Here is a 55,607-nt window from a genome sequence, read left to right on the forward strand (position 1 = left end):
GCGGTTCGCCGGATCGGGCGCGCGGCGCACGCACTCGGCCGCCTCAAGGCCGTCCACGAGGGTGGTCACCGCCCGCGGGACCACCTCCAGGCGGGTGGCGAGGTCCGCCATCCGGGGAGGCTGCTCGCCCTCGTAGTGCGAGACGAGGCGCAGCAGCCGACTCTGGGCGGGAGTGATTCCGAGCGGCTCCATGTGGCGCTTCTGGATCCGGTGGAGCCTGCGCGTCAGGCGGAGGAGCTGCTCGGCGAGGAGGCGATCGGTGTCGGAGGCGGAGCTCATGCCGGGAACAATATCAGGATGCCGTTCATTGTGAGTATAGGTAACAATCACCTATGCTCCAATGGCGCCGGGCCCACGAGGACCCGGACTCCCGACCCCCGAGAGGGTGCCCATGCCGCACGACGAACCGAAGTGGACCCCATCGAAAGATCCCCTCGACCCGACCCGCCCCGCCCCCGCGGAACAACCGCGCGAGCTCCGCCGCATCGTCGGCCTCTTCCGGCCCTACCGCGGCCGGCTCGCCGTCGTCGGCCTGCTCGTCGCGGCCTCCTCGCTGGTCGGCGTCGCCTCGCCGTTCCTGCTCAAGGAGATCCTCGACGTCGCGATCCCGCAGGGCCGTACCGGGCTGCTCAGCCTGCTCGCGCTCGGCATGATCCTCACCGCCGTCGTCACCAGCGTCTTCGGCGTGCTCCAGACCCTCATCTCCACCACCGTCGGCCAGCGCGTGATGCACGACCTGCGCACTGCCGTCTACGCACAGCTCCAGCGGATGCCGCTGGCCTTCTTCACCCGGACGCGCACCGGCGAGGTGCAGTCCCGGATAGCCAACGACATCGGCGGCATGCAGGCCACCGTCACCTCCACCGCCACCTCGCTCGTCTCGAACCTGACGGCCGTCATCGCCTCGGTGGTCGCGATGCTCGCGCTCGACTGGCGGCTGACCCTCGTCTCCCTGCTCCTGCTCCCCGTCTTCGTGTGGATCAGCCGCCGGGTCGGCCGCGAGCGCAAGAAGATCACCGCGCGGCGGCAGCGGCAGATGGCCACGATGGCCGCGACCGTCACCGAGTCCCTGTCGGTGAGCGGCATCCTGCTGGGCCGCACGATGGGCCGCTCCGAGTCCCTCACCGCCGCCTTCTCCGAGGAGTCCGAGAAGCTCGTCGGCCTCGAGGTGCGCTCCAGCATGGCCGGGCGCTGGCGGATGTCCACCATCGGCATCGTCATGGCCGCCATGCCCGCGCTCATCTACTGGGCCGCGGGCATAGCCCTCCAGACGGGCGCCCCCTCGCTCTCCGTCGGCACCCTGGTCGCCTTCGTCACCCTCCAGCAGGGCCTGTTCCGGCCCGCCGTGAGCCTGCTGTCGACCGGTGTGCAGATCCAGACCTCGCTCGCCCTGTTCGCCCGCATCTTCGAGTACCTCGATCTGCCGGTGGACATCACCGAGCGCGAGGACGCGGTGCGCCTGGACCGGGCCAAGGGGGAAATCCGGCTGGAGGACGTCCACTTCGCCTACGACGCGAAGAACGGCCCGACCCTCTCGGGGATCGACATCACCGTCCCGGCCGGCGGCTCCCTCGCCGTGGTGGGCCCGACGGGATCCGGCAAGAGCACGCTCGGCTACCTCGTGCCCCGGCTCTACGACGTCACCGGCGGCAGGGTGGCCCTCGACGGGGTGGACGTGCGCGATCTCGACTTCGACTCGCTGTCCCGCTCGATAGGCGTGGTCTCCCAGGAGACCTACCTCTTCCACGCCTCGGTCGCGGACAACCTCCGCTTCGCCAAGCCGGACGCCACCGACGAGGAGATCACCGAGGCGGCCCGCGCCGCCCAGATCCACGACCACATCGCATCCCTGCCCGACGGATACGACACCTTGGTCGGTGAGCGCGGCTACCGCTTCTCGGGCGGTGAGAAGCAGCGCCTCGCCATCGCCCGGACCATCCTGCGGGACCCGCCGGTGCTGATCCTCGACGAGGCCACCAGCGCCCTCGACACCCGGACCGAGCGCGCCGTCCAGCGGGCCATCGACAACCTGTCGCAGGGCCGCACCACCATCACCATCGCGCACCGCCTCTCCACCGTCCGCGATGCCGATCAGATCGTGGTCCTGGACGCGGGCCGGATAGCCGAGCGCGGTACGCACGAGGAACTGTTGAAGGCGGACGGCCGGTACGCGGCCCTGGTACGCCGGGACCGGGACGCCGCGCAGGCGCCGGAGTCCGGCCGGGACGTCGACGCCGAGCTGACTCCTGTGAATGTGTGATCGTATGACCGGCGCACGGGCGGGATGCCGGGAATGTGGCGATGCGCGGGTTAGCGTTCCGGCATGCGTCATGAGTACCGGCCGCCACAGCGCCGATCCCGGCTCACCCGCCGGGGACGGCTGGCGCTCTTCCTCGGCACGCTGATCGCGATCGGGGCCGTCGCCCTGATCCCACTGCTGAGGGGTGGTGGCGAAGCGCCCGAGGAGCCGCGCCAGTTGGTGATCCCCGAGGGCTGGCGGGCCCCGCAGGTCTACGCCGCGGTCGACCGCGAGCTGAAGCTCCCGGCCGGCTCGACGAAGGCCGCCGTGGGGGCGGCGGACCTGGGTCTGCCCGCGGAGGCGAAGGGCAATCCGGAGGGCTACCTCTTCCCGGCGACGTACCCGGTGACCTCGCAGTCCACCCCGGGCACGGTCCTCTCGTACATGGTGCGGACGGCACACCGGAAGCTGGGCACCCGGGCCGTCGCGGAGGGCGGCAAGGCCCACGGGATGACCCCGTACCAGACGGCCACCCTGGCCAGCATCATCCAGGCGGAGGCCGAGAGCCGGGCCGACATGGGCAAGGTCGCACGCGTGGTGCACAACCGGCTGGCGCGATCGATGCCGCTCCAGATGGACTCCACCCTCAACTACGCCCTGAACCGCAGCACGGTGGACACCAAGCTGAGCGACACGCGGATCGACAGCCCCTTCAACACCTACGAACGCCAAGGGCTGCCGCCCACGCCGATCGACAGCCCCGGGCTGGAGGCCATGGCGGCCGCGGTCGCGCCGACGCCCGGCGACTGGCTCTTCTTCGTCACCGTGAAGCCGGGGGACACCCGCTTCTCGGCGACGTACGAGGAGCACAAGAAGCACGTGGCCGAGTTCAACCGGATCCGCACCCGGGTCAACGCGGGCCCCACAGCCCGGAAATGAGGAGCGGCGGGCCCGGATCGGGCTCTACGCTCGGCGGCCTGCCGGCGCGTGGACCGAGGGGGCCGAACCGTGAAGTGGTTGTGGAAGACGAAGGTGAAGACGAAGGCGAAGAACGGCACACCGGACGCGGGATCGCCGCAAGCGCACCCACCGGACGGTCAGCCGCCGGACGGTGAGCCGCCGGACGGTCAGGCACCGGAAACGCCATCGCCGGCCGAGGAGGCTCGCCGGGCCGCCGCGAGCGCCGAGCTCGCCGCACGCCACCGACTGATCGCACGATGGGGCGCTGACGCGCCGGTCTGGCGGGACTGGCTGGCCCGTTCGCCGATCGGTGTCGACCTGCTGGTGTGGTGGTTCGACGAGGCCGACCTCACCGCCCTGGTCGGCCCGGACCGCTACACGGAGCGCCTGGGCGAGCTGCTGTCCGTGGCCGCACCGCGCGATGTCGCGGCGCTCCGGCTCGGCTGCAACCGCCGCGTCGACCGGGCCTGCGCCACACCCGAGGTGTGCTCGCTGGACTCCCTCCCGGTCCCGGACGGGGAAACCCCGCGCCACCGCGGCTGGGAGCCCGGTGCGTGCACCTCGTTCATCGACTGCTGGACCCCGCACGAGATCCGGGTGGAGTTCACGCCGGACGACCGCCACAACGCGACGCTCCTGCTGCGGGGCGGTCCGGGCGAGGCGCGCCTGTGGGTGGACGGAGTCGAGGTGGCGCAGGGCGAATGGCTGGACGACGGCGGCCACTGGCAGGACGGGCGCTACTTCGTCATCCGGCTCGGCGGCCCCTTCGACCACCCGAGCCAGGGACACGGCGAGATCGGCCAGTACCTGTACGACATCGTCTCGCTGCTCGTCTACGACGCGGAGCTGCGCCGGGCGCACGTCTTCGTCCCGGCGGACGACGAGCCCTGGAAGGAACCCGTCGTCGACGTGCGGAACGGGACGGGCTACGTCTACGCGGACAAGGCCGCCCGCGACGCGGACACCCCGGCCCGGGAGTTCGCCGTCCAGCCGCCCGGGACGGGGTGAAGCCCGAAGCCTCAGAGCGCCGGGGCGCCCGCCCGCTCGCGGGCCAGGAGCCGGCGGATCTCGCGGACCGCGGCGCCGCCGGCCCGGTTGGCTCCGATGGTCGATGCCGACGGGCCGTAGCCGACCAGGTGGATCCGCTCGTCGCGGACCGCCCTGGTCCCTTCCATCCGGATGCCGCCGCCGGGTTCGCGCAGGCGCAGCGGAGCCAGGTGGTCGACGGCCGCGCGGAATCCCGTGGCCCACAGGACGACGTCCGCGTCCACCCCGCTCCCGTCCGCCCAGGTGGCGCCGGTGGGGGTGAGGCGTTCGAACACGGGCCGGCGGTCGAGCACCCCCGAGTCCAGTCCGGCCCGGACGGCCTCGTTCAGCGGGAGTCCCGTCACGCTGACCACGCTCTGCGGCGGCAGCCCCCGCCGCACCCGCTCGTCCACCAGGGCCACCGCCGCCCGGCCCTCGGCCTCGCCGAAGCCCCCGTCGCGGAAGACCGGGGGCCGCCGCGTCACCCAGGTGGTCCCCGCCGCCACCTCGGCGATCTCCAGCAGGTGCTGCACCGCGGAGGTGCCGCCGCCCACGACGATCACCCGCGCCCCGGCGAACTCCCGCGGCCCCGGGTAGTTCGCGGTGTGCAGCTGCCGGCCGCGGAAGGTCTCCTGTCCCGGGTAGCGAGGCCAGAACGGCCGGTCCCAGGTGCCCGTCGCGTTGATCAGGGCGCGGGCCGACCAGACGCCGTCCGAGGACTCCACCCGCAGCCGCCCGTCGGCCCCCTCCCGTACGGCCGAGACGTCCACGGGACGACGTACGCGCAGGTCGAAGCGGTCCTCGTAGGCGGCGAAGTACTCCCCGATCACCTCCGAGGAGGGTCGCAGGCCGTCCGCGCCCGTCAGCTCCATGCCGGGCAGGGCGTGCATTCCGTGGACCCTGCCGTAGGTGAGGGAGGGCCAGCGGTACTGCCAGGCCCCGCCCGGGCGGGGCGCGTGGTCCAGGACCACGTGCTCGATCCCCGTCCGGGCGAGGTGGTAGGCGCTGGACAGGCCCGCCTGCCCGGCACCGATGACCACCACGTCCACGTCCCGCAAGATTTCGTTCACGGTTCTACTAACTTCCGGGGTGTGCGGGATCTTCCCGCCCCCGTCAGGGCGCCGCCAGGGTCGCCAGCACCCGCGTCTTCGGCTGGAGGGTGAGCCCGGGGAACACCCCGGCCCGCTCGGTACCGCTGTCCAGGTGGAACCGCTGCGCCAGTACGGCCAGTACGAGCGCGGCCTCCACCAGCGCGAACCTGGCCCCCAGGCAGGCCCGGGGCCCGCCCCCGAAGGGGAACCAGGCGTGCTCCGGGACGGCGTGCGGGGCGTCCTCGTCCCAGCGCTCGGGGCGGAAGGACTCCGGATCCGGGAACCAGCGCGGGTCGCGGTGCATCGACCAGGGGCTGGTCCACACGGCGGTCCCCTCGGGGACCGGCCGGCCGCCCAGGCTCGCGCCCTGCCCGGCCACCGCCGAGATCAGCCAGATCGGCGGGTAGATGCGCAGGGCCTCCTTGACCACCTGCCGGGTCCACCGCAGCCGCACGTAGTCGTCGTACGTGGGCAGGCGCCCGCCGAGCACCCGGTCCAGTTCGTCCGTCAGCCGGGCCCGCGCCTCGGGCGCCCCCGAGAGCAACTGCCAGGCCCAGGTCAGGGTGGTCGAAGTGGTCTCGTGGCCGCCGATGTAGAGGGTGATCGACTCGTCCCGCAGCTCCTTGCGGGACAGCGGTCCGCCGTGCTCGTCGCGCGCGGCGAGCAGCCGGCTCAGCAGGTCGTCCCGCTCCGCGCCCGCGTTCGATGCCGCCTCGTGCTCCCGTATGACGTACGCGATCTCCCGGTCGAGGACCGCCACGGCCCGCCGCATCCGGCGCCGCCCCGGCGTGCGCACCCAGGGCGGCAGGAACAGCGTCAGCCCCCGGAACTCGGCGCCCAACTCCCGCTGCGCCGTGGCCATGGCCGCGCTGATGGGTCCCTCCCGGCCGGCGGCGTCGCTCCCGAACAGCGTGCGGACCGCGATCCGTTGGGTAAGAGCGGCCATCTCCCGGTGCACGTCGACGCGCTCGCCCTCGCACCAGGTCCCCGCCAGCGCGTCCGCGCACTCCACCATCGTGGCGGCGTACGAGCGCACCTGGCGGGGCCGCACGGCGGGCTGGACCAGCGCCCGCTTGCGCCGCCAGTCGTCCCCGGTGGCGACGACCACCCCCTCGCCCAGCAACTGGCGGAAGGCCCAGCCCAGTTCCGTCGGCTTGAAGGTGCCCTCCACGGCGCCGAGCAGCTCGCCCGCGTGCTCGGGCCGGGAGACCAGCACATTGCGCTGCGGGCCCAGTGCCCAGGGGACCCAGTCCCCGTAGTCGTCGCGCAGGGACTCGAAGAAGGCCAGCGGATCGCGGGCGAAGGCGGGCAGGTTGCCGAGCAGGGGCCACGGGCGGGGCCCGGCGGCCCGGGCGCCCGGGGACTGGGTCGAGGTCACGCCGGCATGGTGACAGCGACCCCCTCAGGGCACCAGGGGTCGGGACCCTCAGGCCGCGCGGCGCGCCGTCAGCCAGTCGTGCGCGGCGTCCGCGCTGAACTCCCGCTGCCCGCCCGGGAAGAGGAGCCCGGCATCCGCGAAGGCGGCGTCGTGCGCGGTCTCCGCGACGTACGGGATGGCCACGCATCCCATGCCCGCCGCGTGGGCCGCCAGCGCGCCCGGCGCCGCGTCCTCGACGACCACGCAGTCGGCGGGCTCGGCGCCCAGTCGGCGGGCCGCCTCCAGGAACACGTCGGGAGCGGGCTTGCCGTGCGCGACCTCCTCGGCGGAGACCACCGTCGTCAGCAGGGAGTCGAGGCCGGTGCCGGCGAGCACCGCGTCGATCGACTCGCGCGAGGAGCCGGAGGCCACCGCCATCGGCACGCCCTCGGCGTGCAGCCGCTCCACGAACTTCCGCATCTCGGGGAAGGCCTCGGTCTCGGTTCGGGCCAATTCCAGGTAGGCGGCGTTCTGTTCGGCGAGCAGCTGCTCCACCGGCGCCTGGATCCCGTACCGTTCCTTGAGGATTTCGAGCGTCTCCAGGGTGCCGATCCCGATGAAACGGGAGTGCTGCTCCCACGTGAAGTCGGGGACCCCGTGCCGCGCCAGCGTGCGCCGGCCCGACTCGTAGTAGTTCGGCTCGCTGTCCACGAGAGTGCCGTCGAGATCGAATATGACGGAAATCATCCGTTGTGCCCGTCCTGCCGGTCGTGTCCTGTCACCGGCCATCCTGTCAGGTTTTGCGGGCGGCCCGTCCCACGGACTCGACCAAGGGCAGCAGCCGGTGCGGGACCCGCTCGCGCAGGGCCACCTCCGTGCGGGTGCGGACCACGCCCGGGAGCTGGATCAGCCGCTGGATCACGTCCTCCAGGTGCTCGTTGTCCCGGGCCGCCACGCGGGTCAGCAGGTCCCCGCCGCCCGTGATCGAGAAGGCCTCGATGATCTCGGGTACGGCGGCCAGCGCGTCGCCCACGTCGTCCAGGTGCCCCTGCGTCACCTCGATGTGCACGAAGGCCAGCACCGGATGCCCCAGCGCGGCGGGCGAGAGCACCGGACCCGTCCCGGTGATCACCCCGGTGCGCTCCAGCCGGTCCAGCCGGGCCTGGAGGGTGCCTCGCGCGACACCGAGGATCCGGGCGTACTCGCGGACGCTGGTCCGCGGCTGCTCGATCAGCAGACGCAGGATTCGGGTGTCGAGTTCGTCCACCGCCATGCCGCGACTGTACCAATGGCCCGGTTCACGGGGATCTTGCCCGGCCGCGGTTGCGCGCCGACCCGTGCCCCGGGGCCGGTCGCACGCGTTACCGGCAGCGGGCGACGTCCGCAGCCCGACGGGGCGGCGTCAGCCCGACGAGGCGGCGTCCACACCCGGACGAGGAGCGAGAGTCATGACCGTAGCCGTGGTCCTGTACACCTCCGACCTGCGTCTGCACGACCATCCGCCGCTGCGCGCGGCCCTCTCCTCCTGCGACCGGGTGGTCCCGCTCTTCGTCCGCGACCAGGCCATCGCCGCCACCGGTTTCGCCGCGCCCAACCGGCAGGCCTTCCTCGCCGACTGCCTCGCCGACCTGGACGCCGGGCTGCGCGGGCGCGGCGGCCGCCTCGTGATCCGCTCCGGGGACCCCGTCAAGGAGGTCTGCTCGCTCGTACGGGAGGCCGACGCCGTCGAGGTCCACACGGCCGCCGGGGTCAGCGGCTACGCCCATGCCCGCGAGGCACGGCTGCGCACCGCCCTCGAAGCGGACGGACGCCGGCTGCACGTGCACGACGCGGTGGTGACCGCGGTCGCCCCCGCAGCCGTACTGCCCGCGGGCTCCGACCACTTCGCCGTCTTCACGCCCTACTTCCGGCGCTGGGCCGACCTGCCCCTGCGGGCCGTCGCCGCCGCGCCCCGCACCGTCCGGGTCCCCGAAGGCATCGGCTCCGAGCCGCTGCCCGGGCACGGCGCCCTCACCGGAGTCTCCCCGGGCCTGGCCCGGGGCGGCGAGACCGAGGCTCGCCGGCTCCTGGCGAACTGGCTGCGCTCCGGCCTCACCCGCTACGAGGACACCCACGACGACCTGGCCGGCGACGCCACCTCCCGGCTCTCCCCGCACCTGCACTTCGGCACCCTCTCGGCCGCCGAGACGGTCCACCGGTCCCGCGCCGTCGGCGGCCCGGGCGCGGAGGCCTTCGTCCGGCAGCTGTGCTGGCGCGACTTCCACCACCAGGTCCTGGCCGCCCGCCCCGAGGCGGCCGCCGAGGACTACCGCGCCCGGCAGGACCGCTGGCGCACCGGCGGCGCCGCCGAGGAGGAGACCGAGGCCTGGAAGGAGGGCCGCACCGGCTACCCGGTGGTGGACGCCGCGATGCGCCAACTGCTCCACGAGGGCTGGATACACAACCGCGGCCGCCTGCTCGCGGCGAGCTTCCTCACCAAGACCCTGTACGTCGACTGGCGGATCGGGGCTCGCCACTTCCTGGACCTCCTGGTCGACGGGGACCTCGCCAACAACCAGCTCAACTGGCAGTGGGTCGCGGGCACGGGCACCGACACCCGCCCGAACCGGGTGCTCAACCCCGTCCGGCAGGCCCTGCGGTACGACCCGCAGGGCCGTTACGTCCACCGCTGGGTGCCGGAGCTCGCCGGTCTGCCCGCCCCCGGGGTGCACGAGCCGTGGCGCCTGCCGGGCCCGGACCGCGCGCGGTACGACTACCCGGACCCGCTGGTGGAGCTCGCCGACGGAATCGACCGCTTCAGGCGAGGGCGAGGGCGAGGGCGAGGGCGAGGGCAGGGGCCGGGCTAGGAGTGACGACCTAGCCGGTGTGCAGCCGCGGAAGGGTGCGGTGCGCGAGGGCCACGGCCAGTACCACGGCGGCCGCGGGCAGGAGCAGCTCGCCCACGGTCCACCCCGCCCGGAGCAGCAGGGCCCCGCCCAGCCCGCCCGCGAACATCGCCAGGACCGCCATGGCCCGGCGCGCCCAGGCCCCCGTCCCGTATCCGAAGGCGCTGTCCCGCCCCAGGGCCGAACTGCCGATCAGCGCGGTCATGGACCGGGTGACCAGGGTCGTCGGCAGGCCCGGCACGTTCACCCGCATGCTCGTCACCGTACGGATGCCCATCGCCGTGGCCAGCAGCCCGGTCACCGCCAGATGCGGGGCGCCCGGATTCCCGTACCGCGGCGTCACGCTCCAACCGGCCGCCGCACCCGCCAGGAGCAGCGCCGCCTCGCAGTACAGGCCGAGCCCGAGCCAGCGCCACCCCCGGGCCTCCGCGACCGACTCCAGCCGCGCCCCGAACACGGCACCGGCGGCGAACGCGGCCAGCGACAGCGCGGCCGACAGCGCGGGCAGGTTCCCCTGCCGCGCCAGCCCGAACGCCAGGAAGAGCACGTTGCCGGTCTGCATCGCCGTGAACACCGGCCCGAGGGCGAGCAGGCTCACCGCCTCGATCAGCCCGGTGACCACGGTCAGGACGATCATCAGCCCCACCAGCGAAGGACGCACCGGGAGCACACCCAGCTTCATGAGGCCCGACAGTGACACGCCCGCCCCGCTCCTCCGGCGCCGACATGCCGAGGGGAATAGGGTCGCTGGGATGAGCGACCTGTTGCTGGTGAGGCACGGCGAGACGGCGTGGAGCGCCGACGGGCGGCACACCGGGCGCACCGACGTACCGCTGACCGCTCGCGGCGTCGAGGAGGCCATCTCGCTGGCCCCCTTCTTCCGGGACCGGCACCCGGCGCTGGTGCTGACCAGCCCGCTGCGCCGGGCCGCAGCCACGGCCGAACTCGCGGGGCTCACCGGCGGGCTCAACGACCCGGACCTGTACGAATGGGACTACGGCGGCTACGAGGGCGTCACCACCAAGGAGATCCAACGGACCACGCCCGACTGGTCCCTGTGGACGCACGGAGTCCCGCCCGGCGACGCCGAGCACCCCGGGGAGAGCGCCGCCCAGGTGGGCGCCCGCGCGGACCGGGCCCTGGCCCGGGTCGCCTCCGTGCTCCACGCCGACCGGGGCGACGTGGTGATCGTCGCCCACGGCCACTTCCTGCGCGTCCTCACCGCCCGCTACCTCGGCCTGGACCCCGCCGAGGGCCGGCTCTTCCTGCTGCGCACCGGCACCGTCAGCGTGCTCTCCACCGAGCACGGGCTCCCGGTGATCGCCGGCTGGAACACCCGGCCCTGACCGCGGGGCTCCCCGTCCCGCCCCCGGCCGCTTCCGCCTCGCGGGGCGGCGCCGGGTGCGTGACGATTCGTACATGGCCCACGACGGTGCGAGCGGTGGCGGCGGTCCCGGGACCGAAATCCCCGATCAGGGGCTCAAGGCCAACGCGATCGGCTTCCTCGACGCGCTCGTCATCGGCCTGAACTCCACCTCGCCGGCCTACTCCCTCGCCGCCGTCCTCGGGCCGATCGTGGCCCTGGCCGGGATCTACGCGCCGGGCGTCATGCTGGCGTCCTTCGTCCCGATGCTGCTGATCGCGGCCGCCTTCTACTACCTCAACAAGGTGGACCAGGACTGCGGGACGACCTTCTCCTGGGTCACCCGGGCCATGGGTCCCTGGGCCGGCTGGCTCGGCGGCTGGGCCATCGCGATGACCGGCGTGCTCGTCATCGGCTCGCTCGCGGACGTGGCCGTCCACTTCGGCCTGCTCGCCGCGGGCCTCGACAGCTGGGCCGCGAACACGGTGATCCGGCAGACCCTCACCGTCGTCGTGATCCTGGCCATGACCGCCGTGTGCGTCATCGGCACCGAACTGTCCGCCCACCTCCAGGACATCCTCATCCTCGCCCAGGTCTTCTTCCTCCTGACCTTCGCCGTGGTGGCCATCTACCGCATCTACGCCGGCACCAGCACCCTCGACTCCATCGAGCCGGCCATCACCTGGCTCAACCCCTTCGGCGCGGGCGGCGCCGCCCTCACCGGCGGACTGCTGCTCGGCGTGTTCATCTACTGGGGCTGGGAATCCGCCGTCAACCTCACCGAGGAGGTCGAGAACTCCGCGACCGCGCCCGGCAAGGCCGGCATCTGGTCGACCGTGGTCCTGCTGGTGACCTACCTGTCCGTGGGCTTCGCCGTCGTCGGCTACGCGGGCACCGCCTTCCTCGCCGAGAACGCGGGCGAGGAGGAGGCGATCTTCGCCGTACTCGCCCACGAGGTCATGGGCGGCTGGGACTGGATGGTGCTCCTCGCCGTCTGCACCTCCGCGCTCGCCTCCACCCAGACCACGATCATCCCCGCCTCCCGCACCGCCCTGTCCATGGCCCGCCGCCACGCGCTGCCGCCGGCGCTCGCACACATCCACCCGCGGTTCCGCACCCCCGACGTGAGCACCTGGTGGGTCGCCGCCATCGCCATCGGCTGGTACCTCATCGTCAACCAGATCAGCGAGAACGCGCTCCTGGACTCCCTGACCGCGCTCTCCCTGCTCATCGCCTTCTACTACGCGCTCACCGGCCTGGCCTGCGCCGTCTACTACCGGCGCCACCTGCTGGAGAGCGCGCACAACTTCCTGCTCATCGGCGCCGGGCCGCTCGTCGGCGCCGGCCTGCTGGCCTGGTTGCTGGTGGAGTCCGTCCACGACATGTCGAACCCGGAGAACTCGGCCAGCGGTGTCTCCTGGATCGGGCTCGGCCCGCCGCTGGTCATCGGGATCGCGATCGCCGTCGTGGGCCTGGCCATCATGTGCTTCTGGCGGCTGCGGGACGGCAGGTTCTGGCGCGAGCGGCGCGGGGTCGTCGACCCGGACGTCGTCCACGGCAGGAAGAGCTGAGGAGGAGGCCCGATGTCCGTGGTCCTGGGATACGACGAGTCGCCCGGCGCCGAACGCGCCCTGCGGGTGGCGCTGGAGGTCGCGACCGCCTTCGGCGAGCCCCTCGTCCTCGTGTACGGAGCGGCCGCCCCCGGCACCACCGGCGAGGAGTACCGGGCCCACCGCGAAGCCGTCCGCCAGGCGGGCCGCAGCGCGCTGGCCCGTGCCGTCGAGGCCGCCGACGAGGCGGGAGTGCCGTCGACGGTCGAAGTGGTCGACGAGAAACCGGCCCAGGCCCTGCTCGACGCGGCCGAGCGCCACCACGCCCGGGTCATCATCGTCGGCAGCTGGGGCGACAGCCCGATCCGCGGCGCGCTGCTGGGCTCCACCCCGCACAAGCTGCTGCACCTCTCGCCGATCCCCGTCCTGTGCGTACCCACGGACGACGACACCCCCTAGTCCGCATACTGGATGCACAGACCCGCGCGCGGAAAGGGGACGTCTCGTGCCATCGGCCCAGCCGGGGGGCGAGAAGGCGCACGGCCCGTTCCCGTCCGAGCCGGGGACGCTGCTCGAGCACGTACCGGTCGCCGTCTTCGGCATCGACGACGCCGGGCTCGTCCGCTACTGGGGACCCGGCGCGCAGGAGCTCTTCGGCTACGGCTCCGCCGCCGTCCTCTCCCGGCCCGCCGCCCTGCTCTTCGCCGACACGCCCTCCCGGAGCGCCTCCGACACGTGCGCCGAGCTGGTGGAGCGGGCCCGGACCCAGGGGTACTGGCGGGTCCGGCTGACCGCGCGGGACCGCGACGGCGGGGCCTTCGACTGCGGGTTCCGCGTCTTCCCCATGACGGGTTCCGACGGGCGCCCGGTGGTGCTGGGCCTCGCGAGCCGGAGCGAGGGACTCGACCGGGTCAAGACCAACCTCGCCTTCCTCGACGCCCTGTTCGAGACCTGCCCCATCGGGTTGGTCATGCTCGACCAGGACCTCCGGTTCGTCCACCTCAACCAGGCGCTCGCCGACATGGACGGCCTCCCCATCGAGGCGCACCTGGGGCGGCACACGGACGACGTCGTGCTCGTGGCCGACGACGGCGAGTACCGGCGCATGCTGCGCGCGGTCGCGGCGGGCGGAGAGCCGGTCGTGGGGGTGCTGGTGGGCATGCGCCCGCGGGGCCGCCCGGACCACGACCAGGTGCGGTCGGTGAGCTTCTTCCCGCTGAGCCAGGCGGTCGGCTCGCGTCCCGGCGTGGGCGGGCTGATGGTGGACGTGACCGACCGGGAGCAGGCCATCCTGGAAGCCACCGCCGGCCGTCGGCGCCTCGCCCTGCTGGACCGGGCCTCCGCCCGCATCGGGACCACCCTGGACGTGAACCTCACCGCCCAGGAGCTGGTCGACGTGTCGATGCCGGACTTCTGCGACGGCGCGGTCGTCGAAGTCGTGGAGTGGATGGACCCCGGCGAGGACTTCGACCCGGCGCGGCCGCTGATCACCCGCAGGATCGCCTCCGGGACGATCCTCCCGCCCCCCGCCACCGAACTCGTCAGCGGGGTCGATACCGTGCGGTACCCGCCCGGCTCCGTCATCCACGACATGCTGCGATCGGGCCGGCCGATCTCGGCCCCGGTGGACCAGGAGTTCCTGGCCCGGACCGTCCTCATCGAGTCGCGGGGCCGGCTCCTGACCGAGAGCGGGGTGGCCTGCGTCCTCGTCGCCCCGCTCATCGCCAGGGGCACGGTCCAGGGCATCGCCATGTTCGGCCGCTCCGCGGACCGTCCCGCCTTCACCCGGGACGACCTCGGCCTCGCCGGCGAGCTCGCCTCGCGCGCCGCGCTCTGCCTGGACAACGCCCGTCTGTACAGCCGGGTCCAGGACATCTCGCTCACCCTCCAGCGGGCCCTGCTGCCCACCGTGCTGGGCACCAGCCCGTACGCGGACGTGGCGCACCGCTACGTGCCCGGCGGCCGCGTCACCGAGGTCGGCGGCGACTGGTACGACGTGATCAGCCTGCCGGACGACCGGGTCGTCCTCGTGGTGGGCGACGTGATGGGGCACGGGGTGCCGGCCGCCGCGGCGATGGGACGCCTCCGCATCACCACCAAGGCCCTGGCCCGGCACACCGTCGAACCGGACGCGCTGCTCGCCGAGCTCGACGCGTGCGCCCAGGAGGCCGGCATCGAGCTGGCGACGTGCCTGTACATCGTGTACGACCCGAGGACCGGCCGCGCCCGCATCGCGAACGCCGGCCACCTCCCGCCCCTCGTGCTCCGCCCGGACGGCGGGGTCGACACCCTCGACGAGGTCCTCGGAGTCCCGCTCGGCGTCGGCGGCGTCCCCTTCCGGACGACCGAGATCGAACTCCCCGACCACGCGACCCTCGTCCTCTACACCGACGGCCTCATCGAATCCCGCGGCCAGGACATCGGGACGGGCCTGGAGTCCCTGCGCGCCGAACTGGCCGGATCGGCCGGCCCGCTGGAGGCGATGGCGGACCGGATCCTCGCCCACCTCCTCCCCGGCCCGCCGGCCGACGACACCGTCCTCGTCCTCGCCCGCGTCCACCGCGTGCGCCCGGGGCACTGAACGCCTCCGCCCGACCGACCCTCGCGGCACCCCTCCGTTGGTACCCCGGTGGCCGAAGATCGCGGCTCTCCACTGGGCCAATGGCCCAGTCATCCGGGTGCGTGTTGAACCAGTGGGCCCACAGCTGTTTATCTGTGTCATATCCATGTACTTCGGCGCCGCGCAGCGCCGGACGGCAACGAGGCCGATCCGGAGCGCGGCGCCTTCGCCGTGCCCGCACGCCGCCCACCACCCCCGGGCGGAAGCCGGCCCGGCGCGCACCACTGCAAGGGGGGCGGCACACCGCCGTGAAGAGGATGTTCGTGGCTCCGGATCCGGGGCGTATGAGACTGCGGAACTCGGCCCGCGCGGTCATCGGCACCGGCGCCGCCGTCGCCCTCGCCGAGGTGTGCGGCCTCTCCCTGACCGCCTCCATCACCGGGGGACTGGCGGCCCTGCTCGCCCTCTTCACCGTGCTCGACGCGACCGTCCGCGCCCAGCGGGCCACCACCGCCCTGCTGCCGCTCGCCGGGTTCCCCGTCCTCGCGCTGGCCACCACCCTGCACGGGGTGCCGCTCGCCCGTGACGCCGCCTTCCTCGCCGTCGTGTTCGCCGGGGTCTACGCCCGCCGCTTCGGCCCCCGCGGGCACGCCCTCGGGATCTTCGGCTTCATGATGTTCTTCGTCACCCAGTTCCTGCACGCCGTGCCCGGGCAGCTGCCCGAGCTGTACGCCGCCGTCGGGCTGGCGCTCCTCGCCTCCGGCGCCGTGCGCTTCCTCCTGTGGCCCATCGAGCGGCGCACCCCGCCCCCCGCCGCCCCGCCCGGCCTGCCGGGCACCGGGCTCGCCCGGCCCACCACCCGCCAGGCCTTCCAGGCCACCGCGGCCTGCGCCTTCGCGCTCGGCATCGGCCAGGCGCTCTCGGAGGACCGCTGGTACTGGGCCGTCGGCACCGCCTGGTGGATCTTCGTCAACACGGCCTCCCGGGGCGAGACCCTCGTCCGCGGCTTCCGCCGGGTCCTCGGCACCGTCCTCGGCATCGCCGCCGGGCTGCTGATCGCCGTGCCCCTGCACGGCGCGCCCCTGCCCACCGCCCTGCTCGTCGCGGTGTGCGTCTTCGGGATCTTCTACACCGCGGCCCCCTCGTACTCCTGGATGATGTTCTTCGTCACCGTCATGGCCGGGCTGCTCTACGGGCTCCTCGGCGTGCTCCACCCCGGGCTGCTGCTCCTGCGCTTCCAGGAGACCGCGATCGGCGCGCTCGGCGCCGCCCTCGCCGTCGTGATCATCCTCCCGGTGACCACGCACGCCGCCAACGACGCCTGGATCCAGCGCGCCCTGCACTGCGTACGGGCCTCCACCGCGGCCTCCCTCGACCGGCTCGCCGGGAACCCCGACGCCGACCCCGCCCCCCACGCCGCCGAGCTCGAACTGCTCCTGGGCCGTGTACGGATGGCACTCGGGCCCCTCGTCCACCCGCTGAGCCCGCTGCGCGCCCGCAAGGCCCGGGCCCGGCAGGTCCTGGCCCTGCTCGACGACTGCGCCCGCGAGGTGCGCGGGCTGGTGGCCGTCGCCGCCGACCCGCAGGCCTCGCACGACGCCCGCCTGGCCGCCGCCTGCTGGCGCGTGGAGGCGGCCGTGGAGGCCCTGACCGCACCGCGGAGCACACCGGAGCTCGTCACTCCGGTGCTGCCCCGCACGGCCCCCGCGGAGCCGGCCCTCGCCCACCTGCACGGCCTCGAGCACGCCCTCGTCGCGCTCGCCGCCCCGCTGCGCACCGACCCGCGGGCCCCGCTGGTCATCAGCGCCTGAGCAGCCCCTCCGGGTCCAGACCCGCGGGCAGCCGGCCCTCGGTGTGCACCACGCCGAGGGTCTGGGTGGCCCGGGTCAGCGCCACGTACAGGTCGCTCGGCCGGAGTTCGGCCGGCTCCACCACGATCACCGTGTCGAACTCCAGTCCCTTGGCCTGACGCGGATCCAGGAGGACGACCTCCCGGGTCAGATCCGGCTCCGCACCCGCCCGTACCCCCGGCAGTACGCCGGCCAGCACCCCGTGCAGCGCGCGCGGCGCGATCACCGCGAGCCGCCCCTCGGCCGGCCGCTCCCGCTCGACCGCCTCCGCGACCGACCCGGCCAGGTCACCGGTCGCCCGCGCCCACGGCCGCACCCCGGTGGACCGCACCGAGCTCGGCGGTTCGAAGCCGGGATCGCGGGACCGCAGCACGGACGCCGCCACTTCCATGATCTCCGCGGGCGTACGGTAGTTGACCCCCAGCCGGACCAGCTCCCAGCGCTCGCCCACGTACCGGCCGAGGATCCGCTCCCACGAACCGCACCCCGCCTCGTCGGCGGTCTGCGCGGGGTCGCCGACCAGCGTCATCGACCGGGTCGGGCAGCGCCGCATCAGCAGCCGCCACGCCATCTCCGACAGCTCCTGGGCCTCGTCCACGATGACGTGCCCGAAGGCCCAGGTGCGGTCGGCGGCGGCCCGCTCGGCCGCTGTGCGGTGGTCCGCCTCCTCGTGCCGCTCGGCCATCCGCTCGGCGTCGATGACGTCGTGTGCCGCGAGGTACTCCTTCTCCTCGTCCTCGAACTCGTACGACTCCGAGCCCAGCGACAGGTCCAGCACCCCCTGGGCGTAGGCGACGCGCTCCAGCCGCTCGCGCTCCTCGGCTGCGCGCCGGGCGCTGTCGTCCTCCCCGAGCAGCTCGGCCGCCTCGTCCAGCAGCGGCACGTCGGCCGGGGTCCAGTCCGGGCGCGCCGAGGGTGCGCGCCGGATCAGCTCCGCCTCGTGGGCGGGCAGGTGGGTGGGTTCCGCCAGGAATTCCGCGATCAGCCGTTCGGGCGTGAGGGAGGGCCACAGAGAGTCGATCGCGGCGTGCACGGCGGGGCTCATCGCGATCTCCTTGCCCAGCTGGGCGACGTCGTCCGAGCCGAGCAGGTTCGGGCCGCCGTACGGATCGGCGCCCAGCCGGTCGGCGAGCTGCTCCGTGAGCGCGTCGATGATCCGGAAGGCGAAGGCGGGCCGGGCCTGGTTGTGCGGCAGCCCCGTGGCGCGGGCGCGGTCGCGGGCCTCGTAGGCCATCGTGCGGTCCAGCAGCAGGGTTCCGTAGTCGTCGTGGTCGATCTCCAGCGCGGGCTCGGGGACCGTGTCGTACTCCTCGCCGCTGTCCGTGGGCAGGGCCTCGGGCAGGCACTGCCGGTCGGCCACGACCCGGGCCAGGACCTCCGCCATTGCCGCCCGGCCCTTCACCGCGGCGGCGCCGGGACGGTCGGTCCCGGTCGCGTGCACCCCGGGGAACAGCTCGCCGGGCGTCGAGAGCAGCACCCCCGTCTCGCCGAGCGCCGGCAGCACCCCGCCGATGTAGCCCAGGAAGGCCGGGCCCGGACCGACGATCAGCACCCCGCGCCTGGCGAGCTGCTCGCGGTGGGCGTACAGGAGGTACGCGGCGCGGTGCAGCGCGACCGCCGTCTTCCCGGTGCCGGGACCGCCCTCGACGACGAGCACGCCGTGGTGAGGGGAGCGGATGACCCGGTCCTGCTCGGCCTGGATGGTCCGCACGATGTCGTGCATCCGGCCGGTCCGGGCGGAGTCGAGCGCGGCGAGCAGCACCGCGTCCGCGTCGGCGCCCTCGTACCCGGTGCGCTCCGCGTCGGTCAGGTCCAGGATCTCGTCGTGCAGGGCGGTGACCACCCGCCCCCGGCTGCTGATGTGCCGGCGGCGGCGCAGCCCCATGGGGGTGTGCCCGGTGGCCAGGTAGAACGGGCGGGCCAGCTCCGCGCGCCAGTCCAGGACCAGGGGGGTGCGCTCCGCGTCGTCCGCGCGGATTCCGAGCCGGCCGATGTGGTGGTCGCGGCCGTCGGAGAACTCCAGACGGCCGAAACACAGACCGTGCTCACCCGCATTCAGCGCGGAGAGCAGGCCGGACTGCTCGGCGACCAGGACTTCACGCTCCAGGCGCTCCTGATATCCGTTCCCGACCTGGCGCAGAGCCCCTTTGAGCGCGTGTTCGGCCTGGTCACGCAGGCGGTCGAGGCGCAGATAGAGGTCCGTGACGAATTGCTGCTCTTTCCGGAATTCCTCGGTTGACAATTGCACTCCTGCCGCGATACGGTGTCCTCGTAAGGTGGTTCATGGATTCGTTTGTGGCGAAGTCATGAACCAATCAATATACGCTCTCTTCTCCCTCGGCAGTGAATTCGGCCGGGGGATTTTTTGCGTACCGTGGTTCTCATGACCACCGCACACGGCTCCGCCGACGGCATCGTCTACCGCCTCGCCCGCCCCGAGGACGCGGGCGCCATCGAGGCGCTGGACGGCTCCTTCACCACCGCCACCGTCTTCGAGGTGGCCGCCTCCGACTCCGGCTTCACCCTCCGCGAGGTCCCCGCGGACCCGCCGGTGTACAAGGAGTTCCCGCCCGAGGAGCACGACGAGCAGGGGCTCGGCCGGGGCTCCGGCGAGAACGGTGACGCGTGCACCTACGTGGCCCTCGACGAAGGGCGGCTGTGTGGTTTCGTCGCCGTCGGCTACGCCGCCTGGAACCGGCGCCTGACGATCGAGGACATCGAGGTCTCGCCGGAACACCGGGGAATCGGCATCGGCCGCGCGCTGATGGACTGCGCGGACGGGTTCGCCCGCGAACGGGGCGCCGAACACCTCTGGTTGGAGGTCAGCTCGGTGAACGCTCCCGCGGTGCACGCCTATCGGCGCATGGGCTTCACCCTCTGCGGCCTCGACACCACCCTGTACGGCGGCACGCCCGCCGTCGGCGAGCAGGCGCTGTTCATGAGCCGGCCCTGTCGCTGACCCGGCGCGGGCCATGCGGTACCTTCCATTCCGGAACGCTGCGGATCCTACGCCTCATCGGTGTCGGCCCGCAGTTCCCTCCGCGAAGATCACTCGGAGGAGTGTTCCGGGCCCGCCTGCCACGCGCCGCTGACCTGCGGCATGTACAACGGGTGATTGTTCATTGCACATTCATCCGGCATGTACAGGGTGGATCTGGTAGGACAGGGGGTAACCGCCCGGAATGGAAATACTTCAACAGCGCTCCACCACCGCTCAGGTGTGGGAAGCGGCCGAGGAGTTCATCCGACTCTTCCACAGGGAGAACCCGGATTCCGGTGATCCGCGTGCCCGGCTCGCCGCCGTACGGGACGAGCTCGTGGAGACCGGCACCTACCGGCACACCCCCGAGGAGCTCGTCCACGGGGCCCGGGTGGCCTGGCGCAACAGCAACCGCTGCATAGGCAGGCTGTATTGGAACTCCCTGCGGGTCCGTGACCGCCGCGAGCTCACCGACGCCGAGGACATCGCCGCCGAGTGCTTCGAGCACCTGCGTGAGGCGACCAACGGCGGCCGGGTCCGGCCCACCATCACGGTCTTCGCCCCCGACGCTCCGGACCGCCCCGGCCCGTTGATCTGGAGCGAGCAGCTCGTCCGGTACGCCGGCTACGGGGACCACCCCTCCGTCACCGTCGGCGACGCCCGCAACGCCGCGCTCACCGAGGCCCTGCTGCGGCTCGGCTGGTCCGGCGGCGCCGGGACCCCCTTCGACCTCCTCCCGCTGGTGGTCCAGGGGGTCGACGACAAGCCCCGCTGGTTCGACACCCCGGCTGACGCCGTGATGGAGGTGCCGATCGAGCACCCCGACGGGGTCGAGGGCGGCGACGGCTGGGCGGACTGGGGCCTGCGCTGGCACGCGGTCCCCGCCATTTCCAACATGTGCCTGGAGGTCGGCGGCATCCACTACCCGGCCGCCCCGTTCAACGGCTGGTACATGGGCACCGAGATAGGCGCCCGCAACCTCGCCGACACCGACCGCTACAACCTCCTGCCCGCCGTCGCCCGCCGGCTCGGCCTGGACACCACCAGCGACCGCTCGCTCTGGAAGGACCGCGCGCTCGTCGAGCTCAACCGGGCGGTCCTGCACTCCTTCGACCGCGCCGGGGTCACCATCGCCGACCACCACACCGAATCCCGGCGGTTCCTCTCCCACATGGCCCGGGAGGAGCGCAAGGGACGCGAGGTGGGCGCCGACTGGTCCTGGATCGTGCCGCCGATCTCCGGCTCCGCGACCCCGGTCTTCCACCGTACGTACGAGGACCGGCCCAGCAGCACGACCTACGTCCACCACTCCGGTGCACAGGAGCGGGCCCAGGGACGGGACTTGGTCTAGACCTTCTGTTACCGTCGGCTCCGGACGGATCCGGAACGGCGGAGAGGGCATCCCGTGGGCGGCGCGGACAGTACGGACCACAGCGGCGGACACCGGGCCTACATCGGCTCGTTCACCTCGGGGGGCGGCCGCGGCATCACCACCGCGGCCGTGGATCCGGAGACGGGGGAGCTGACCCCGCTCGCCGAGACCGGCACCCTCCTCGCGGACCCCTCGTACCTCGCCGTGGACCGCGACACCGGCGCGCTCTACGCGGTGAGCGAGACCGAAGAGGGGGCGGTGGCCGCCTTCACGCCGACCGCCGAGGGCCTCGCCCCGCTCGGCGCGCCCGTCCGCGTCGGCGGCTCCGGCCCCACCCACCTCAGCCTGGCCGGGCGCAGGCTGCTCACCGCCAACTACACCTCCGGCAGCGTCAGCAGCCTCCCGCTCGCCGCCGACGGCAGGCCGACCGGCCCCGGCGCCGTCCTCGTCCACCGGGGATCCGGCACGGACGCGGACCGGCAGGAACGGCCGCACGCCCACCAGGTGCTGCCCGACCCGAGCGGCCGCTGGGTGCTCAGCGTGGACCTGGGCACCGATTCCGTACGGGTCTGCGCGCTCGACCCGGACACCGGGGAACCGCGGGTGCACGCCGAGACCGCCCTTCGGGCCGGGACCGGGCCCCGCCACCTCGTCTTCCACCCCGACGGCACGGTCGTCTACGTGCTGCACGAGCTGGTGCCGCAGCTGACCGTCTGCCGCTGGAATCCGGGCGCCGGGCGACTGGAACCGGTCGGAGAGGTCCCGATCGCCCCGGAGGGCCCTTCAGGGGCCGTACGGGCCTACCCCTCGGCGGTCGTCGCCTCGCCCGACGGGCGCTTCGTCTGGGCCGCGATCCGCGGGGCGGACGCGATCGCCACGCTCTCCCTCGCCGACGGGGCCGAGAAGCCCCGGCTCACCGGCTCCGCGGGCTGCGGGGGCAGCTGGCCGCGCGATCTCGCCGTGGACCCCTCGGGGCGCAGGCTGTACGCGGCCAACGAGCACTCGGGGGACGTCACCTGGTTCGACGTGGACCCGCTGACCGGGCACCCGCGCACGGCCGGTTCGGTGGCCGTACCCGCCGCCACCTGTGTCGTCTTCGGCTGACCGTACGGGACGAACGCACGAGGGCCCGCCTCCCGGAGTTCCGGGGAGGCGGGCCCTCGTACGTGCGACGGCCGGGTCAGTGCGCCGAGGCGCCCTGGGTGATCCCGAGCGCCGCGGAGTACTGCGCGACGGCCAGCTTCCCGAGCGCCCCGTAGGCGCCGAGCACCTCGGCGGCGGCGCAGTCGGCCTCCTTGCACGCGGTGTCCAGCAGCCCCTCGGCGGCCTCCGGGCCGATCAGGTACGGGGCGAGCGCGAGCTGCGTGGAGCCCTCGCGGCGCAGCTGCTCGGCGACGGCGGCCACCGAGCCCTCCTCGTCGAGCGCGGCCGCCTTGACGGGCACGGCGAGCCGGGCCGCGAGCAGCATGCCGGTGATCCCGGCGGCCTGTACGGCCTCCTCGCCACCGGTGGTGGCCAGCACGATGCCGTCGGCGGCGGTGGTCACGGTGAACAGCCGCGCGCGGTCGGCGCGGGCCAGGCCGGCCTCGGACAGCCGCACGTGCAGGCCCTCGGCGAGCAGCGGGTGCGGGCCGAGTACGTCGGCCAGCTCTGCGGCGGCCGAGGAGTCCATCAGCGCCTGGCGCACCCGGCGCAGCAGATCGCCGTCCGGACCGGCCAGCAGGGGCACGACCACGGCGTCGGGGCCGGTCGGCTCGGGCACCTCGTGGCCGGCGGCGCGGGCGAACTCCGCACGCGCGGCACGCTCGGTCGCGACGGCCGTCAGCACGCCCGACAGCGACGGGAACTCGGAGTCGTCGTCACCGTCGAGGAAGCCGATCCGGGCGTCGAGGCCCGGCAGCTCGGAACGGCCGAGGCTGAGGACCTCTTCCGCCAGCCCCCGCGAGGCGGACGAGGGCACACCGGGCACGGCGAGCACCAGCGCGGGCGCGCCCTCGGGCGCCGCCGCGGGCTCGGGTCGGCGGTGCCGTCCGGTCTGGCGGGGTCGCGGCATTCGTACGGGCAGGCCATTTGCGGGCCCAGTGGGGGAGCTCATGGCGCCGCATGCTACTGGCTTATCGGAACCGGGTGTTCGGGCAGGGCCATATCGCGGGGCATCTGTCCGTATTTATCCGGTGAATAGCAGATACCGTCAACTGACAGACGGCAAGCGCCAGTCAACGGGCTGTGCACCCTGGCCCACCAGTAGGTCGTTCGTTCTGCTGAAGGGCCGCGAGCCGAAGAACCCGTAGTCGGCGGACTTGGGGGAGGGGTGGGAGGACTCGACCACCGGCAGGTCGCCGAGCAGCGGGCGCAGATTGCGGGCCGCCCGGCCCCAGAGGATGGAGACCAGCGGCTCGCCGCGCGCGGCGAGCGCCCGGATGGCCTGGTCGGTGACGGCCTCCCAGCCCTTGCCCTGGTGAGCGTTCGACCGGCGGGGCGCGGTCGTCAGCGACCGGTTGAGCAGCAGCACCCCCTGCCGGGTCCACGGGGTGAGGTCGCCGTTCGCGGGCCGGCCCGTGCCGATGTCCCGGTGCATCTCCAGGAAGATGTTGTCGAGGCTCGGCGGCACCGGCCGGACGTCGGGGGCCACCGAGAACGACAGGCCGACCGCGTGCCCGGGGGTGGGGTAGGGGTCCTGGCCGACGATGAGCACCTTGACCTCGTCGAAGGGTTGCTGGAAGGCGCGCAGCACATTGGCCCCGGCGGGGACGTAGGTCCTCCCCGCCGAGATCTCCGCGCGCAGGAAGTCGCCCATCGCGGCGATCTGCCCCGCCACCGGCTCCAGAGCCCGGGCCCAGCCCGGCTCGACGATCTCGTTCAACGGTCGTGCTGCCACGGTGGATCACTCTACTGGCCGATCGTCGCCGCCCGCACACACAGCACGTCGGGCAGGTGCTCGGCCAGCAGCTGCCAGCTCTCGCCGTCGTCGTGGCTGGCGTACAGCTCGCCGTTGCGGTTGCCGAAGTAGACGCCCGCCGGTTCCGCGTCGTCCGTGCACAGCGCGTCGCGCAGGACCGTGCCGTAGTGGTCCCCGGCGGGCAGCCCCTTGGAGAGCGGTTCCCAGGTGGCGCCCGCGTCCCGGGTGCGGAAGACCCGGCAGCGGTGTTCGGCCGGGACCCGGTCGGAGTCGGCGTTGAGCGGGAAGACGTAGGCGGTGTCCGGCCGGTGGGGGTGGGCGGCCACCGCGAAGCCGAAGTCGGAGGGCAGCCCGTCCCCGATGTCCGTCCACCTGGTGCCCGCGTCGTCGCTGCGGTAGACGCCCCAGTGGTTCTGCAGGTACAGCCGGTCCGTGTCCGCGGCGTCCCGGGCGATCTTGTGGACGCACTGGCCGAACTCGGGGTGCGGATCGGGCAGGAACACCGCCGAGACCCCCTCGTTGGACGGGGTCCAGCTGGCGCCGCCGTCCTTGGTCCGGAACACCCCGGCGGTGGAGACGGCCACGGTCACCGCGTCCGGGTCGCGGGGGTCGGTGATCACCGTGTGCAGGCCCTCACCGCCGCCGCCCGGCTCCCACTTGGAGCGGCTCGGGTGCTCCCACAGCGGGCGGACCAGCTCGAAGGACTCGCCGCGGTCCACGGAGCGGAAGAGCGCGGCGGGCTCCGTCCCCGCGTACACCACGTCCGGGGCCTCGGGGCCGGCCGGCTGGAGCTGCCAGACCCGCTCCAGCGAGGCGCCGGTGTCCTTGGGGAACTTCACGGCGGCCGCCGCCGGTTCCCGCCAGGTGGCGCCGAGGTCGTCGGAACTGAAGACGGACGGGCCCCAGTGCAGGCTGTCCGCGCCGACCAGCAGCCGGGGTGCCGGGGCCCGACGGTCGACGGCGGCCGCGTAGACGGCCTGGGCGTTGAAATGGGGCCCGTCGAACTCCCACGGGCCCTCGCCCTGTCGGCGACCGATGAACAATCCCTTGCGGGTCCCCACGAGCAGCAGTACGTCGGCCATGGCCGGCACCTCCGGACTTCGTCGTCCACGTGTCTCGGGCTTTTTCGGCCAGTCTGCACCCGCCCACTGACAGCGGCCCGCCGGGCGCCGCGGGGCGCTGAGCTGCTGATCGATACAGATCATTTACCTTCATTTACTTTCTGGAAATCCTCACTACTTGCATGCGGGTGTTCGCAATAGGTTGACTTCAGGCCACTGCCGCCGCATGCGAGAGGACCTACGTGGCCACCGAGCACCTGTCCCCGCTCGACCTCGCCTTCTGGCGGATCGAATCCGCCGCCCACCCGATGCACCTCGGCGCCCTCGCCGTGTTCACCGCCTCCGGATCCGGAGGCGCTGAGCGCGCCGCCGCGCTGCTCACCGACCGCTGCGCCGCCGTGCCGGGGCTGCGCCGCCGGATCCGCGACGTCCTGCTGCCCGTCGGGGCGGCCGCCTGGTCGCCGGACCCGCACTTCGACCCGGCGCGCCACGTGTTCCTCGTCCGTACGGCCACCGCCGATCCGCACGCCGCCGCGGGGCCCCTCATGGCGCGGCCGCTCGACCGCGAGCTGCCGCCCTGGGAGGCGCACGTGCTGTCCGGGCCCGACACGGACTCCTTCGCGGTCCTGTTCAAGTTCCACCACGCCCTCGCCGACGGCCTGGGCGCGCTCGCGCTGGCCGCGGCGCTGTTCGACGAGGGCCCCGCCCCGCGGACGGCCCCGGCGCGCCCCGCGCCCGAGCAGCGCCCCGTCCCCGAGCAGCGGGCCGGCTCGGCCCTGCGCCGCCTGCCCGGGGTCCTCGCCGCCCGGGTACAGGACGTCGGCCAGGCCCTGGAGATCGGCGCCGCCGTGGCCCGCGCCGGGTTGCCCCTCGGCGTGCCCGCCGCGCTCACCGCCGACGCCGCCCGCCCGGGAACCCGTACGGTCGCGGGCCTCGCCCTCGACCTGGACGAGGTCAACCTGGTCCGCAAGGGCGCCGGGGGCACCGTCAACGACGTACTGATCGCCCTCGTCGCGGGCGCGCTGCGGCGCTGGCTGGCCGGCCGGGGCGACCCCGAGCCGCGCGGCGCCGGACCGCGCGCCCTGATTCCCGTGTCCCGCCGCCGCGGCCCCGGAGGAGCCGCCGGCAACCGGCTCTCCGGATACCTGGTGCGCCTCCCGCTCGCCGAACCCGACCCGCTGTGCCGCCTGGACCGCGTCCGCGTCGCCATGGACCGCAACAAGGACGCCGGCCCCGCCCGCGGCGCCGGGGCCGTCGCCCTCCTCGCCGACCACGTCCACCCGCTCGGCCACCGCCTCGGCGGCCCGCTCGTCGCGCAGGCCGCCCGGCTGCTGTTCGACATCCTCGTGACCAGCGTCCCGCTGCCGGGGTTCACCTTCACCCTCGGCGGGAGCCGGGTCCGCGAGGTCTATCCGCTCGCCCCGCTGGCCGCCGGACAGTCCCTGGCCGTCGCGGTCTCCACGTACAAGGGGACGGTCCACTACGGCCTGGTCGCCGACGCGGCCGCCGTCCCGGATCTGCCCACCCTCGCCGGGGCGCTGCGCGAGGAGTTGGACGCGCTTGTACGAGAGGTCTCGTAGTACGAGGAAATTCGTAGTACGGTGAGTCTCGTACTTGACCGCCGATCCCCGGCGCGCCCGGTGATGTCTGGAGAGCCCTGATGAGTGCTGCCCCCGCTGCTTTCGCCGCCCTGTTCGCTCCCTACACGCTCCGCTCGGTCACGATCCCGAACCGCGTGTGGATGGCGCCGATGTGCCAGTACAGCGCCGAGGCCTTCGGCCCCAACGCGGGTGTGGCCACCGAGTGGCACTTCGCGCACTACGCCGCCCGCGCCGTCGGCGGCACCGGCCTGATCATCCAGGAGGCCACCGCGGTCGCCCCGGAGGGCCGGATCAGCCCCAACGACCTCGGCATCTGGAACGACACCCAGGTCGAGGCGCTGCGCCGGATCACCACCTTCGTCAAGGCCCGGGGCGCCGTCCCCGGCATCCAGATCGGGCACGCCGGACGCAAGGCCTCCACCGATCAGACCTGGAAGGGCGGCGCCCCGGTCGGGCCCGAGGCGCACGGCTGGCAGCCGGTCGCCCCGAGCGCCGTGCCGTTCGCCGAGGGCCACCCCGTACCGCACGAGCTGACGGCCGATGAGATCCGGGAGATCGTGGGCCGGTTCGCCGATGCCGCCGGGCGCGCGCTCGCCGCGGGGTACGAGGTCGTCGAGATCCACGGCGCCCACGGGTACCTGATCGGGGAGTTCCTCTCCCCGTACAGCAACAAGCGCACCGACGAGTACGGCGGCTCCTTCGAGAACCGCACCCGCTTCGCCCTCGAAGTCGTGGACGCCGTACGGGCGGTGTGGCCCGAGGAGCTCCCGCTCTTCTTCCGGATCTCGGCCACCGACTGGCTGGAGGAGGAGGGCTGGACCGCCGACGAGACGGTCCGGCTGGCCTCGCTCCTCCAGGAGCACGGGGTGGACCTGCTCGACGTGTCCACCGCCGGGCTCGCCCCGCACGCGAAGATCCCCGTCGGCCCCGGGTACCAGGTGCCGTTCGCCGCGCGGGTCAAGGCCGAGACCGGCCTGCCCGTGGCCGCCGTCGGCCTGATCACCGAACCGGAGCAGGCCGAGAAGATCCTGGCCAACGGCGAGGCCGACGCGGTCCTGCTGGGCCGCGAACTGCTGCGCGACCCGTACTGGGCTCGCCGCGCGGCCGTCGAACTGGGCGCCGAGATCCGCACGCCCGACCAGTACCACCGGTCCTGGTGACCCCGGTGCGGCCCGGGCCGGACCCGCGCCGGGGCCGCACCACCCCCACCCGTCCTACGACGGTTCTCGTACCATGGGGAGGACACGGACCACACCGAGTGAGCGGAGCAGGGACATGACGGAACGTGACGCGGCCCGCACCCTTGCCCACCCCGAGGCGGGTGAGATCCGCCTGGAGGACGTGCTCCACGCGCTCTCCGACCCGGTCAGGCTGTCCATCGTCCGGGACCTGGCCGGCTCCGCGGCGGAACTGTCCTGCTCGCACTTCGACCTGCCGGTCACCAAGTCCACGACCACCCACCACTTCCGCGTCCTGCGCGAGAGCGGTGTCGTGCGCCAGACCTACCGCGGCACCACCAAGTTCAACACCCTGCGCCGCGAGGAACTGCAGTCCGTCTTCCCGGGGCTGCTGGACAGCGTCCTCGCGGCCGCCACCGCCGAAGAGACGCGCCTCGCCGCACCGGCCGCCTCCTAGGGCCGCGCGTCCAGGCGGTGCAGCAGGGCCCCGTCCGGTCCGAAGACGTCCATCAGGTAGCCCGCGCGCAGCGAGAGCCCTTCCTCGGTCGACAGCCAGGACGTGATCGAGGCGGACTGCCGGTCGAAGAGCGCGGCGTCCGCGTCCGCGTTGCGCGTGCGGACGATCAGCAGGGGCACGCCCTGCGGTCCGGACTCCCGCTGGATGCCGTACACGTCCGCGTCCCCGCCGGCGGCCCGGTAGCGCTCGGCCCGCGCGGCCGCGTCCGGCGGAGCGGCGGTCGCCGTCACGGTCGGCCCGGCGGCGGCCGTCACCCGGACCTCCTCCGTGCAGCCCGCCAGCAGCGCGGCGCACGCCACCGCCGTCAGCGCCGCGCCGGTGCTCCGCCCCCAGGACGTTCCCATGGTCAACTCCCCTTACCCGTACGGGAGTCAGTCACCCTACGCGAGGCCTGCGGCGCCGCGCAGTCCGGCCCAGTCCGGGATCTTCACCGAGCGGCGGCCCAGCGAGCGTCCCAGATCGACCTCGGCCGCCTCGATGGCCAGCCACCCCGGCCACTGCACCGCACGCACGCCCGCCGCCTGCAGCGCGTCCAGCGGATCCCCAGGCAGCTCGCGCCGGGCCAGCGCCCCCGCGTCCTGGAGCAGCGAGGACGCGGTCTCCTTGGCGCAGGGCCGGTTGGTGCCGATCACCCCGGTCGGGCCGCGCTTGATCCAGCCCGCCACGTACTCGCCGACCGAGGCCCGCCCCGCGCGCAGGACCCGGCCCGCCGCGTGCGGGACCGTGCCCTTGGCGGGGTCGAAGGGCAGTCCGGCGAGCGGGACGCCCTTGTATCCCACCGAGCGCAGGACCAACTGCGCCTCGATGTCCTCGTACGCGCCCGTCCCGGTCACCCCGCCGCTGCCGTCCGGGGCGGTCCGCTCGAAGCGCATCCCCGTCACCCGCCCGTCGGGCCCGCCCAGGACCTCCACCGGTCGCAGGTAGAACCGCAGGTCGATGTGGCGCTCCGCCTCGCCCGGGCCCCGCTCCGCCCAGCCGCGCAGCACCTCCAGGTTGCGCCGGGCCACCGCGGGGAGCGCCGCCGCCGCGCCCGGATCCGTGTACACGGGGTCGAGGGCCAGCTCGGCGGGGTCGGCCAGGGCGTCCACCCCCGGCAGCGTGCCCAGCTCCCGCAGCTCCTTGGTGGTGAACTTGCCCTGGGAGGGGCCGCGTCGGGCCACCATCGCCACCCGGCGCACCCCGCTGTCCGAGAGCGCGCCCAGCGCCGGCTGCGGCATGTCGGTCGGCGCGAGTTCGGCCGCGCCCCGGGCCAGGATCCGGGTCACGTCCACCGCGACGTTGCCCGCACCGACCACCACCGCCGAGTCCACCCCCGGCAGGTCGAAGGTCTCGCCCACCGCGTCCGGGTGCCCGCTGTACCAGGACACGAAGGCCGTCGCCGAGTGCACCCCGGCCAGCTCCTCGCCCGGGATCCCCAGCAGCCGGTCCCGCGCCGCGCCCACGCAGTAGATCACCGCGTGGTACAGCTCCAGCAGCCGCTCCGTGGGCAGCAGCTCCCCACCGACCTCGACGTTCCCGAGGAAGCGGATCCGCTCGTCCTCCAGCACGGTGCGCAGGTTGCCCTGCAGCGACTTGATCTTCTCGTGGTCGGGGGCGACCCCGTACCGCACCAGGCCGTACGGCGCCGGCAGCCGGTCCAGTACGTCGACCCGCACCCCGGGCACCTCACGCTGCTGGACCAGCGTCTGGGCCGCGTAGACCCCGCTGGGGCCCGATCCGACGACGGCGACACGAAGCACGGCGGAGCTCCTCCCGCAGGTGTTCCCAGCATGACACCGGCTCCGGCGGGCGTCAGCCCATCGCGCGCATCCGGTGGATCTCGGCGGTCTGCGTCGCCACGACCTCGTTGGCCATCTCCTCGACCATCACGTTGTTGCCCTCGGCCAGCGCCGTGCCGGCCATGGTGAGCGCACCCTCGTGGTGGGCGATCATCAGCTTCAGGAAGAGCCGGTCGAAGTCCGCGCCCCTGGCGTCCGCCAGCTCCTTGAGCTGCTGCTCCGTCGCCATGCCCGGCATCGCGCCGTGGTCGTGCCCGCCGGATCCGGCGGAGGGCTCCGGATGGCGGGCCAGCCACTTCTCCATCGCCCCGATCTCGGGTCGCTGCGCGGCCGTGATCCGCTCCGCGACCCGCTTGACCCCCTCTGCCGAGGCCCGTTCGGGCGCGAGCGCGCTCATCGCCAGAGCCTGCCGGTGGTGCTCGATCATGTGCCGCGTGTAGGTGTGGTCGGCCGCGTTGGGGGTGTCGTCGGGCTTCTCCCGGGCGGCCTGCTCGGGGGTGAGGGTGCGGGCCGTCTCGCCCGGTTTGCCGGGTGCGATCACCACCGCCCGTCCGTCCTTCGCCCGGTCCGCCCCGCCGTCCGCCCCGCCGTCCGCTTCGCAGCCGGTGAGTGCGAGCAGGAGGGCGGCGAACGCGGCCGCTCCGACGGCCTTGCGGCGCCGGGGGGCTTTTGTCATGTCCATGAGAGGAAGATACTGCTGGGGTCCTGGTTCCGCTCCCACCCCGAACGGAACCGATCGGACTCCCATGGGAGGGCAACATGACCTCGTTGCACACCGCAAGAGGGCGGAACAGGAGTCTGGGCGTGGCCGCGGCGGCGGCTGGGCTCCTCACCACACTCCTGGCGGCCGGTCCGGCCGCCGCCACCCCGGACCCGGGCGACTTATCGCCCGGTCGCGGCAACCAGCAGAGCGCGGGCCCGGTCCAGGGCAGGGAACTCGCCCCGGGCGAGATACCCGGGCAGGACGAGATCGTGCACAGCGCCAACATCCAACCCCTGGCCAACATCCCCAGCTCCGACCCGGACGGCATCAATACCGACCTGGCCTTCCAGGGCCGGTACGCCTACGCGGGCAGCTACAGCGGCTTCACGATCTACGACATCGCCAACCCGAAGGCACCGAAGACCGTCACCCAGGTGCTCTGCCCCGGCGGTCAGAACGACGTCTCCGTCTACGGCGACCTGCTCTTCCTCTCCACCGACTCCTCGCGCAGCGACGACTCCTGCAACAGCGTCTCGCAGCCCGCGACGGAGAAGTCCTCGTGGGAGGGCATCAAGATCTTCGACATCAAGGACAAGAAGAACCCCAAGTACATCAAGTCCGTCGAGACCGCCTGCGGTTCCCACACCCACACGCTGGTGCCCAGCGGCCGCGACATCTACCTCTACGTCGCCTCGTACTCCCCGAACGAGGCCTTCCCCGACTGCAAGCCGCCGCACGACGGCATCTCGGTGGTGAAGGTCCCGAAGAAGGCGCCGACGCAGGCCGCGGTGGTCGCCTTCCCGATCCTCTTCCCTGACGGCGGCAACCCGGGCGCCCCCACCAACCCCGGGGTCTCCAAGACCACCGGCTGCCACGACATCACCGTGCTGCCCTCGAAGAAGCTGGCTGCCGGCGCCTGCATGGGCGACGGCATCCTCTTCGACATCAGCAAGCCCGAGGAGCCACGGGTCATCGACCGGGTCCAGGACAACGTGAACTTCGCGTTCTGGCACTCGGCCACCTTCAACGAGCGGGCGAACAAGGTGGTGTTCACCGACGAACTCGGCGGCGGTGTCGGCGCCACCTGCAACGAGGCCACCGGCCCCAACCGGGGTGCCGACGGGGTCTATGACATAACCGGCAGCGGGGACCAGCGCAGGCTCGCCTTCCGCAGCTACTTCAAGATCCCGCGCCACCAGGCCGACACCGAGAACTGCGTGGCCCACAACGGCTCGCTGATCCCGGTCGGCGGCGGCCGCGACATCATGGTGCAGGCCTGGTACCAGGGAGGCGTCTCCGTCTGGGACTTCACCGACTCCGCCGCCCCCAAGGAGATCGGCTACTTCGAGCGCGGCCCGCTCACCACGGACCGGATCGGACTCGGCGGGTCCTGGTCGGCCTACTACTACAACGGGCACATCTACTCGAACGACATCGCCAAGGGCCTCGACGTGCTGAGGCTCGACGACTGGCGCACCGAGAGCGCCAAGTGGGTGTGGATGGACCGGCTCAACGTGCAGAGCCAGCCCGAGTATCACTGAAACGTTCCGGCGGGCGGGCCGCCGGGCGGCGGGACGCCGAGCTCCCAGTCCAGCCCGTAGCGCTGGAAGAGCTCGGCCCGCAGCCGCGCCGGCGGCATGGGAGCACCGGGCAGCAGCACCGCCACCACCGCGCCCATCAGCAGGGCGCGCAGGAGCGGATAGTCCGCGTCCACGTCCGGTGAGCCGTACCGGGTGACGGTGTCCCGCAACAGCTCGGCGAGCCGCTGCTGTTCGGGGCACTGCACGAACCCCTCGGCCGTGAGGATGCCCGCCATGTGGGTCCGCATCAGCAGCGGCTCGTCACGGGCCAGCCCCAGGATCGCGTCCACCGCGCGCGCGAGCCGTTCGCGCCCGTCCTCGCTGCGCGGCTCGCGCTCCAGCGCCGCCTCCAGCGTGAGGTGCATCAACCGGTGCACGGCGGACTGGAGCAACTGCCGCTTGCCCGGGAAGTAGTACGAGACCAGGCCGCGGGCCGCGCCCGCCCGGTCGGCGATGTCGCCGAGCGTCGTCGCCTCGTAGCCGCGCTCGGCGACGAGCTCGACCGTGGCCTGGAGCAGCCGCTCCCGGGAACGTCTGCGCAATTCTTCATTGACCGATGCGCTGCGCGGGACCATGCTTACTCCTGCTGCGTTGACTGGCTCCGAGCCAATATACTCAGCGCACGGGGTCGCCTGCTCTGGGTGACACGGGGGATCGCCCAGAGCAGGCACGCCCACAACCTCATCGGCCGGACGGGTCGGACCGGTGCCGCGGGCCGGGCCAGGACGTCGCGAGAGCCACCAGGACCACGCCCAGCAGCCAGCCCGCGACCACGTCCGACAGCCAGTGCACCCCGAGGTAGAGCCGGGTGAAGCCGACCCCGAGCACCGACACGGCCGCGGCGGTCCAGGCGGACCGCACCGCCCACCGCGGGGCCGCCCGGGGGAGCAGCCACAGCAGTAGCCCGCACACCACCGTCGCCGTCATGGCGTGGCCCGAGGGATAGGCCGCGAACAGCGCCGAGTCCACCGGATCCGGCCACACCGGCCGCCCCCGCCCCACCAGCGCCTTCATCCCCTGCTGCACCACGGAGGCCACCACCGTGGCCAGCGCCACCCGCAACGCCCGCTCTCGCCGCCCGCGCCACCACAGCCCGACGCAGGCGACGGCGGCCAGGAGCCTCATGGTCCAGGGGTCCCACACCCAGTCGGTGAGGATCCGCAGGGTGTGGGTGATTCCGGGATGGGTGACGGCATGGCCGTGGAGATGCCGGGCGAGCCGGTAGTCGTAGGTGAGGAGCGGCTGCCACCGCGCCACCACCAGCGCCGTCAGAACGGCCGCGAGCAGCGCACAGCCGATGCCCGCCCACCGTACGACGTGATCGCTCCGCATACGGGGATCCTCGCACCGGCGGGCGCCGCCCCCGCACCGGGCACGCTAGGCCAGTGCGCTCAGGCCCGGTACGAAGGCCACCAGCAGCGGTATCGCCGGGACCAGCGTGGCCAGCGCCGTCAGTCGGAGCCTGCGGGCCGGCGACAGCCGGGGCACGGCCGACAGCAGCCGCCGCACCCGCTGCGGGACATGTGCCTGGGGGTGGGCGCAGGGCCCGAACACCCCGCGGTCCTCGTTCAGTCCGACCAGGGCCAGCGCGATCGTCAGCCGCCCGTACCGCCGCGAGGCCACGTCGTCGGCGGCCAGCTCCACGAGCCGGTGCATCTCCGCCTCGAAGGCCGCGAAGACGGGCACCTGCGGGAAACCACGGGCCAGCGCGCGCGAGCAGTGCAGCAGCCAGTCGTGCCGGGCCGCAGCGTGCCCCTGCTCGTGGGCCAGTACGGCATCGAGCTGACTGCCCTTCAGCCGGCCCAGGGCCGCCGTCGTGACCACCAGCTGCGGGGCCGCCCCCGGCAGCCACCACGACTCCGACCGCGGGCCCTCCAGTACGACCAGCCGCGCGCCCGTGGGTTCCTCCCCGGGGAGCAGTGGGGCCCGTTCGCGCAGTTCGGCGCTCTGCGCGCGGCGGTCCGCCCGCGTCCGCAGCACCTCCCGGGCCAGCAGCGCCGCGGTCCACAGCGCACCGCCCGCCAGGGCGAGGGCCGTGCCCGCCGCCCAGGGGCCGCCGGACGCGCCCAGGGCGTAGGCGTCGACCACCCCGCGCGGGGCGGCGGCGAACAGCCGGCCCCGCACGGCCTGCCAGGCGGCCGCAGCGCTCAGCAGCATCGACAGCCCGAGGCACAGGAGCACCGCACCCACCACGCACTGCCACACCCACAGGGCGACGACCGGTTCGCGCTCGGGCCATTGGGCCCGGGCCAGCAGACGGGGGGCGAGCACCGCGGTCAGGGCGCCGAGCATCAGAAGAGCGGCGGGGACCATCATGGCCGCCAGCCTATGAGCGCGGGCCTACCTGCGGGTACGGCCGCGCGGGATTGGTGACGCAGGACACGTCGGCCGGAGCCCTCACATGGTGAGCAGCATCGCCAACATCCCGATTCCCATGGCCAGTCGGCAAGCGCGGGTCAGCTCGCCGGAGCCGGAGCCGGAGCCGCCGTCCGGACCGCCCGCCTGCCGAGGGGCGACGGTCCCGCCCGCCGTGACCAGCCGGGCCCCGCCGAGCACCGCGTAGCCGGCGTAGTAGAGGAGCAGCAGTCCGGTCAGCAGCGGCAGCCCGGCCCCGTGCCCGTGCCCGGAGACCGCCGTCAGGGACATGTAGACCATCGTCAGCGACCCCACCAGGTGGTGCGCGTGGTGCGCCCCGCCCCGCAGCAGCCACACGGCGTGCAGGGCCGCGCCGCAGAAGAGCACGGCCAGCGCGGGATCCTGCCACCCGCCGGTGCTCCGGAGGGGTACCGCCATCAGGGCCATGCCGAACCCCATCACGGCATCACCCGCGGCCCCGCCGCCCGCTCTGCGCACCTGGCGCAGACAGTACGCCCCGCTCACCGCGCACAGCAGGACGAGGAGCCAGGAGGAGACGGTGGAGGATGCTGAGGGGGACATGGCGGAACCGTGCACGGCGGAACCTCCCGGTTCGTCGGCGTCACGGGGAGAGATGCCCTTCTCACGCGGTGCTCACGCGGCCCCGGGTTACGCTCTCCTTGCCCTACCCGGCATGTCATATGCCACCGCGTGGAACGGAGCCCCCGATGTCGTCGACCGCCAACCCCGCCGCCCTGAGCTTTCGCAGCGCCGTGGAGGCGGACGTGACCGAGCTGGTGGCGCTCGTCGAGTCGGCGTACCGAGGCGAGAGCAGCCGCGGCGGCTGGACCACGGAGGCGGACTACCTCGAAGGGCAGCGCACCGACGCGGACGGGGTCCGGGAGGTCATCAACACCCCCGACAGCGTCCTGCTGGTCGTCGAGCGCGCGGGCGAGCTCGTCGCCTGCTGCCAGCTCGAACACCGCGGGGACCACGCCTACTTCGGGATGTTCGCGGTCCGCCCCGGGCTCCAGGGCGGCGGCCTCGGCAAGGAGATCCTGGCCGAGGCCGAGCGCCGCGCCCAGGAGACCTGGGGCGTGAAGGAGATGCGGATGACGGTGGTGAACGTACGGGAGGAGCTCATCGCCTACTACGTGCGCCGCGGCTACCGGCGCACCGGCGAGCTGAGCCCCTTCCCCTACGGAGACGAGCGCTTCGGCGTGCCGCTCCGCGACGACCTGGCCTTCGAGCTGCTGGTCAAGCCGCTGTAACCGGAGCCGATACGGTGTGCGCCGCCGTCACGCGGTGAACCGGCCCGTGCTGCGGATCTCCGGGAAGTCGGTGGTCACGCCGTCCAGCCCGAGCGCCCGCGCCAGCCGCAGCTGGTCCAGGGTGTTGACCGTCCAGCCGGTCACCCGCAGTCCGGCCGCGTGGGCCGCCTCCACGGTCCCGAGGGCGATGCGCCGGATGTCCAGGGCAATCGTTCCCGCGCCCGCGGCCGACGCCCGGTCCACGATGTCGTCCCCGTGCGGGCTCGCGTAGAGGGCGGTCCGTACGCCCGGCACCCGCCGGGCCGTCTCGACGAGCACCGCGGCGTCGAAGGAGGCCACCTCCACCCGGGCGGTCAGGTCGCGCCGCAGGATCAGCTCCGCGAGCACCTCGGCCGCGGCCCGGTCCCGGACCGACGCCTGGAGCGGCACCCGGACCGCGTCCAGGACCTCCTCGAAGACGGGCACCTGCTCGCCCTGGCCGGCGTCGAGGGCGCGCAGTTCGGCGAGGGTCAGGTCGGTGACGGCACCCGATCCGTCGGTGGTGCGGTCCACTTCGGGGTCGTGCAGGGCGACGAGTGCGCCGTCCTTGCTCAGTTGGAGATCCAGAGCGATGACGTCCATGCCGGAACGTTCCGCGCGGACGAACGACCGGAGGGTGTTCTCCGGCTCCACACCCATGACCCCGCGGTGACCGATGGTGAGGAAAGTCAAGGTTCTCTCGCTTCCGTCGACGGCGGCTCCCCGCGCGGTCGCGGTGTCCCGACCGGCCGCGCGCGGTGAGGACGCATGCTAGTGCGCCCACGGTGCGATGGGACCGCCCGTGCAGCGCCCCTCAGCGGCGCACCGGCCGCTTCCCGCCGGGCTTGTCCGCCCTCTTGACCGCGCTCGTGACCGCCGTCGCGTCACCCGGGAGTGGGCGCGTCCCTGTCGGCTTGACGACCCGCGGTCCCGCCCTCGGGGAGGGCCGACAGGTCGGCCAAGAGGGCTTCCGCCAGCTCCAGTTCGGCCAGGTGCTGCCGCTCGCTCCAGCGCAGCGCGAGGGTGGGGAAGGCCCATTCCGGTACGTCGGCCGCGTGCTCCATGGCCTCCCGTACGGCGGCCAGCTCCTCCCGGGTGCGCTCCAGGTGCTCGCCGACCATCGCGCGCAGCCGCTCCGGCTCGGCCAGGTGCCCGAGCCAGACCCGCAGGAGCAGCCCGTGCTTGAGCACCGGCGGCCCGGCCTCGGCGGTGTCGGCGGCCCAGCCGGCCAGCGCCTCGCGTCCCGCGTCGGTGATGGTGTAGCGGCGCTTGGCGCGGGCCTCCTCCGGGCCCGAGCGCGCGGAGGAGGCGTATCCCAGCTCCTCCAGCCGGCGCAGCTCCGCGTAGATCTGGCTGATGGCCGGCGACCAGTAGAAGAAGCGCAGCGAGGAGTCCGCCCACTTCTTCAGCTCGTACCCGGTCCGCTCTCCGGGGAAGGAGAGGAGGCCGAGAACCGCCCACGCGGTCGGCGGAAGCTCTTGCTTCTTCGCCTTCTGACTACTAGTCATATTCCGAATTGAAGTAAGACCGGGCACGGGACGCACACCTGGAGGCACAGTGAAATTCTCCGTGATCTTCGAAGCTCAGCTTGCCGACCCGACCGTGGAACGGGAGCACCAGGTCATCCGCGACTGCGTCGAGCAGGCCGTGCTCGCCGAGCGTATGGGCTTCGACCGGATCTGGGCGGTGGAGCACCACTCGTTGAAGTGGTACGCGCACATGTCGGCTCCCGAGATCTTCCTGACCTGGGTCGCGGCCAGGACGAACACCATACGCATCGGCCACGGCGTCGTGTGCATGCCCTTCAACTTCAACCATCCGGTCCGTGTCGCCGAGCGGGCCGCCATGCTCGACCTGCTCTCGGGCGGGCGGCTCGACCTGGGGGCCGGGCGCGGCGGCACCGAGCAGGAGACCTCGCTGTGCGGGGTGGACAGGGAGCGCACCACCGCGGAGGTCGAGGAGGCCCTGCGGATCATCGGCAGGGCCTGGCGGGAGGAGGAGCTGGAGTACCACGGCGAGCTGCTCGACATCGATCCGCATCCGATCCTGCCGCGGCCGAAGCAGGCCCCGCACCCGCCGCTGTTCCTGGCGTGCAGCCGGGGCGAGACCCTCGTGCAGGCCGCCGAGCTGGGGATCGGGGCCCTGGTGATGGGATTCGCGGGCCCCGAGTCGATCGCCGGGATGCGGTCCGTCTACGACGCCGCGATCGCCGGGCGGGACGGCAGCCGCTTCGTCTCCTCCGTGGTCAACGACCACTTCTCGGTGCTGTGTCCGACCATCGTGCTCGACGACCCGGAGGAGGCGCGGCGCGTCGGCATCCGCGGTCAGCGGTTCTTCGCCCAGTCCATCGGCCACTGGTACGGCGGGGCGGGCATCCCGGACGAGGCCGTGGTCGCGGGCGCGGACGAGGCGGCGGAGATGCGCAAGGCCGCCGAGCAGGTCGTGGCCCGCCTGCACGAGCTGGACATCCCGGTCCGGCCGACCTCGACGGCCACCTTCAACGCCGACCACGCCTACGGGAGCGCCGACGACGCCATCGCGTACGTGGAACGGCTCCGCGCGGCGGGGGCCGACGAGATCATGTGCCTGATCCAGATGGGCACGGTGGAGCAGGAGGCCTGCCTGGAGACCCTGCGGCAATGGGGCGAGAAGGTCATCCCGCACTTCCGGCAGCTGTGACGACCGCCCCCGCCAGCGTGCCGCCACGGGCCCGGCGGTCCCGGCAGGCCTTGGCGCGACTGGGCGGAGCCGCTCATTCCATCCCGATGGACGGGAAGACTTCCGGTGAAGCGGGGGGTGTCGCAGGATAATTTTCGGAGTTACCTCTTGAGCGGGAGAGCCTCGCACGTTTACGCTGCCTTGACGTGAGGTTCTCCTGTGGAGGAAGTGACATGACGGAAACTCTTGTGCCGGGCGCCGGCGGTGCCGTGATAGCCGCTGAGGCGCGGGTGGTCGACCACCCGGCGTGGCCCGAGCTCAAGGCCGCCGTGGAGGAGATCCGCCCCTGGCAGTCCCCGGACGGCTCCATCGACTTCGAGGCCGAGGGCGAACACGCCCGCGCCACCGTCATGGCCGCGGTCGAGCGCGTGATCGGCGCCGTCGAGGTGCTCTCCCCGCTGCTCCCGCACGCCGCGGAGTACCACCGGGCGCTCGTGGCCGACCTCCGCAAGTGGGCCGCGGCCGGCTTCCGCGTGCCTGACTTCCTCGACTCCCTGCTGGCCTTCCAGCCGGCCGCCGAGCGCGCCGACGGCCTCCAGCACCTGGTCGTCTTCCCGATGTACACGCAGAACGGCAACCCGGACCGCAACCTGGAGGCCGTCGTCCTCAAGATGGTGTGGCCCGAGTGGCTCTCCGAGCTGGAGCGCACCCGGTACGACAACCCGCTGTTCCTCGGCATCACCTTCGAGGACTTCACCCCGGGCTACGACACCAACTCCGCCGTGCTCTTCCCGGAGACCATCGCCGTGCGCGAGGCCCCCGAGCGCTTCGCCTGGGGCGGCATCTTCTGCGACCGCGAGGCCGCCCGCTACCGCAAGGTCACCGAGGCCGCCGTCGACATCCTCGGCATCGAGCTGCCCGAGGACATCGCCCGCATGGTCGAGGACCAGGAGCGCTGCGAGAAGGCCTTCGTCCTGTGGGACATGGTCCACGACCGCACCCACAGCCACGGCGACCTGCCGTTCGACCCCTTCATGATCAAGCAGCGCCAGCCGTTCTGGATGTACGGTCTGGAGGAGCTGCGCTGCGACCTCACCGCCTTCAAGGAGGCCGTGAAGCTGGAGTCCGAGGGCAACGAGCACGGCCGTGACGTCCAGTACGCCGTCCTCTTCGACCGGATGTTCCGCTTCCCGGTCTCCGGCGACCGCAACCGCAACTACGACGGTCTCGGCGGCCAGCTGCTCTTCGCGTACCTCCACAAGCACGACGTCGTGCGCTGGACGGACAACAAGCTGAAGATCGACTGGATGCGCGCCCCGCAGGTCACCAACCAGCTGTGCGCCGAGATCGAGGACCTCTACCGGGCCGGCATCGACCGCCCGAAGCTCGTCCACTGGTTCAAGGCGTACGAGCTGGTCTCCACCTACCTCGCGCCGCACCCGGGCTCCAAGTGGGCCAAGGGTCCCGACGCCCTCGACCTGACGCAGCCGCCGCGGAAGCTCGTGGACGACGTGCTTCCGGACGAGTTTCCGCTGAGCATGTTCTATGAGGCGCTCGCCAAGAAGCTCAAGGGAGTGATCGCCTCCACGAAGGGGATCACGGCCCTGAACGCCGAGAGCGCCGAGCGGGTCGCCGCGTGAGCGACCGCCCACAGGAGGCTGCACAGATGAACGGCTCCGGGAACGCCAACGGAAAGCTGCACGGAGCGGTGGTGGCGGTGGCCGGGGCCGGCGGGCCCGCCGGCCGCGCCGCCCTGCTCCGCCTCGCCGAGGCAGGGGCCGTGGTCGTGGCCTCCGACGCCGATCCGGCACGGCTCGCGGAGGCCGTCGACGCGGCCCGCTACGCCCACGGCGGTGCCACCGTCACCGGTGACACCGTGGACCTGCTCGACCTCGAGGCGACCAAGGCCTGGGCCGACCGCACCGAGAAGGAGTTCGGGCGGATCGACGGCCTCGTCCACCTCGTCGGCGGCTGGCGCGGCAGCAAGACCTTCACGGACGTGGACCTCGCGGACTGGGACTTCCTGGAGAAGCTCCTCATCCGCACCGTCCAGCACACTTCGCTCGCCTTCCACGACGGACTGCTGCGCAGCGACCGCGGGCGCTTCGTCCTGGTCAGCCAGTCCGGCGCGCACAAGCCGGTCGCCAACAACGCCGCCTACAACGCCGGCAAGGCGGCCGCCGAGGCCTGGACCCTGGCCCTCGCGGACTCCTTCCGCAAGGCGGGGGGCGATGAGGGCCCCGGCGCGGCGGCTGCGATCCTGGTGATCAAGGCACTGGTGCACGACGCGATGCGCGCCGAGCGTCCCAATGCGAAGTTCGCGGGCTTCACCGATGTCAAGGAGTTGGCCGAGGCCATCGCCGGCGTCTGGGAGCGGCCCGCCATCGATGTGAACGGACAGCGTCTGTGGCTCACTCCGCAACCGTGAGAACCGATGCCGGGAAGACCGACGCCCGGCGCCACCACGACCCGGCGGTACGCGGTTTCGCAAGCGACAACTACGCGGGGGTGCACCCCGAGGTCCTGGCCGCCGTCGCGCTGGCCAACGGCGGCCACCAAGTCTCGTACGGCGAGGACGAGTACACCGAACACCTGCAGAAGGTCATCCGCAGCCACTTCGGGCCGTACGCGGAAGCCTTCCCGGTCTTCAACGGCACGGGCGCCAATGTCGTCGCGCTCCAGGCCATGACCGACCGGTGGGGCGCCGTGATCTGCGCCAAGACCGCCCACATCAACGTGGACGAGGGCGGCGCACCGGAGCGGATGGCGGGCATCAAGCTGCTCGCCGTCCCCACCCCGGACGGCAAGCTCACCCCCGAGCTGATCGACCAGGAGGCCTGGGGCTTCGAGGACGAGCACCGGGCGATGCCGCAGGTCGTCTCGATCACCCAGAACACCGAACTCGGCACCGTCTACACCCCGGACGAGATCAAGGCCATCTGCGACCACGCCCACGGCCTCGGTATGAAGGTGCACCTCGACGGCGCCCGGATAGCCAACGCCGCGGCCTCGCTCGACATGCCGATGCGCAGCTTCACCAACACGGTCGGCGTGGACGTGCTGTCGTACGGCGGCACCAAGAACGGCATGATGTTCGGCGAGGCCGTGGTGGTGCTCAACCCGGACGCGGTCCGGCAGATGAAGCACATCCGCAAGATGTCGATGCAGCTCGCGTCGAAGATGCGGTTCGTTTCGGTACAGCTGGAAGCGCTGCTCGCCAAGGACCTGTGGCTGCGCAACGCCCGGCACGCCAACGCGATGGCGCAGCGGCTGGCCGCGGGCGTACGCGAGACGGACGGGGTGGAGATCCTCTACCCGGTGCAGGCGAACGCGGTGTTCGCGCGGCTGCCGCACGAGGTGTCGCGGCGGCTGCAGAAGCGTTACCGCTTCTACTTCTGGGACGAGGCCGCGGGTGACGTCCGCTGGATGTGCGGCTTCGACACCCAGGAGGAGGACGTGGACGGCTTCCTCCAGGCACTGAAGGAAGAGATGTCCCGCTAGCCGATCGCACGATGGTGAATATTTATGCCCTCGGCCGTAAATCTATTGATCTACGGCCGAGGGTTTGCCTATGCTCCGGGTCATGCAACTGATCCAACAGAACCCTGACATCCATGCCTATCTGGCTTCGGATGAGGTGATCGACCACTGGCATCCGCTCGTACAGGAAACCGCGGACGCACTCTGGTCCGCCACCGGCGACGCATACTCATTCGCAAAGGTCGCCTTCGAGTTCGTCCGCGACACCATCCCGCACTCGGCGGATTCCGGGGACATGCGGGTCTCCTGGCGCGCCTCCGACGTGCTGAGCACGCGCAACGGCATCTGCTACGCCAAGTCCCACGCCCTGGTCGCCCTGCTGCGGGCCCAGGGCATCCCGGCGGGCCTCTGCTACCAGCTCCTCGGCGAGGACGACGGCAGCGACCTCGTGATCCACGGGCTCGTCGCCGTCCGGCTCCCCGGCAGTGAGGACTGGGCCCGGATCGACCCGCGCGGCAACAAGCCGGGGGTGGACGCCCAGTTCAGCCTCGACGTGGAGCAACTGGCCTTCCCGGTGCGCCCGGAGCTCGGCGAGATCGACTACCCCGAGCTGTACGCCGCCCCGCACCCGGCCACCCTGAAGGTCCTCAAGGAGTCCGCCGACCGGCCGGAGCTGTGGCGGAACCTTCCGGCCGCGCTGTAGCGACCGCCGGCGGTGGTACGGGCCCCCGCGGGGTCGTCAGTACGTGCAGCAGGGCCGCCCCGAGCTGCAGGCCGGCGATCCCGGTCAGCAGTGTCCACGCGGGCGCGTCGGCCGCGAACCCCACCAGGGCCGCCCCGGTCGACGCCGCCGTCACCTTGAGCCCCGCGCCGAGCGTGAACACCTGGGTCCGCACCCCGTCCGGTGCGTGCTCCGCGCGGATCCGCAGCGTGGACGTCAGCAGCGGGCCGTCGCACACCCCCGCCACCGCGAACAGCGCCGCCGTCACGGTGACCGACGGCGTGAACGCCGCCACGGCCAGGGCCACCCCCGTCCCGGCCAGTGCCCACCGCACCAGCCTGCCCGGTGCCACGGACGTCATCCGGCCCAGCGTCAGCGAGCCGCCCAGAGCGCCCACCGCGAAGGCCGTCATCAGCACGCCCCCGGCACCCGGACTGCCCAGCCCGGCGGCCAGCAGCACCGCCGTGGTGGTCAGCGAGCCGATGCCGACGAAGGCCAGGGTCGTCGCCGCGGTGACCGCCCGCAGCTCCCGGACCCGCCACAGGGCCGCCAGCCCCGCACCCAGCCCGGCCCGGGGCGCTCCGGCGGTGCGGCCCGCGCGCGCATCCTCGTACGGGAGGGTGGCCGCCAGGGCCGAGGCCAGCGCGGCCGACATCCCCAGGACGGCCATCGCCGGACCGCCCGACCACAGGGCCGTGGCGAGGCTGACCGCCGCCGGTGCGGTGACGCCCGCGGCGTTGTAGGTCGAGGCGTCCCACCCGTACGCCCGGTCCCGCCCGGCCCCCGCCGGGACCAGGGCCGTGACCAGGCTGGACAGCCCGCCCGTGACCATCGGCCCGCAACTGCCGCCGAGCACCGCCACCGCGAGCACCAGCGGCATCGGGGCCCGGCCCAGCAGCACGGCCAGCGTGGTGACGGCGGCCGCGAACCCGCCCAGGACACCGGCGTGGAAGAGCCGCGGCCGACGGGTCCGGGCGGCGGCGGCGCCCGCCAGCGGAGCCGCCAGGACGTGCGGAGCGAGCCAGGCGGTCAGGACGAAGGCCCCGTAGGCCGCGCTCCCGGTGCGTTCCAGGGCGAGCAGGACCACGGCCATCGCCATGCCCTCCGATGCGAAGCGCGCGGCCAGTGCCGCCGCCAGATACCGGCCGAACCCGCCCATCCCGGCCCCCCAAGTGTGTGTTCCGCGCCGCACTCGCGGACGTTACGTCATATGGGTGTACGGGGAAAGGATCCGGTTCCGCTGGAGTCCCGTTGGAAGCCGGGGAGTTGATAGGAAACTTTCTTGTCGGACATCGTTGTCAGCTTGGCATGGGCATGAGTATCTTCGGCGTACCGGAACCCCTCCCTCCCAGCGGAAGGCCCCCCATGCGTTTCGGAATCCCCGCCGCACTCGCCACCCTGGCCCTCGCATTGGCGGCGACCCTGCTTCCCGCCCCTTCCCTCGCGGCGCCCGCCGCCCCCGCGCAGTTCGCCCACCCCGGAGTCCTGAGCAGCCGCGCCCAACTGGACTTCGTACGCACGCAGGTACAGGCCGGCCGGCAGCCGTGGAAGGCGGCGTACGACCAGATGCTGGCGAGCGCGTACGGCTCGCTGTCGCGCACGCCCAAGCCGCGCGAGGTCGTCGAGTGCGGTTCGTACTCCAACCCGGACATCGGCTGTTCCGACGAGCGCGAGGACGCCATCGCGGCCTACAGCCAGGCGCTCGCCTGGTACGTCACCCGGGATGCCAAGTACGCCAGGAAGTCCATCGAGCTGATGGACGCCTGGTCCGCGAAGATCAAGGATCACACCAACAGCAACGCGCCGCTGCAGAGCGGCTGGGCGGGCTCCACCTGGCCGCGCGCCGCCGAGATCATCAAGCACACGTACACCGGCGGCTGGCCGAACCAGGGGCGCTTCGCGACCATGCTCCGCGACGTCTACCTGCCCGAGGTGATCGGTGGGAAGCCGAACAGCAACGGCAACTGGGAACTGATCATGATGGACGCCGCGATCGGCATCTCGGTCCACCTCGACGACCGCGCGAGCTACGACAAGGCGATGAACATCTACCTCGGCCGCGTCCCCGCCTACTTCTACCTGGCCTCCGACGGCCCGCAGCCGTTCTACCCGCCGCGTTCGAGCATCAACACGAAGAGCGAGCTGATCGACTACTGGCACGGCCAGAGCACCTTCGTGAACGGACTCGCCCAGGAGACCTGCCGGGACTTCGGCCACACCGGCATGGGCATCGCGGCGGCCATGCACGTCGCCGAGACCTCACGGATCCAGGGGCGTGACCTGTATCAACAGTTCAAGGACCGCTTCCGGCACGCGCTGGGCTTCCACGCCGGCTACGAACTCGGCGAGCCGGTGCCGTCCTGGCTCTGCGGCGGGAGCCTGACCAGGGGCCTCGGCCCGGCGACCGAGGTGGGCTACAACGCCCTGCACACGCGGCTCGGCGTCACCATGGAGAACACCCGCAGGCTCACCGAGGGCCGACGACCCGCGGGCACCGAGAACCACTTCGAGGCCTGGGAGACCCTGACCCACGCCGAGAACCCCAACTGACGCCTTCCACGGACAGGCGACGGCCCCGCACGGCGGCGCCGTCGTCCGTACGCGGGTGCGGGTCAGCCGGCTTCCTTCACCTGGGCCGCCGTCGGCGCGGTGCCGCCCAGGTGGGCCGGCAGCCACCAGGAGTCGGAGGCGTCCTTGGGCTTGTCCGGGTAGGCGCGCTGCGCCGCTTCCAGCAGTTCCTGCACGCGCTCGCGCAGGCGGCGCGTGATGGCCCCCGCGTACTGGTCCGTCGGCGCCTCCAGCGGTTCGCCCACCCGCATCGTCACCGGGATGTGGCTGCGCTTGAGGTTCTTCGGGCGGCCCTTGGTCCACAGCCGCTGCGTGCCCCACAGCGCCACCGGGATCAGCGGGACGCCTGCCTCCTGGGCCATCCGCGCCGCACCCGACTTGAAGCTCTTGAGCGTGAACGACTGGGAGATCGTGGCCTCCGGGAAGACGCCGATGATCTCGCCCGCCCGCAGCGAGTCCAGGGCGTGCTGGTAGGCCGTCTCGCCCTGCTTGCGGTCCACCGGGATGTGCTTCATCGCGCGCATCAGCGGGCCCGACACCCGGTGCCGGAACACCGATTCCTTCGCCATGAAGCGCACCAGGCGCTTCTGAGGCCGCGCGGTCAGGCCGGCGAAGATGAAGTCGAGGTATCCGATGTGGTTCGACACCAGGACCGCCCCTCCCTTGCGCGGGATGTTCTCGGTGCCCTTCATGTCGATGCGGATGTCCAGCGCACGGAAGAGCCCGTGGGCTGCGCCGATCACGGGCGGGTAGACGAGCTCAGCCATGGTGGGGAGACCCCGCTTTCTGCCTGGGGAGGTGCTCCCGGCCGGAAGTTACGGAAGCGTAGGTACGCGACCATGGGGATCGTGCCCCATACGCGGGCTGCTGGCCAGCCCAGACGCTCGCGCCCGGCGAGATTCTCGTCACGCCGGGAATGCGGACAGCTTCCCGGGCGCTGCCGTCAGCGTATGTGTCCACGGGGATGATGTACCCATAAGGATGGCGACGAGGGGAGTGCGCGTGCTCGGGCAGGACGACGGGCGGGCCGTGCTGGGCGCCGCGGAGCTGGGCGAGGAGCCGGGGGCTCGGGCCAGCCTGGTGCAGTTCTCCAGCGCGTTCTGCCAGCCCTGCCGGGCCACCCGGCGGATCCTCGCCGATGTCGCGGCGATGGTGGAGGGCGTCGCGCACATCGAGATCGACGCCGAGGACCGGCTCGACCTGATGCGCGACCTGAAGATCGAGAAGACCCCGACGGTGCTCGTCCTGGACGCGGCGGGCCGGATCGTCCGGCGGGCCGCCGGGATGCCGCGCAAGGTGGATGTGATCGCCGCCCTCGGGGCCGCCGTATGACGGCGCCGCACGACGGCCGTCCGACATCCGTACGAGGGCGCCGCGGGGGAGCTGCGCCGGTGCGCGCGCCCGCACACAGCGTGACGCGCCTGACATCTGACGGATCCCGCTTGACTGTGTACACGGGGAATCGCGAGGCTGGCGGCATGCCGTATGAACTCCTGCTCTACGGACGGGTCCACGTGGACCTCGTCCGATACGCGAGCGCGCGCTGTTGGGATCACTGAGCGCCCCCGACCCCTGATCCCCGACCGTGCCCGCGCACCGCGCGGCAGAAGGAAGACCCCGATGACCGCTCCCGCGGCCCCGACGGTTCCGTCCCCCCGCTTCGACGCCGGACTGCCCGGCTCGCCCGACCTCCTGCGCTCCGTGTTCCGGCAGCATGCCGCCGGAGTCGCCGTGATCACCGCCGAGACCGGCGGCCGGCCGGCGGGCTTCACCGCGACCTCGCTCAACTCCGTGTCCGCGGACCCGCCGCTGCTCTCCTTCACCATCGGCACCGGTGCCTCCAGCTGGCCCGCGGTGCGTGACAGCGCGTACCTCGGCGTCCACATACTCGGCGAGCACCAGCGGGAGCTGGCGGGCCTGTTCGCCCGCAGTGGAGCCGACCGCTTCGGGCCGGCCACCGACTGGAGCGCCGGGCCGCACGGGGTCCCGGTCCTGGACGGCGTACTGGCGTGGCTGGTGTGCCGGGTGGTGGCCCGGGTGCCCGCAGGCGAGCATCGTGTGATCATCGCGGAGGCGGTCACCGGGGATCCGGCGGGGAGTCCGGCCGGGGGAGGTCGTCCCCTGCTCTACTACCAGGGTCGCTTCAACGCGCTGCGCGACTGAATCGTCCCTGTTGGGGCGGGTCGGGCGGCGTTGGGCAGATCACAGTTCGCCGGGCTTGCACCTTCGCGGGACCCACGGTGTACTGACGAGTAACATTCCCTTCGGAGCGCGGGCCGCCCCGACCGGGATCCGCCCGACAAGGCGCCTATGCTGCCTGCACAAGGCGGTATCAGAAAAGACGATGCGGTAGGAGAGCCGGCGTGAGCCTGAGGATCGTTGTCTGTGTGAAGTACGTGCCCGACGCCACCGGCGACCGGCAGTTCACCGAGGACTTGACCGTCAACCGTGACGACGTCGACGGCCTGCTGTCGGAGCTCGACGAGTACGCCGTCGAGCAGGCGCTCAAGATCTCCGAGGAGTCGGACGACGACGTGGAGATCACCGTCCTGACGGTGGGCCCCGAGGACGCCAAGGACGCGCTGCGCAAGGCGCTGTCGATGGGTGCCGACAAGGCCATCCACGTCGAGGACGACGACCTGCACGGCACCGACGTCATGGGCACCTCGCTGGTGCTCGCCAAGGCGATCGAGAAGGCCGGCTACGACCTGGTCGTCACGGGCATGGCCTCGACCGACGGCACCATGGGCGTGCTCCCGGCGATCCTGGCCGAGCGCCTGGGCGTCCCGCAGGTCACCCTGCTCTCCGAGGTCAAGGTCGAGGACGGCACCGTGACCGGCCGCCGCGACGGCGACACCGCGAGCGAGACCCTGGAGGCCTCCCTCCCCGCGCTCGTCTCCGTGACGGACCAGTCGGGCGAGGCCCGCTACCCCTCCTTCAAGGGCATCATGGCCGCCAAGAAGAAGCCGGTGGAATCCTGGGACCTGGAGGAGCTGGAGATCGAGGCCGACGAGGTCGGTCTGGAAGGCTCCTGGACCAAGGTCGACTCCGCGGCGCAGCGCCCGGCGCGCACCGCCGGCACGATCGTCAAGGACGAGGGCGAGGGCGGCAAGCAGCTGGCCGAGTTCCTGGCCGGCCAGAAGTTCATCTAAGAGCTTCGGCCAACTCTCAATAGCCCCCAGACACTTCGCAATAGCAGGAGAGCAGTCCCATGGCTGAAGTTCTCGTCTACGTCGACCACGTGGACGGCGCCGTCCGCAAGCCCACCCTCGAGCTGCTGACGCTGGCCCGCCGCATCGGCGAGCCCGTCGCCGTCGCCCTGGGCGCCGGTGCGGCCGACACCGCCGCCGTGCTCGCCGAGCACGGCGCCGTCAAGGTCCTCACCGCCGACGCCCCCGAGTTCACCGAGTACCTCGTCGTACCGAAGGTGGACGCGCTCCAGGCCGCCTACGAGGCCGTCTCCCCGGCCGCCGTGCTCGTCCCCTCCTCCGCCGAGGGCAAGGAGATCGCCGCCCGCCTGGCCGTGCGCATCGGCTCCGGCATCATCACCGACGCCATCGACCTGGAGGCGGGTGACGAGGGCCCGGTCGCGACGCAGTCCGCCTTCGCCGCGTCGTTCACCACCAAGTCCCGTGTTTCCAAGGGCACCCCGGTCATCACCGTGAAGCCGAACTCGGCCCCGGTCGAGGCCGCCCCGGCCGCCGGCGCCGTCGAGGCGCTCGCCGTCACCTTCGGCGCCCTGGCCACCGGCACCAAGATCACCGGCCGCACCCCGCGCGAGTCGACCGGCCGTCCCGAGCTGACCGAGGCCGCGATCGTGGTCTCCGGCGGCCGTGGCGTCAACGGTGCCGAGAACTTCCACATCATCGAGGAGCTCGCGGACTCCCTCGGTGCGGCCGTCGGTGCCTCGCGCGCCGCCGTCGACGCCGGCTGGTACCCGCACTCCAACCAGGTCGGCCAGACCGGCAAGTCGGTCTCCCCGCAGCTGTACATCGCCTCCGGCATCTCGGGCGCGATCCAGCACCGGGCCGGCATGCAGACCTCGAAGACCATCGTGGCCATCAACAAGGACGCCGAGGCCCCGATCTTCGACCTGGTCGACTACGGCGTGGTCGGCGACCTCTTCGCGGTCGTCCCGCAGCTGACCGAGGAGATCAAGGCGCGCAAGGGCTGACCTGCGCTTCTCTTCGTAGCCTGACGTTCTCGGGGCCGTGTGGTGTTTCTCACCGCACGGCCCCGAGTCGTTTGTCCAGGACGGCGGAGGGACCATTGACTGAGTGGAACCCCGTGACTAAATTCTGCAATGCGGATCTAAGCTTCCGTGAAGCGGAAAAGAGGAGAGTGCACGATGGGTCAGCAGGAGAAGGTGGCGACGAGCCTCGCAGGCGCGGTCAGCGAGGGCATCAGCGCTTCCCTCGCGCCGGTGGACGCGGAACTCGCGCGCCACTACCCGGGCGACCCCGGCACCCGTCAGCCCATCCACACCGTCTACGTGCCGGGTGACGTCTTCACCGCGGACACCGTCCGCTCCTGGGGCGACCAGGCCCTCGCCGCCCTCGACGAGCACGCCCCGGACGCCGCCACCTTCGCCAAGGTACTCGGCATCTCCGACGAGCTGGCCGTACCGGTCTACGACCGCGTCCGCGCCAAGCTCGCCTCCGAGCCCATCGAGGACCTGCGCGTGGACTTCGAGGACGGCTTCGGCGTCCGCTCCGACGAGGAGGAGGACCAGGCGGCGGCCCGCGCGGCCCGCCTGATCTCCGAGGCGTACTCCAACGGCACCAACGCCCCCTACATGGGCATCCGCATGAAGTGCATGGAGTCCAACGTCCGCGACCGCGGCATCCGCACCACCGACATCTTCCTCTCCGGCCTGCTCGCCCACGGCGGCCTCCCGGACAACCTGGTCCTGACCCTGCCCAAGGTGACGTACGCCGAGCAGGTCTCCGCCTTCGTCAAGCTGCTGGAGGCCTTCGAGACCGCCCGCGGCCTGCGTCCGGGCCGGATCGGCTTCGAGATCCAGATCGAGACCAGCCAGTCCATCCTCGCCTCCGACGGCACCGCCACCGTGGCCCGCATGATCGAGGCCTCCAAGGGCCGCGCCACCGGCCTGCACTACGGCACCTTCGACTACAGCGCCTGCGTCGGCGTCTCCGCCGCCTACCAGGCCAGCGACCACCCCGCCGCCGACCACGCCAAGGCGATCATGCAGGTCGCGGCCGCCGGCACCGGCGTGCGCGTCTCCGACGGCTCCACCAACGTGCTGCCGATCGGCACCACCGAGAAGGTCCACGAGGCCTGGAAGCTGCACTACGGCCTCACCCGCCGCGCCCTGGCCCGCGCGTACTACCAGGGCTGGGACATGCACCCGGCGCACCTGCCGACCCGCTACGCGGCCGTCTTCACCTTCTACCGCGAGGGCCTCGAGGCCGCCGCCGCGCGCCTGAAGGCGTACGTCGCCAAGATCGAGGGCGACGTGATGGACGAGCCCGCCACCGCCAAGGCCCTCGCCGGTTACCTGGTCCGCGGCCTGGACTGCGGCGCGGTCGGCGCCGACGAGGTCACCGCCCTCACCGGCCTGACACGCGCCGAGCTGGACGCCTTCGCGATCCCGCGCCGCTCGGCGACGCTGACGGCGACGGCGTAACGGCCCGCTCCGCTCACCGGTGCTCCCGCGGCCCGGCCCCGTTCACCGGGGCCGGGCCGCGGTCCGTGCTCCGGGGGGACAGGGGCGACAGCCAGAGCCGTACGGTGCCGTCCGCTCCGGTGGCGGCCAGCAGACCGCCGTCGGGGGAGAAGGCGACACCGCGGACGGCGGAGCCGCTGTCCACGAGGGTGGCCACGGGCTCCCGGGTGACGTGGTTCCAGAGCCGCAGCCCGTCATGGGCGGCGATCGCGAGCAGCGTGCCGTCGGGGGAGAACGCCAGATCGTGGATCTCGCCGGGCAGGCCGGTCGGCGGTCCGGGGACGTACCGGCCGTCGGTGCCCGACAACAGGACCGTGCCCGTCGCGTCGGCCGAGGCCAGCAGTTGGCTGTCCGCCGAGCAGGCCAGCACCCGTACCGGGGCCTCGTGGCGGGTCATCGCCAGGCCGTGCTGCAGCCCGGTGGCGGGGTCCCACCGCACGACGCCGTGACCGACGGCCAGGGCCAGCAGCCTGCCGTCGGGCACACAGACGACCGCCGTCACCTCCTCCCGCCCGGCGAAGCCCTCGCCCGTCGGACGGTCGCCGGCCGCGTTCCACAGCCGCATCCGGCCGTCCGCGTCGGCCACCGCCATGAACCGGCCGTCCGGATCGAAGGCCAGCTGCTTGATCAGGGAGACGCGGCCGCGCCGCGATGCGCTCCGGTCCGACATCCGGGTCCACAACGCGGCCGGGCCGCCGTCACGGGAGAACGTCAGTCCCCAACGGATGCCCGGTGTGGGGGTCATGGTCTCCTCGGGCAGGTTCCGGCCGGCGACCGGATCCCAGACCGTGACGCGTTCGTCCGGGTCGAGGGCGAACAGCCGGCCCCCGTCGGGGGAGAAGGCCACCCTCCCCAGGGCCTCCCCGCCGCCACTCAGCGGCGGCAGGGGGACCGGGGCTCCCCCGTAGAGGACCCCGCCCAAAGCCTTGGCGGCGAGGGGCGTGAGGGCGGCGGACCGTGGGGGCGGGTCCATGCTGTGGACCACCACGGTGTTGCCCTCGCCGGACGCGGCCAGTGAGCGGCCGTCCGCGGAGAAGACGACGTTCTGGAGGCGGCGGGCATCGCCCGTCAGGGGCCGGCCGACCGGGGTGCCGGCGGCGGTGTCCCACAGCTGGACCGTGCCGTTGTTGTCGGCGGTGGCGAGCAGCCGCCCGTCCGGGGTGAAGGCCACGTCCCAGACCAGCCCGGCGGGCCAGGCCAGAGCGGGTCCCACCGGCCGGCCGGTGACGGTGTCCCAGAGCCGGGCCTGTACGGATTCGCCGCCGGTGGCCAGTCGCCGGCCGTCGGAGCTGAAGGCCACGGCGACGACCTCACCGCCGTGGCTGAGGGCGGGCTCCCCGACGGTCGCGCCCGCCACCGGGTCCCACAGCTCGACCAGGCTGGTGCCGCGCAAGGCGGCCAGCAGCCGGCCGTCCCGGAGGAAGCCCAGCGCGAGGACCTTGCCGCGATGCCCCGTCAGGGGCGGACCGGCACGTTCGCCGGTGGACACGTCCCAGCGGCGGATCGTGTCGTCCTCGGCGGCGCTGACCAGGGTGCGGCCGTCGGGTGAGAACGCCAGATTGTGGACGGGCAGTGCGTGACCGCGCATCGGAGGCCCCAGCGGTTCCATGGTCGCGGCGTCCCACAGGCGTACGGAGTGGTCGAGGTTGCCGGTGGCCAGGGTGCGGCCGTCGGGCGAGAACGCCAGGTGGTGTGCGCCGGCCTTGCCCGTGTGCGTCGCACTGACGAGCCGGCCGTCCACCGGATCCCACAGCCGGACGGTCTTGTCCTGTCCCGTCGTGGCGAGGCGGCGGCCGTCGGGCGAGAACGCCAGTCCCCAGAGGTTGCCGCTGTCCGCGGTCAGCAGGTGGGTCAGAGTGAAGCCGCTCGGGTGGGGGGACCGTACCGGAGCGGGAGCCGGGGGCGGATCGGACGGCCCGGCCCCTGCCGGTGCGGAGTCCCTCGGTGCGGCCTCCTTTGGTGTGGCCTCCGTTGCCGCGGCCGCGGCAACGGCAACGGGCCGGGCCGCCCGGCCGGACCCGCGGGGCGGCCGGAGCGCCTCCAGGGCGCGCCAGCGGTCGCGCCAGTGGTCCAGGGCGGGGTCGTTGTGCGCGGGGAGGGGCCGCTCCCGGCCGTACGAGTCGTAGGAGAGCAGGACGCGTACGAGACCCATCAGCAGGTCGAAACCCAGCAGCCGTTTGCCGCTGAAGGCGTCGCTCTGGGTGGAGGCGGGCAGTCGGATGTCGGCCAGCGAGTCGCGGGCCCGGTCCTGCACCTTTCGGTACGTGGGCGCCCCGCGGCCGACGCGCAACGCTCTCAAATCCGCGGCGAGGCGGGGGAGTTCTTCGTCGAACGTGCCCTGCGTGTCCACCCCGGGCCCTCCCCGTGCCGTACGGAACACCAGGCTATGGGCCGTTCGCCGAACCGTCCCGGACTTTCCCGAACAGAACGGAACAGGAAGGCGGTTCGGGGGAGTTCGGTGCCGGTTCGCTTCGCTACGGGTTCGTTCCATCGGCGTGGGGTGCGGGGGCGGGCACCGCTGAAATGGGGGCATGACCACTCCTTCGCGGCCTACGAGGCCCTCGCAGTCGTCCCCTCCGCCCCAGCCGCCCTCGCCGCCGGGCGACGAGCCGTTCTTGTCACTGCACTCCGCCGTCGTGCTCCTCGGCGCCGTGCTGATCGGCATCGTCGTCGGCGGCCTCGGCCACCTCGGCGGCGTACACCCGGCCCTGGCGGTGCTGGTCGGCCTGACCGCCGCGGGCGGGTCGGTGCCGGGCCTGCGCGCCCTTATCCGCTGACCGGCGGGATTTCGCCCGAGCCGCGGGCGATGAGCCGGGTCGGGAGTTCGATGCGGGACGGCGGGAGGTCGGCTCCCGCGAGGCGCTGGAAGAGGCGGTCCGTGGCCACCCGGCCCAGGGCCGCAGCGTCCTGGGCCACCACCGTGACGCCGGGCCGCAGCAGGTCGGCCAGCTCGAAGTCGTCGAAGCCGACCAGGGCCACCGGGCGGTCCCGCTCCCGGTCCGCGAGGACCCGTACCAGCGTGACCGTCACCCGGTTGTTGCCGGCGAAGACCGCGGAGACCGGCTCCGGGCCCCCGAGCATCGCGCGCGCCGCCGCCGCGACCCGGTCGGGGGCGGTGGAGCCGAGGGAGACCCAGGATTCGGCCACCGGGAGGCCCGCGTCCGCCATCGCCGCGCGGTAGCCGCGCAGACGTTCCGTGGCCGTGTGGATGCGCGGGTGGTCGCCGATGAAGCCGATCCGGCGGTGGCCGCCCGCGATCAGGTGGGCCACGCCGTCCCGGGCGCCGCCGAAGCTGTCCGAGAGGACGACGTCCGCGTCGATCCGGCCGGCCGGGCGGTCCACGAACACCGTGGCCACGCCCGCCCGGATCTCCGGCTCCAGGTAGCGGTGGTCGTCACCGGCCGGGATCACGATCAGCCCGTCCACCCGGCGCGCGCACAGGGCGAGCGCCAACTCCCGTTCCCGTTCCGGGTCTTCGGCGCTGGAGCCGTTGATGAGCAGGGCGCCGTGCGCGCGGGCCACCTCCTCTACCGCCCGGTTCAGCGGACCGTAGAAGGGGTCGGCGAGGTCCTCCAGGACCAGACCCACGGTGGCGGTACGGCCCTTGCGCAGCACGCGTGCGCTGTCGTTGCGGCGGAAACCGAGGGCGTCGATGGCCTCTTGGACGCGCCGTTCGGTGTCGGGGGTGACGCCCGGCTCGCCGTTGACCACCCGCGACACCGTCTTCAGGCCCACGCCCGCCTGGGCCGCCACGTCCTTCATGGTCGGCCGGTTGCCGTAACGGGGGTCGGACGGGCGGCGGCTGTGGGGCACGGTGGGAAACCTCCGGAGGTATCGGGCAGCGCTCTGACCTTGAGGATAAGCACTGGGCCGAGAGTGAGGTTTCCGTGGCAGGGTGGTGCGGGCAAGCCACTGGGGGCTCCGGACGAGCCATGGGGAGAGGGGTAGACGTGATTGTCTGGATCAACGGCACATTCAGCGCCGGAAAGACCAGCACGGCCCGCGAACTGACCGGAATCCTGCCGGACAGCACCCTGTTCGACCCGGAGTTCATAGGGGACGCACTGCGCGTGCTGCTGCCGGGCAAACGTCTGGCGGAGGTCTCCGACTACCAGGACCTGCCGAGCTGGCGGCGGCTGGTGGTGGACACGGCGGCGGCGATGCTCGCGGAACTGGGCGGGGTGCTGGTCGTGCCGATGACGCTGCTCCGGCAGGAGTACCGGGACGAGATCTTCGGCGGGCTGGCGGCCCGTCGGATCCCGGTGCGCCATGTGCTGCTGGCTCCGGCGGAAACGATCCT

General features: G+C 72.8%; 54 protein-coding genes (2 of these 54 running past the window's edge). 31 read left to right on the top strand and 23 right to left on the bottom strand.

Features of this window, described 5'->3' with window-relative positions; translation table 11 throughout:
- Window positions 1-279, bottom strand: partial view of a MarR family winged helix-turn-helix transcriptional regulator gene (locus ACGFYU_RS04330; RefSeq protein WP_393825705.1) — the 5' portion only. It extends 174 nt beyond the left edge of the window; the window shows 279 of its 453 coding nt (coding positions 1-279); the start codon lies at window positions 277-279; the stop codon falls past the left edge of the window.
- 112 nt (window positions 280-391) lie between these two features.
- Here ACGFYU_RS04330 and ACGFYU_RS04335 point away from each other — a divergent pair, with 112 nt between their 5' ends.
- From ACGFYU_RS04335 to ACGFYU_RS04345, 3 genes are all read left to right on the top strand, one after another.
- Complete coding sequence (locus ACGFYU_RS04335) at window positions 392-2,260, top strand: ABC transporter ATP-binding protein (protein ID WP_393825706.1); 1,869 nt, start codon at window positions 392-394, stop codon at window positions 2,258-2,260.
- 63 nt (window positions 2,261-2,323) lie between these two features.
- Entirely contained in the window at window positions 2,324-3,178 is an 855-nt protein-coding gene (gene mltG / locus ACGFYU_RS04340) for an endolytic transglycosylase MltG (protein WP_393825707.1), read from the top strand.
- A 69-nt stretch (window positions 3,179-3,247) separates the two neighbouring features.
- Window positions 3,248-4,207: a hypothetical protein gene (locus tag ACGFYU_RS04345; RefSeq protein ID WP_393825708.1), complete on the top strand. Its 960-nt coding sequence runs from the start codon at window positions 3,248-3,250 to the stop codon at window positions 4,205-4,207.
- Between the two features lie 11 nt (window positions 4,208-4,218).
- Here ACGFYU_RS04345 and ACGFYU_RS04350 read toward each other — a convergent pair whose 3' ends face one another.
- From ACGFYU_RS04350 to ACGFYU_RS04365, 4 genes are read right to left on the bottom strand one after another with little or no spacing between them, the layout of a single operon-like run.
- On the bottom strand, window positions 4,219-5,295 hold the full coding sequence (locus ACGFYU_RS04350) for an FAD-dependent oxidoreductase (protein ID WP_393825709.1): 1,077 nt from the start codon (window positions 5,293-5,295) through the stop codon (window positions 4,219-4,221).
- A gap of 43 nt (window positions 5,296-5,338) precedes the next feature.
- Window positions 5,339-6,694, bottom strand: coding sequence for a cytochrome P450 (locus ACGFYU_RS04355; RefSeq protein WP_393825710.1), 1,356 nt, complete (start codon window positions 6,692-6,694; stop codon window positions 5,339-5,341).
- Window positions 6,695-6,742: 48 nt separating this feature from the next.
- Window positions 6,743-7,420 (bottom strand): HAD family hydrolase, encoded by a 678-nt coding sequence (locus tag ACGFYU_RS04360; RefSeq protein WP_393825711.1) that lies wholly within the window; start codon window positions 7,418-7,420, stop codon window positions 6,743-6,745.
- Window positions 7,421-7,466: 46 nt separating this feature from the next.
- Window positions 7,467-7,946 carry an Lrp/AsnC family transcriptional regulator gene (locus ACGFYU_RS04365; protein ID WP_393825712.1) on the bottom strand — a complete coding sequence of 160 codons (480 nt, stop codon included), beginning with the start codon at window positions 7,944-7,946 and terminating at the stop codon, window positions 7,467-7,469.
- Between the two features lie 175 nt (window positions 7,947-8,121).
- Between ACGFYU_RS04365 and ACGFYU_RS04370 the strand changes: the two genes are divergently transcribed.
- Window positions 8,122-9,519 carry a cryptochrome/photolyase family protein gene (locus tag ACGFYU_RS04370; protein WP_393825713.1) on the top strand — a complete coding sequence of 466 codons (1,398 nt, stop codon included), beginning with the start codon at window positions 8,122-8,124 and terminating at the stop codon, window positions 9,517-9,519.
- Window positions 9,520-9,529: 10 nt separating this feature from the next.
- Here the strand turns inward: ACGFYU_RS04370 and ACGFYU_RS04375 are convergent, their stop codons facing one another.
- Complete coding sequence (locus ACGFYU_RS04375) at window positions 9,530-10,258, bottom strand: YoaK family protein (RefSeq protein WP_393825714.1); 729 nt, start codon at window positions 10,256-10,258, stop codon at window positions 9,530-9,532.
- A 52-nt stretch (window positions 10,259-10,310) separates the two neighbouring features.
- Between ACGFYU_RS04375 and ACGFYU_RS04380 the strand changes: the two genes are divergently transcribed.
- From ACGFYU_RS04380 to ACGFYU_RS04400, 5 genes are all read left to right on the top strand, one after another.
- Entirely contained in the window at window positions 10,311-10,904 is a 594-nt protein-coding gene (locus tag ACGFYU_RS04380; RefSeq protein WP_393825715.1) for a histidine phosphatase family protein, read from the top strand.
- 73 nt (window positions 10,905-10,977) lie between these two features.
- The gene (locus ACGFYU_RS04385; protein WP_393825716.1) at window positions 10,978-12,492 is read left to right on the top strand and encodes an APC family permease; all 1,515 of its coding nucleotides are present in this window, start codon (window positions 10,978-10,980) and stop codon (window positions 12,490-12,492) included.
- Window positions 12,493-12,504: 12 nt separating this feature from the next.
- Window positions 12,505-12,930 carry a universal stress protein gene (locus tag ACGFYU_RS04390; RefSeq protein ID WP_393825717.1) on the top strand — a complete coding sequence of 142 codons (426 nt, stop codon included), beginning with the start codon at window positions 12,505-12,507 and terminating at the stop codon, window positions 12,928-12,930.
- A gap of 46 nt (window positions 12,931-12,976) precedes the next feature.
- Complete coding sequence (locus tag ACGFYU_RS04395; protein WP_393825718.1) at window positions 12,977-15,052, top strand: SpoIIE family protein phosphatase; 2,076 nt, start codon at window positions 12,977-12,979, stop codon at window positions 15,050-15,052.
- A 296-nt stretch (window positions 15,053-15,348) separates the two neighbouring features.
- Window positions 15,349-16,842 carry an FUSC family protein gene (locus ACGFYU_RS04400; protein WP_393825981.1) on the top strand — a complete coding sequence of 498 codons (1,494 nt, stop codon included), beginning with the start codon at window positions 15,349-15,351 and terminating at the stop codon, window positions 16,840-16,842.
- Here the strand turns inward: ACGFYU_RS04400 and ACGFYU_RS04405 are convergent.
- Complete coding sequence (locus tag ACGFYU_RS04405) at window positions 16,832-19,123, bottom strand: HelD family protein (RefSeq protein WP_393825719.1); 2,292 nt, start codon at window positions 19,121-19,123, stop codon at window positions 16,832-16,834. The two genes, ACGFYU_RS04400 and ACGFYU_RS04405, sit on opposite strands and share 11 nt — an antisense overlap.
- Window positions 19,124-19,264: 141 nt before the next feature.
- Between ACGFYU_RS04405 and ACGFYU_RS04410 the strand changes: the two genes are divergently transcribed.
- From ACGFYU_RS04410 to ACGFYU_RS04420, 3 genes are all read left to right on the top strand, one after another.
- The gene (locus ACGFYU_RS04410; protein WP_393825720.1) at window positions 19,265-19,840 is read left to right on the top strand and encodes a GNAT family N-acetyltransferase; all 576 of its coding nucleotides are present in this window, start codon (window positions 19,265-19,267) and stop codon (window positions 19,838-19,840) included.
- Window positions 19,841-20,063: 223 nt separating this feature from the next.
- Window positions 20,064-21,212 carry a nitric oxide synthase oxygenase gene (locus tag ACGFYU_RS04415; RefSeq protein ID WP_393825721.1) on the top strand — a complete coding sequence of 383 codons (1,149 nt, stop codon included), beginning with the start codon at window positions 20,064-20,066 and terminating at the stop codon, window positions 21,210-21,212.
- Between the two features lie 54 nt (window positions 21,213-21,266).
- Window positions 21,267-22,337, top strand: a complete 1,071-nt coding sequence (locus tag ACGFYU_RS04420; protein WP_393825722.1) for a lactonase family protein — start codon at window positions 21,267-21,269, stop codon at window positions 22,335-22,337.
- Window positions 22,338-22,413: 76 nt separating this feature from the next.
- Here the strand turns inward: ACGFYU_RS04420 and ACGFYU_RS04425 are convergent, their stop codons facing one another.
- The 3 genes from ACGFYU_RS04425 to ACGFYU_RS04435 form a co-directional block, all read right to left on the bottom strand.
- Window positions 22,414-23,328, bottom strand: a complete 915-nt coding sequence (locus tag ACGFYU_RS04425) for a sirohydrochlorin chelatase (protein ID WP_393825723.1) — start codon at window positions 23,326-23,328, stop codon at window positions 22,414-22,416.
- Between the two features lie 96 nt (window positions 23,329-23,424).
- Window positions 23,425-24,111 carry a uracil-DNA glycosylase gene (locus ACGFYU_RS04430; protein ID WP_393825724.1) on the bottom strand — a complete coding sequence of 229 codons (687 nt, stop codon included), beginning with the start codon at window positions 24,109-24,111 and terminating at the stop codon, window positions 23,425-23,427.
- Window positions 24,112-24,122: 11 nt separating this feature from the next.
- Window positions 24,123-25,214 carry a WD40/YVTN/BNR-like repeat-containing protein gene (locus tag ACGFYU_RS04435; RefSeq protein WP_393825725.1) on the bottom strand — a complete coding sequence of 364 codons (1,092 nt, stop codon included), beginning with the start codon at window positions 25,212-25,214 and terminating at the stop codon, window positions 24,123-24,125.
- Between the two features lie 221 nt (window positions 25,215-25,435).
- Between ACGFYU_RS04435 and ACGFYU_RS04440 the strand changes: the two genes are divergently transcribed.
- The 3 genes from ACGFYU_RS04440 (at window position 25,436) to ACGFYU_RS04450 (ending at window position 28,429) form a co-directional block, all read left to right on the top strand.
- On the top strand, window positions 25,436-26,773 hold the full coding sequence (locus ACGFYU_RS04440) for a wax ester/triacylglycerol synthase family O-acyltransferase (RefSeq protein ID WP_393825726.1): 1,338 nt from the start codon (window positions 25,436-25,438) through the stop codon (window positions 26,771-26,773).
- 80 nt (window positions 26,774-26,853) lie between these two features.
- Window positions 26,854-27,954: an NADH:flavin oxidoreductase/NADH oxidase gene (locus ACGFYU_RS04445; RefSeq protein WP_393825727.1), complete on the top strand. Its 1,101-nt coding sequence runs from the start codon at window positions 26,854-26,856 to the stop codon at window positions 27,952-27,954.
- Between the two features lie 115 nt (window positions 27,955-28,069).
- Window positions 28,070-28,429, top strand: coding sequence for an ArsR/SmtB family transcription factor (locus ACGFYU_RS04450; protein ID WP_393825728.1), 360 nt, complete (start codon window positions 28,070-28,072; stop codon window positions 28,427-28,429).
- Here the strand turns inward: ACGFYU_RS04450 and ACGFYU_RS04455 are convergent.
- The 3 genes from ACGFYU_RS04455 to ACGFYU_RS04465 are packed head-to-tail and all read right to left on the bottom strand — an operon-like array spanning window position 28,426 to window position 30,949.
- Complete coding sequence (locus ACGFYU_RS04455) at window positions 28,426-28,833, bottom strand: hypothetical protein (RefSeq protein WP_393825729.1); 408 nt, start codon at window positions 28,831-28,833, stop codon at window positions 28,426-28,428. The genes ACGFYU_RS04450 and ACGFYU_RS04455 overlap by 4 nt on opposite strands.
- Before the next feature lie 36 nt (window positions 28,834-28,869).
- Window positions 28,870-30,228 carry an FAD-dependent oxidoreductase gene (locus ACGFYU_RS04460; RefSeq protein ID WP_393825730.1) on the bottom strand — a complete coding sequence of 453 codons (1,359 nt, stop codon included), beginning with the start codon at window positions 30,226-30,228 and terminating at the stop codon, window positions 28,870-28,872.
- A gap of 52 nt (window positions 30,229-30,280) precedes the next feature.
- Complete coding sequence (locus tag ACGFYU_RS04465; protein ID WP_393825731.1) at window positions 30,281-30,949, bottom strand: DUF305 domain-containing protein; 669 nt, start codon at window positions 30,947-30,949, stop codon at window positions 30,281-30,283.
- A 77-nt stretch (window positions 30,950-31,026) separates the two neighbouring features.
- Here ACGFYU_RS04465 and ACGFYU_RS04470 point away from each other — a divergent pair, with 77 nt between their 5' ends.
- Window positions 31,027-32,511, top strand: a complete 1,485-nt coding sequence (locus ACGFYU_RS04470) for an LVIVD repeat-containing protein (RefSeq protein WP_393825732.1) — start codon at window positions 31,027-31,029, stop codon at window positions 32,509-32,511.
- Here the strand turns inward: ACGFYU_RS04470 and ACGFYU_RS04475 are convergent.
- The 4 genes from ACGFYU_RS04475 to ACGFYU_RS04490 form a co-directional block, all read right to left on the bottom strand.
- A complete protein-coding gene (locus tag ACGFYU_RS04475; RefSeq protein WP_393825733.1) occupies window positions 32,505-33,125 on the bottom strand; it encodes a TetR/AcrR family transcriptional regulator in 621 nt (206 codons plus the stop codon). The genes ACGFYU_RS04470 and ACGFYU_RS04475 overlap by 7 nt on opposite strands.
- A gap of 106 nt (window positions 33,126-33,231) precedes the next feature.
- Window positions 33,232-33,882, bottom strand: a complete 651-nt coding sequence (locus ACGFYU_RS04480) for a phosphatase PAP2 family protein (RefSeq protein WP_393825734.1) — start codon at window positions 33,880-33,882, stop codon at window positions 33,232-33,234.
- Window positions 33,883-33,927: 45 nt separating this feature from the next.
- Entirely contained in the window at window positions 33,928-34,866 is a 939-nt protein-coding gene (locus tag ACGFYU_RS04485; protein ID WP_393825735.1) for a M56 family metallopeptidase, read from the bottom strand.
- Window positions 34,867-34,947: 81 nt separating this feature from the next.
- Window positions 34,948-35,487 carry a DUF5134 domain-containing protein gene (locus ACGFYU_RS04490; RefSeq protein WP_393825736.1) on the bottom strand — a complete coding sequence of 180 codons (540 nt, stop codon included), beginning with the start codon at window positions 35,485-35,487 and terminating at the stop codon, window positions 34,948-34,950.
- A gap of 146 nt (window positions 35,488-35,633) precedes the next feature.
- Between ACGFYU_RS04490 and ACGFYU_RS04495 the strand changes: the two genes are divergently transcribed.
- Window positions 35,634-36,176 carry a GNAT family N-acetyltransferase gene (locus ACGFYU_RS04495; protein ID WP_393825737.1) on the top strand — a complete coding sequence of 181 codons (543 nt, stop codon included), beginning with the start codon at window positions 35,634-35,636 and terminating at the stop codon, window positions 36,174-36,176.
- A gap of 27 nt (window positions 36,177-36,203) precedes the next feature.
- Here the strand turns inward: ACGFYU_RS04495 and ACGFYU_RS04500 are convergent, their stop codons facing one another.
- Complete coding sequence (locus ACGFYU_RS04500; RefSeq protein WP_393825738.1) at window positions 36,204-36,887, bottom strand: glycerophosphodiester phosphodiesterase; 684 nt, start codon at window positions 36,885-36,887, stop codon at window positions 36,204-36,206.
- 191 nt (window positions 36,888-37,078) lie between these two features.
- Entirely contained in the window at window positions 37,079-37,702 is a 624-nt protein-coding gene (locus tag ACGFYU_RS04505; RefSeq protein ID WP_393825739.1) for a PadR family transcriptional regulator, read from the bottom strand.
- 49 nt (window positions 37,703-37,751) lie between these two features.
- Here ACGFYU_RS04505 and ACGFYU_RS04510 point away from each other — a divergent pair, with 49 nt between their 5' ends.
- The 5 genes from ACGFYU_RS04510 to ACGFYU_RS04530 all read left to right on the top strand — a co-directional run bounded on the left by ACGFYU_RS04510 (window position 37,752) and on the right by ACGFYU_RS04530 (window position 43,035).
- Window positions 37,752-38,873 carry an LLM class flavin-dependent oxidoreductase gene (locus tag ACGFYU_RS04510; RefSeq protein ID WP_393825740.1) on the top strand — a complete coding sequence of 374 codons (1,122 nt, stop codon included), beginning with the start codon at window positions 37,752-37,754 and terminating at the stop codon, window positions 38,871-38,873.
- 212 nt (window positions 38,874-39,085) lie between these two features.
- Window positions 39,086-40,492: a DUF6421 family protein gene (locus tag ACGFYU_RS04515; RefSeq protein ID WP_393825741.1), complete on the top strand. Its 1,407-nt coding sequence runs from the start codon at window positions 39,086-39,088 to the stop codon at window positions 40,490-40,492.
- 26 nt (window positions 40,493-40,518) lie between these two features.
- Entirely contained in the window at window positions 40,519-41,280 is a 762-nt protein-coding gene (locus ACGFYU_RS04520) for an SDR family NAD(P)-dependent oxidoreductase (RefSeq protein WP_393825742.1), read from the top strand.
- Entirely contained in the window at window positions 41,259-42,353 is a 1,095-nt protein-coding gene (locus tag ACGFYU_RS04525; protein WP_393825743.1) for a threonine aldolase family protein, read from the top strand. Before ACGFYU_RS04520 ends, ACGFYU_RS04525 begins: the two co-directional genes overlap by 22 nt.
- An 82-nt stretch (window positions 42,354-42,435) precedes the next feature.
- Window positions 42,436-43,035: a transglutaminase family protein gene (locus ACGFYU_RS04530; RefSeq protein ID WP_393825744.1), complete on the top strand. Its 600-nt coding sequence runs from the start codon at window positions 42,436-42,438 to the stop codon at window positions 43,033-43,035.
- On the opposite strand, the gene ACGFYU_RS04535 is transcribed toward ACGFYU_RS04530, so the two are convergent.
- Window positions 42,980-44,212: an MFS transporter gene (locus ACGFYU_RS04535; RefSeq protein ID WP_393825745.1), complete on the bottom strand. Its 1,233-nt coding sequence runs from the start codon at window positions 44,210-44,212 to the stop codon at window positions 42,980-42,982. The two genes, ACGFYU_RS04530 and ACGFYU_RS04535, sit on opposite strands and share 56 nt — an antisense overlap.
- A 206-nt stretch (window positions 44,213-44,418) precedes the next feature.
- On the opposite strand from ACGFYU_RS04535, the gene ACGFYU_RS04540 reads away from it, so the two are divergent.
- Window positions 44,419-45,603, top strand: coding sequence for an alginate lyase family protein (locus ACGFYU_RS04540; RefSeq protein ID WP_393825746.1), 1,185 nt, complete (start codon window positions 44,419-44,421; stop codon window positions 45,601-45,603).
- A 62-nt stretch (window positions 45,604-45,665) separates the two neighbouring features.
- Here ACGFYU_RS04540 and ACGFYU_RS04545 read toward each other — a convergent pair whose 3' ends face one another.
- Entirely contained in the window at window positions 45,666-46,388 is a 723-nt protein-coding gene (locus tag ACGFYU_RS04545; protein WP_393825747.1) for a lysophospholipid acyltransferase family protein, read from the bottom strand.
- A gap of 214 nt (window positions 46,389-46,602) precedes the next feature.
- On the opposite strand from ACGFYU_RS04545, the gene ACGFYU_RS04550 reads away from it, so the two are divergent.
- The 6 genes from ACGFYU_RS04550 (at window position 46,603) to ACGFYU_RS04575 (ending at window position 51,268) form a co-directional block, all read left to right on the top strand.
- Window positions 46,603-46,953, top strand: coding sequence for a TlpA family protein disulfide reductase (locus ACGFYU_RS04550; protein WP_393825748.1), 351 nt, complete (start codon window positions 46,603-46,605; stop codon window positions 46,951-46,953).
- Window positions 46,954-47,099: 146 nt separating this feature from the next.
- Complete coding sequence (locus ACGFYU_RS04555; RefSeq protein WP_393825982.1) at window positions 47,100-47,180, top strand: putative leader peptide; 81 nt, start codon at window positions 47,100-47,102, stop codon at window positions 47,178-47,180.
- Between the two features lie 61 nt (window positions 47,181-47,241).
- Entirely contained in the window at window positions 47,242-47,784 is a 543-nt protein-coding gene (locus ACGFYU_RS04560; RefSeq protein ID WP_393825749.1) for a flavin reductase family protein, read from the top strand.
- 200 nt (window positions 47,785-47,984) lie between these two features.
- The gene (locus ACGFYU_RS04565; protein WP_382643300.1) at window positions 47,985-48,773 is read left to right on the top strand and encodes an electron transfer flavoprotein subunit beta/FixA family protein; all 789 of its coding nucleotides are present in this window, start codon (window positions 47,985-47,987) and stop codon (window positions 48,771-48,773) included.
- A gap of 59 nt (window positions 48,774-48,832) precedes the next feature.
- Window positions 48,833-49,795 carry an electron transfer flavoprotein subunit alpha/FixB family protein gene (locus tag ACGFYU_RS04570; protein ID WP_393825750.1) on the top strand — a complete coding sequence of 321 codons (963 nt, stop codon included), beginning with the start codon at window positions 48,833-48,835 and terminating at the stop codon, window positions 49,793-49,795.
- A 174-nt stretch (window positions 49,796-49,969) separates the two neighbouring features.
- Entirely contained in the window at window positions 49,970-51,268 is a 1,299-nt protein-coding gene (locus ACGFYU_RS04575) for a DUF6986 family protein (protein WP_393825751.1), read from the top strand.
- 13 nt (window positions 51,269-51,281) lie between these two features.
- Here the strand turns inward: ACGFYU_RS04575 and ACGFYU_RS04580 are convergent, their stop codons facing one another.
- Window positions 51,282-53,657 (bottom strand): WD40 repeat domain-containing protein, encoded by a 2,376-nt coding sequence (locus ACGFYU_RS04580; protein WP_393825752.1) that lies wholly within the window; start codon window positions 53,655-53,657, stop codon window positions 51,282-51,284.
- Window positions 53,658-53,922: 265 nt separating this feature from the next.
- Between ACGFYU_RS04580 and ACGFYU_RS04585 the strand changes: the two genes are divergently transcribed.
- Window positions 53,923-54,084, top strand: a complete 162-nt coding sequence (locus ACGFYU_RS04585; protein ID WP_393825753.1) for a hypothetical protein — start codon at window positions 53,923-53,925, stop codon at window positions 54,082-54,084.
- Here ACGFYU_RS04585 and ACGFYU_RS04590 read toward each other — a convergent pair.
- Window positions 54,074-55,069, bottom strand: coding sequence for a LacI family DNA-binding transcriptional regulator (locus tag ACGFYU_RS04590; RefSeq protein ID WP_393825983.1), 996 nt, complete (start codon window positions 55,067-55,069; stop codon window positions 54,074-54,076). The two genes, ACGFYU_RS04585 and ACGFYU_RS04590, sit on opposite strands and share 11 nt — an antisense overlap.
- A gap of 188 nt (window positions 55,070-55,257) precedes the next feature.
- Here ACGFYU_RS04590 and ACGFYU_RS04595 point away from each other — a divergent pair, with 188 nt between their 5' ends.
- Window positions 55,258-55,607, top strand: partial view of an NUDIX domain-containing protein gene (locus ACGFYU_RS04595; protein ID WP_393825754.1) — the beginning only. Its footprint extends 691 nt past the window's final position; the window shows 350 of its 1,041 coding nt (coding positions 1-350); the start codon lies at window positions 55,258-55,260; the stop codon falls past the right edge of the window.

Origin of the sequence: Streptomyces sp. NPDC048337, assembly GCF_043201175.1 — a bacterium.
Lineage (GTDB): Bacteria > Actinomycetota > Actinomycetes > Streptomycetales > Streptomycetaceae > Streptomyces.

What these genes read in the sequence shown, in the direction of transcription:
- ACGFYU_RS04335 (WP_393825706.1), top strand. Translation starts at nt 392, where the DNA reads ATGCCGCACGACGAACCGAAGTGGACCCCATCGAAAGATCCCCTCGAC.
- mltG (WP_393825707.1), top strand. Translation starts at nt 2,324, where the DNA reads ATGCGTCATGAGTACCGGCCGCCACAGCGCCGATCCCGGCTCACCCGC.
- ACGFYU_RS04360 (WP_393825711.1), bottom strand. Translation starts at nt 7,420, where the DNA reads ATGATTTCCGTCATATTCGATCTCGACGGCACTCTCGTGGACAGCGAG.
- ACGFYU_RS04365 (WP_393825712.1), bottom strand. Translation starts at nt 7,946, where the DNA reads ATGGCGGTGGACGAACTCGACACCCGAATCCTGCGTCTGCTGATCGAG.
- ACGFYU_RS04370 (WP_393825713.1), top strand. Translation starts at nt 8,122, where the DNA reads ATGACCGTAGCCGTGGTCCTGTACACCTCCGACCTGCGTCTGCACGAC.
- ACGFYU_RS04380 (WP_393825715.1), top strand. Translation starts at nt 10,311, where the DNA reads ATGAGCGACCTGTTGCTGGTGAGGCACGGCGAGACGGCGTGGAGCGCC.
- ACGFYU_RS04385 (WP_393825716.1), top strand. Translation starts at nt 10,978, where the DNA reads ATGGCCCACGACGGTGCGAGCGGTGGCGGCGGTCCCGGGACCGAAATC.
- ACGFYU_RS04390 (WP_393825717.1), top strand. Translation starts at nt 12,505, where the DNA reads ATGTCCGTGGTCCTGGGATACGACGAGTCGCCCGGCGCCGAACGCGCC.
- ACGFYU_RS04400 (WP_393825981.1), top strand. Translation starts at nt 15,349, where the DNA reads ATGTTCGTGGCTCCGGATCCGGGGCGTATGAGACTGCGGAACTCGGCC.
- ACGFYU_RS04410 (WP_393825720.1), top strand. Translation starts at nt 19,265, where the DNA reads ATGACCACCGCACACGGCTCCGCCGACGGCATCGTCTACCGCCTCGCC.
- ACGFYU_RS04415 (WP_393825721.1), top strand. Translation starts at nt 20,064, where the DNA reads ATGGAAATACTTCAACAGCGCTCCACCACCGCTCAGGTGTGGGAAGCG.
- ACGFYU_RS04425 (WP_393825723.1), bottom strand. Translation starts at nt 23,328, where the DNA reads ATGAGCTCCCCCACTGGGCCCGCAAATGGCCTGCCCGTACGAATGCCG.
- ACGFYU_RS04435 (WP_393825725.1), bottom strand. Translation starts at nt 25,214, where the DNA reads ATGGCCGACGTACTGCTGCTCGTGGGGACCCGCAAGGGATTGTTCATC.
- ACGFYU_RS04445 (WP_393825727.1), top strand. Translation starts at nt 26,854, where the DNA reads ATGAGTGCTGCCCCCGCTGCTTTCGCCGCCCTGTTCGCTCCCTACACG.
- ACGFYU_RS04450 (WP_393825728.1), top strand. Translation starts at nt 28,070, where the DNA reads ATGACGGAACGTGACGCGGCCCGCACCCTTGCCCACCCCGAGGCGGGT.
- ACGFYU_RS04455 (WP_393825729.1), bottom strand. Translation starts at nt 28,833, where the DNA reads ATGGGAACGTCCTGGGGGCGGAGCACCGGCGCGGCGCTGACGGCGGTG.
- ACGFYU_RS04465 (WP_393825731.1), bottom strand. Translation starts at nt 30,949, where the DNA reads ATGGACATGACAAAAGCCCCCCGGCGCCGCAAGGCCGTCGGAGCGGCC.
- ACGFYU_RS04470 (WP_393825732.1), top strand. Translation starts at nt 31,027, where the DNA reads ATGACCTCGTTGCACACCGCAAGAGGGCGGAACAGGAGTCTGGGCGTG.
- ACGFYU_RS04475 (WP_393825733.1), bottom strand. Translation starts at nt 33,125, where the DNA reads ATGGTCCCGCGCAGCGCATCGGTCAATGAAGAATTGCGCAGACGTTCC.
- ACGFYU_RS04480 (WP_393825734.1), bottom strand. Translation starts at nt 33,882, where the DNA reads ATGCGGAGCGATCACGTCGTACGGTGGGCGGGCATCGGCTGTGCGCTG.
- ACGFYU_RS04485 (WP_393825735.1), bottom strand. Translation starts at nt 34,866, where the DNA reads ATGATGGTCCCCGCCGCTCTTCTGATGCTCGGCGCCCTGACCGCGGTG.
- ACGFYU_RS04490 (WP_393825736.1), bottom strand. Translation starts at nt 35,487, where the DNA reads ATGTCCCCCTCAGCATCCTCCACCGTCTCCTCCTGGCTCCTCGTCCTG.
- ACGFYU_RS04495 (WP_393825737.1), top strand. Translation starts at nt 35,634, where the DNA reads ATGTCGTCGACCGCCAACCCCGCCGCCCTGAGCTTTCGCAGCGCCGTG.
- ACGFYU_RS04505 (WP_393825739.1), bottom strand. Translation starts at nt 37,702, where the DNA reads ATGACTAGTAGTCAGAAGGCGAAGAAGCAAGAGCTTCCGCCGACCGCG.
- ACGFYU_RS04515 (WP_393825741.1), top strand. Translation starts at nt 39,086, where the DNA reads ATGACGGAAACTCTTGTGCCGGGCGCCGGCGGTGCCGTGATAGCCGCT.
- ACGFYU_RS04520 (WP_393825742.1), top strand. Translation starts at nt 40,519, where the DNA reads ATGAACGGCTCCGGGAACGCCAACGGAAAGCTGCACGGAGCGGTGGTG.
- ACGFYU_RS04530 (WP_393825744.1), top strand. Translation starts at nt 42,436, where the DNA reads ATGCAACTGATCCAACAGAACCCTGACATCCATGCCTATCTGGCTTCG.
- ACGFYU_RS04535 (WP_393825745.1), bottom strand. Translation starts at nt 44,212, where the DNA reads ATGGGCGGGTTCGGCCGGTATCTGGCGGCGGCACTGGCCGCGCGCTTC.
- ACGFYU_RS04540 (WP_393825746.1), top strand. Translation starts at nt 44,419, where the DNA reads ATGCGTTTCGGAATCCCCGCCGCACTCGCCACCCTGGCCCTCGCATTG.
- ACGFYU_RS04545 (WP_393825747.1), bottom strand. Translation starts at nt 46,388, where the DNA reads ATGGCTGAGCTCGTCTACCCGCCCGTGATCGGCGCAGCCCACGGGCTC.
- ACGFYU_RS04550 (WP_393825748.1), top strand. Translation starts at nt 46,603, where the DNA reads ATGGCGACGAGGGGAGTGCGCGTGCTCGGGCAGGACGACGGGCGGGCC.
- ACGFYU_RS04555 (WP_393825982.1), top strand. Translation starts at nt 47,100, where the DNA reads ATGCCGTATGAACTCCTGCTCTACGGACGGGTCCACGTGGACCTCGTC.
- ACGFYU_RS04560 (WP_393825749.1), top strand. Translation starts at nt 47,242, where the DNA reads ATGACCGCTCCCGCGGCCCCGACGGTTCCGTCCCCCCGCTTCGACGCC.
- ACGFYU_RS04570 (WP_393825750.1), top strand. Translation starts at nt 48,833, where the DNA reads ATGGCTGAAGTTCTCGTCTACGTCGACCACGTGGACGGCGCCGTCCGC.
- ACGFYU_RS04575 (WP_393825751.1), top strand. Translation starts at nt 49,970, where the DNA reads ATGGGTCAGCAGGAGAAGGTGGCGACGAGCCTCGCAGGCGCGGTCAGC.
- ACGFYU_RS04590 (WP_393825983.1), bottom strand. Translation starts at nt 55,069, where the DNA reads ATGAAGGACGTGGCGGCCCAGGCGGGCGTGGGCCTGAAGACGGTGTCG.